The organism is Mesorhizobium sp. M0227, from assembly GCF_040321855.1.
Taxonomy (GTDB): Bacteria; Pseudomonadota; Alphaproteobacteria; order Rhizobiales; family Rhizobiaceae; genus Mesorhizobium.
The window spans coordinates 1-55183 of the sequence record NZ_JAMYSJ010000035.1 but is presented as its reverse complement, the minus strand read 5'-3'; the positions used below and the strand labels follow the sequence as shown (position 1 = coordinate 55183).

Genomic DNA, 55183 nt, shown 5'->3' with positions numbered 1-55183 from the left:
CTTGGCCAGCATCGCCTGCTGGCGCTCGAACTGTGCCTGCTGCTGCTTGTCGGCGATCGCCCGCTGCTGCTGGTAGAATTCGTAGTTTCCGGAATAAGCGGTCAGCGAACCGGCGTCGATCTCGACCACCTTGTTGACGATGCGGTTCATGAACTCGCGGTCGTGCGAGGTCATCAACAGCGCGCCGTCGTAGTTTTTCAGGAAGGACTCCAGCCAGATCAGGCTTTCCAGGTCGAGATGGTTCGATGGCTCATCGAGCAACATGGCGTCGGGCCGCATCAACAGGATGCGGGCCAGCGCCACGCGCATCTTCCAGCCGCCCGACAGCTTTCCGACATCGCCGTCCATCATCTCCTGCGAAAAGCCGAGACCGTCCAGCACTTCGCGGGCGCGGCCATCCAGCGCATAACCGTCGAGTTCCTCGAAGCGGTGCTGCGCCTCGCCATACTTTATCGATGATCTCGTCCATCTGGTCGGCCTGGTCGGGATCGGCCATGGCCGCCTCGAGCGCTGCCATCTCGGCCGCGACTTCGGACACCGGCCCGGCGCCGTTCATCACTTCGGCCACGGCGCTGTGGCCTTCCATGTCGCCGACATCCTGGCTGAAATAGCCGATGGTGACGCCGCGATCGACCTGCACCTGGCCTTCGTCGGGCTGCTCCTGGCCGGTGATCATGCGAAACAGCGTCGTCTTGCCGGCGCCGTTCGGCCCGACGAGGCCGACCTTCTCGCCCTTCTGCAGCGACGCCGACGCTTCGATGAAGACAAGCTGACGGCCGTTCTGCTTGCTGATGCTTTCCAGTCTGATCATGCGGTGCCCGGGCTATATGCTTGCGTGAAAGGATTTGCCCGGCGCCTTACGCGAAGGATGGCCGCAAAGAAAGAGGCGCAAGCGCCGCATACAGCCGATCTCCCCCCTCGTGGCAGGGCTATCGCATATGGATTCTTGCGAAGAAGAACCCCCACCCTAACCCTCCCCACAAGGGGGAGGGAACGCTGCCGCATGCCTTTAATTCTTCTTGGCGCCGAAAAGACAGGCGATTCTCCCGGGTCAGTGCCAACGGAAGTCTCCCTCCCCCTTGTGGGGAGGGGTTAGGGGTGGGGGTCCGTGCCGGGCAGACATCTCAGGAATTCCATATGCGATAGCCCTGCCACGAGGGGGGAGATTGGCAGCTTCAACGCCCACCAGACACACCCCAGAAACAAGATTCAACATCCGGGAAAAACTCGCGAAAACATCGCCTGTCATAACCACCCTCGCGGCGGCCAAGCGGCCGCGGCACAACGCGAAGAAATGGTCCCGAAACATGCAACGACGTTCGACCGGATGGATCGGTGCCCTGACAGGCATTTCGCTCGCCATGCTGGCGGTCGCACAATCGGGTGCGGACGCAGCGGTCACCCGGAGCGAATATTGCAGCCAGCTCGGCCTTCAACTCGACGGGGCCATCCAAACGAAAGTCGCCCCAGGCACCAGCGCAAGCCAGATCGCCGAGGCAACCGCGCTCCAGGACAAGGCGAACCGGTTTTGTGCCGAGCGCAAACGGGCCCAAGGCATCAGGACCTACGCCAACGCCCTGAAGCTTCTTGGCGTGACGCCGGTCGACCTGAACCAGTGACAGCAACCATCAATCCTTGAAGAAAGGGCCGCCTCTCTCGCAGAGTGAGGGCGGTTTTTCCAGCGCATCGCACCGCGGAAGTTCCTGTCGACTACTTCTCGCCCAGATACTGGAAGACGGCCTGTTTCCACCAATCGCTTTCGATGGTCTGCAGGAGGGCGACATCGAGAGACTTGCGCAACGGGCTGCCGAGCGGCAGCGCAATGGCATATTGCTGCTGGTCGAAGGCCGCATCGAGAACCTGCAGGCTTGTCGCGTAATTCTGCCCGACCAGCCAGCCAAGCAGCGGCTTGTCGTGCACCAGCGCATCGATCTTGCCGGCGCGAAGCGCGTTGAGGCCCTGCTGGATCGAGGCAAAGTCCTGATGACGGATCTGGGTCGAATCCAGATAGGACGCCGTCGACGAGCTCTGCACCGCGCCGACCCTGACCTGGGCGAGATCGCTTTCGCCCTGCACCATTCCTTCCATCTGCGTCACCGTCAGCACCGATGTGACGCCCGCGGTGAACACCGCGATGGCAATGATCGATCCCATCATCCAGAGCGCGGCCAGCACGCGCCCCGGCACGGTTCGCGGACCGAAGTCGCCGGTGCTGGCTTGCGTCGCGGCGATGGTCGACCACCACATGCTGGAAAACAGTCCCTTGGCGACGCCGCCGCCGAAATCGTCATTGTGCCGACGTTCGAACATCCAGATCAGGACGCCGACCACCACCGATATGATGACCAGCCCCAGCACCGCCTGCAGGAAGCCGAACGACGTCAGGGCATGCAGCACCGGCCGCCATGACGGCTGATTGTTGAGCGGTGTCGCAATGCCGAGCCCGGTCGTGAAGAAGGGCTGCGTGAAGTCGACGGCCTTTTCGCGGTCGGCCGTGACCGTGATCGCGGCCATCGCCGCATCGAACCTGCCGTTGACGACGCCATCGATCTGGTCCTGCACGGCAGGCACTTCGACATAGCGGAAGCGAAGGTTGAGCCGCCCGGCGATTTTCTGCCAGAGGTCGATGCTCAATCCCGACCAGCTGCCGTCCTGCAGCTTGAACGCAAAAGGCGGCGCCTCCTTGATCCCGACCGAGATCTCTTTTGCCGGCGAGGCCGAGGGAGAAGCCAGGTCGGGAGACGTCTGGTCGGGCGAGGTCTGGGCAAGCGTGGCGCCGGCTCCCACACACGCGACGATGACAATGAGACCCAGCGCCATCGTCCACGAAGCAACTCTTCTCAACGGCAACGACTCCCAGCGTCCGCCGCTCGATCGTCGCGGCTTTCGAAGGGTAGCCGCCGTGCCGTCCTTCGTCCACCGGCGATGTCGTTGCTGAAACAGCCGCGCGACGCGCCGACCATCGAATTGCGCAAAAACAAGCAGTTGGAACAATTTCACGATTCAGATCCTGAAGCGCTTCGCGCAACGCCGGATCCCGTGCGGACAGGCTTGCCGTGCCGAAGACGAACTCGCGCCCAAACCAGCCCACCCCAAACCTTACGTCCTGCCTTGCGGGTAGATCGTCTCGCCGCGCTTCAGCATTGCCACAAACGTCTCGATCTTCTTCTTGCGCCCGGCCTCGGTCTTCATGTTGTGGGTGCGGAAGGCGAGCGCGAAACGGTTCTGGGCACTGAGCTTTGCCAGCATCACCTTCGCAGCGGGTTCGGCGTCTATGGCAGCCTGCAGGTCGTCGGGGATTTTCATCTCCTTGCCGCTGCCATAGGCGCGCGCCCAGCGCCCGTCCGCCTTGGCCGCCTCGACCTGTTTGAGCCCATGCTCGGTCATGCGGCCCTCCTCGACCAGCCGCGCGACATTGTCGATGTTGATCAGGCTCCAGATGCTCTTCCGGCTGCGCGGCGTGTAGCGCTGCAGGAAACTCTTGTCGTCCAACCCCTTGCGCACCGCATCGATCCAGCCGAAGCACAGCACCACGTCGATGGCTTGCTTGGGGGTGATCGACTTCAGTCCCGACCCCACCTTGTGAACCTTGATCCACACTTCGGTTTCCGTGGCGTGGTGCTTGCCGAGCCATGCGTAGAAGCTGCCCGGATCCGGGAATTCATGGACCTTGTCGGGATCAACCTTGACCGGCGCCATTAGCCGGCCTGTCCTTTCGGTGTCGCTCGCGCCATCAGTTCCCTCTCTGTCGTCCCTGGCATTGCCCGTCATCGACCAGAATGGCACGAGTCGCTGTCAGTTTCCGGCAGCAAACTTGGCGGGCGCCTACGGCGTTCCTTCGCGCCCCTCGACCTGAACATTTTTCTCCCGGCCCCGCTGTATGAAATTTCGGAATACCTGCCATGCTCGTGCTCGGGCACGCCATCTCGCTCCCGGGGGAATATGCCATGAAATCTCTGTTGCTCGCCTTTGTGTTGTCTCTCCACACGGCCGCCCTCGCCGAGCCAATCGAAACCCGGAAGATCATCACAGCGGTGACCGGGGACTTCAACGGCGACGGCGCCGTCGATCTCGCCATGGTGGTGGAGACCGAGCCCGGCCAGCCGATGGACGTCCACTTCTTCCTCAGGGACAAGGAGCACAATTACCTCAAGCCCGTCGAGATCGTGCACGAGCAGATCCACGGGGAATGGAACGGCTACGACCGGCCGGGCTACGAGAACTCCGACACCGAGCCGGAACTGACGATGCTGCCCAACGGTTCGATCAAATTCTACCTGCCTGCGATGCCGGTCGGCAGCGAACGGACCGACATGACGCTAACCATCGCCTGGCGCAACGGTGCCTTCATCGTCGCCGGCTTCGCCTATGACCATGATGACTATTTGAAGGAGAATGCCGAAAGCGCCTGCGAGTACAATGTGCTGACCGGCAAAGGCACCAGCAGCGAAAAGCAGCCGGACGGCAGCACCAAGCACAAGACCGTCTCGATCGAAGGCCTGGCCATCGCCTTCAAGGACTGGAACCCGGGCGCTGCCTTCACCGCTTGCGGCAACTGATCGCCCTGCATCATCGGCGCTTCCGATAGCGCTATCGGTTTCTTCCGTTTTCACTTGCCGTACCGGACTGCCAATTCCCTGCCCTTCTCCATCCAAGCAAAGGCAGAGCGAATGAGCATTTCAAATCAGAAAATCCTGATCGTCGGTGGCGGCTCTGGCATGGGTCTGGCGCTGGCCCGGCGCTGCGTCGAGGCCGGCGCCGAGGTGATCATCGCCGGGCGCGGCGAGAACCGGCTGCGGCAGGCGCGCCAGGCGCTTGGCAATCCCGCCGAGGCCCTGGTCGCGATGGCCGAGCGGCTGCCGGGTCGGGCGGATCGGCCAACCCGACGACATCGCCCACGCCATCGACGCGTCTACTGCAGTTGCGGCTTTTTCAGAAAACTGCCGCGGTCGGCCGATTTGACGCGCAGCCAGGTTTCGCGGCCGTCGCGCAGCACCCGCATCGGGATCTCGGCACCGGCCGAGCCGCTCTCCCACAGCTTGCGATAGAAATCGGCCAGCCCGTCGACCGCGCCGTCGCGAATGTCGGAGATGATGTCGCCCTGGCGCAGGCCGGCCTTGGCCGCCGGGCCGCCCTCTGTCACGCTCATCACCACCACTCTGCCGTCGCTTTCGGCCGACAGGGCGCCGAGCCACGGGCGCGGCGGCTTGGCCACCTGGCCGCGCGTCAGGAGGTCGTCGAGAATGGGCGGCAGCAGATCGATCGGCACCACCATGTTGATGTCGGCGACCTCGCCGTTGCGGCTCATCTGCAGGCGCAGGGAACCGATGCCGAGCAGCGAGCCGTCAGCGCCGAACAGCCCGGCACCGCCCCAGGAGGGATGCGCCGGCGCAATGAAGATCGCCTCGTCGAGCAGATACTCCCAGTAGCCGGCGAATTCCTGCTTAGTGACGATCCTGGCCTGCACAGACTGGCCGATGCCGTCGGCCAGCACGACGGCGTCACCGATCCTGGCCTTGCCGGCATCGCCCAGCGCCACCGCCGGCAGGCCGAGCGGCGCCAGCGCCTGCACCAGGCCGAAGCCCGATTCCTGGTCATAGGCCAGCGCGTGCGCGGGGATGACGCGGCCGTCATGGCTGGTCAGCCAGACCTCTTCCGCCTCCGTGATGAGATAGCCGATGGTCAGCACCAGCCCGTCATTGCGAATGACGACGCCACTGCCTTCCCTGAGCGTGCCGAGCGCCCCGGCCGTAAAGGCATCTTCGGGGACAGTGGCCCGCACGGCAACGACCGAGCGCGGATTGGGATTGATGGTCATGCTTTTGTCCTGGATGGGCTTTGGTGACATCTTCTATAGGTATGCCACGCAGGAGAAGGCGCAAGGGTGAGGAAGTGCCCAATTGCCGATGTTGGCTCCGCAGGCATCGATAATAGTTCAACGCAAGTTGAACTTACACATCCGCAGCCCTAGTTTATGGCGACCTGCCATCCTTCCCCGACACGAGGCCACGAAATGACCGACTACACACCGCCGAAAGTATGGACCTGGAACAAGCCGAGCGGCGGAGCCTTTGCCAGCATCAACCGGCCGATCGCCGGGCCGACGCATGACAAGGAACTGCCCGTCGGCAAGCATCCGTTGCAGCTCTATTCGCTGGCGACGCCGAACGGCGTCAAGGTCACGGTCATGCTGGAAGAGCTTCTGGCGCGCGGCCACAAGGGTGCCGAATACGACGCCTGGCTGATCCGGATCAACGATGGCGACCAGTTCGGCAGCGGCTTCGTCGAGGTCAATCCAAACTCCAAGATCCCGGCCCTGATGGACCGCAGCGGCAAGACGCCGGTGCGCATCTTCGAATCCGGTTCGATCCTGGTCTATCTCGCCGAAAAGTTCGGTGAATTCCTGCCTACCGAACAGCCGGCGCGCGCCGAGGTGCTGTCCTGGCTGTTCTGGCAGATGGGCTCGGCGCCGTATCTGGGCGGCGGCTTCGGTCACTTTTATGCCTATGCGCCGGAAAAGTTCGAATATGCCATCGACCGCTTCTCGATGGAGGTGAAACGCCAGATGGATGTGCTCGACCGCCGGCTGGCCGAGACTGAATATCTCGGCGGCAAGGACTATTCCATCGCCGATATGGCCGTGTGGCCCTGGTATGGCGGGCTGGCGCTCGGCCGCATGTACAATGATTCCGCCGAGTTCCTATCCGTGCAGGAATACGCACATGTGCAACGCTGGGCCAAGGCGATCGACGCCCGACCGGCGGTCAAGCGCGGCCGCATGGTCAACCGCGCTTTCGGCGAGCCTGCCATGCAACTGCATGAGCGCCACGACGCCAGCGATTTCGAGACCAAGACGCAGGATAGACTGGCCGCCGAATAGGCCATCGCGGATCGCGACAAAGGAAACCCGCCACCGACGCGACGTCGGGGCGGGTTTTTCCCAAGGTCCAATGCTGCGGGAACGCCTTAGTGCAGCACTTCAACGATCTGGCGGGTCTCCGGGTCGACGAGGACCGTCTGGTCATTGATCACCGCGACGCGGTATTTGACGTCGGGCACCTCACGCAGTTCGACAGTGTCCGGTACCGACGAGCCGAGCTTGAGTTCGACCCCCAGAAGGTTCACCGAGGCAAGCGGTTCCCTCTTGATGTATTCGCGAACGACCGTCTCCTGCTGCGGCTGGACGACGACGACGCTCTCCGCCAGCGCCGCACCAATGCCGCCCGTCAGGACGATGGCAGCCGCCGCGCTTGTAAGATAAAGTTTCATGACCGTCTCCTAGTGACAATTGAATTCCGCCCTCCATAAAAACTCCACCGCTGCCATGTGGTTCCATCGAACTTCAGAATTGAAGATGTTATGTTTGCAGCCCGGATATTAATTTGTTGCTGATCAAGCATGCGGCAGACAGCGCAGAAATGCTTGAAAACTTGCACAAATGTGTATGGACATTAGAAGACGAAAAATTCCTTCTGCAGCCGAATTGGCGAAGCACCTGTTGTCGCCGCGTCAAATCAGCCTCGCGGCCCTCTATCTCGACGATGGGAGCACGAAAAAGACTCGCCCCGCCGGGAGCAGAGCGAGCCATGGCAGTGCCGATAGAGGTGGCAACCTCACCGGTACTGCTAGAGAAGCATGATCACTTGTTCCACCTGACGGCCTGAGCCATGCGAAGCCGGTCGCGCATGCATCATGTTCCCACGACGACGCCGAAATGTTCCCACGATACGCTGTGCCGAAACCTCCAGCAGGGCTATGCCCAGACAACGCTGTCTCTCAGTGACCAAACACCGTGATCGCGCTGTGGGCGAGGTTCCCCGAATTTGCCCGGGCGCACACGCGCGAGTGATCCTGGCCAGCCGGTCTCAAAGCTGGACACCGTCGCGATGCAATGGCGGGAAGGCGTCTACCGGATCCTGGCTCGGCACGATATCGTGCGAGCGCCTGAAGATCAGCCTCACGATCAGCACGAAGTAGCCGACCTGCAGGACAAGCAGCGTCGCTATCGTCCAAGCAAATGCCTCCAAGAAGGAGCCGGTGGCCATATAGGTCCAGGCCGCGACGATGATGGCCGTGGCTGACATTCCTACGAGAAACTGCCCAAAATACATGGTTCCCAAACCTTCGAAGCCGTGCCGGCTCCAACCAGTCCCTGCCTCATTCCCATTTCCCGCGAATAACATTTCATTATTTTAGCAACTTCGCAAGTAATCGGCCGGTCGCCCCTACGCGCTCTCCATTGCGCGCTCTCCATTGGCAACAATGGCGATCCGAGGCGCGCCAGCGGGGCTGGGCGGACGCGCCAGCCGTCGACAATCCAGAAGCACGCCCGCTCTTTGCACTTCGTGCACGGGAACAAACGCCGACACGCCGAGTTTCGCCTCCAGTTTTTTCAAGGAAAGGAGCCCAGCATGGCACCGCGCAACAAACCAGGCGCCGATATCGAAGATGACGCACCGCAGGCGGACGGGCCGACCATCGAGCAGCAGGATTGGGATGCGATCAAGGGCGGCCAGATCCTGCCAGAGTCCGTGCCGGAAAACGGCGACATGCGTTACGGCATCGAAAAAGACGGCGATCTGCCCGACGAGGACGACGATAACGCGTACCAGGACAGTGACGACGCCCTACCCGATGATGAGGAAGAAGCCGCAATCACGCGCGATCAGACCCGCGAGGGCCGCTTCGACGAGACGTGAGCCATTCGTCGCCCGAGACATGACTGCCTGTTGTTGAGCTTGCCAAAGCCACATTTTCCATGCCCGGTTCGCGGGCAAATGTGCTTGGCCGGCTAAGTTTTCCGCCCGGGCATTATATCAGATTTACCTAAAATAGCGGAACATCCAAGGGACATTATCGGAACTGAACAAGGCCCCTTGGACTTTTGCGTACGACGGATAAGACCTTGGTCCTACAGGAAAAAGCAAAAGCCCGACGTGACCGATTGAAGCTTCCAACGAGGGAACATCGGGCCTCGCTTGTCGTTGTCGCGAAGACTCGGCATCGCCGGGTGCCATGCCTGGAGAACAGCGCGATGCCCCACCGATCCACCATAATCAAGACAGGCTATGGCCCAGGCACGGCGATCGCCGTGCTCATGGTTGGATTGACGGCGGTGGGCATCGTGTTCCTCATTCTCGGCAGTTCGCTCTATTTCAGTGAACAGCCCGCGGATCAACGTGCCCTGTCTTCGCCGCCCGCTCGATCGATACACGCGGCCGATAGCAAAGCGGCAAACTGAACGAGCAACTGCTGAGCGATAGCGAGATTGCCGCCGCGCAGGTCCTCCAGACTTAGGCCAGGAAGATCCGCCATTGCCGCTGCCTGCTGTGCGGCGGCCGTGCTGGTGATCATGGCAGCGAAGCGGACAGCTTCGGACGGTGTTTTGTCCACCGGAGAAGTTGCTTGCATTAACATTAGATTTACCTAATATAATGGTGGCCGGCGACCGCCAGAAGTCGGCTGGCCCGGCGGCCTCCCTTTGCACCTGGCTGCCGGGCCATTTCTTGTCCTCGCCTTGCCGTCTTCGCCTTTGTGTGGCGCGGATTCATCTTCGCGCCGCTTCGCCACGTATAGCTTCAGCCTCGACAAACAGCCTCCGGCTCGGCAGCCGCAGGAAAGATGCGGATGCCGAGCCGATCGCGCTGATCAAATCGCTAAGACGTGCAGGCTAGCTGCTAAAATCGAAGGACGACCGAAGGGCCACGTCTGCGATAGCACCGGACGCGACGGCGACCATGCCGCCAGTAACTGCGGCAGACCCGTCTCCAACGCCGCCCGTGCCGGCGCCGGCGCCAGCCCCGATCCCAGTCCCGATCCCAGCCCCGATCCCAGCGTCGATGGTCGACCGGCTGCACCTCCGCATGTGCACCTTCGTCGTCGAGGGCCTCTGCCTCAATTTCATCGAGAATGCCGTTTCCGGCGCCTGGAACACCGGCCGCTGCCTCGATCGGGCGAATTGCCCCTGCAAGGGCCGCTGCCCCGGCAATGCCAAACATCGCCGTCAAGAAGGATCGCCGATCCATAGTAACCTCCCAACGTTGCATAAGCTGAACGAAGCGCTCGGCTGCCGAATGAGCAGGCCGGCGCATGGTGAAAATAGAGGATTCGCCAGCCGCCGAAGCGGCTTGCGAATCCTATCAGCGCAGGAAGGGACGTTGCTGCGCCGATCGACGACATGTCAGCCAAGGACTATCCCCATCACCAGAAAGGTGACAGCTGTCGCGAAAATCGGTGCGAGCAACCAGCGCGCTTGGCCAACACTTTTGTCCATCTGTCTCTCCGAATTCCGGGAGACAAACAGCCATGAACAGAGAGCCGTTCCCGTCGGTAAGACCAATGCGCTCGCAGACCAGACTTAAGTCGCACGTCTCACCCGACCGAAGCCCCAGCGGAGGAACATTTTCATTTGGCTCAAGTTCAGTTGCCGTCAGCGTTGAACGATCCTGTCATGCTGACTCGCAAGGAGAAACGGTATGAAAATGCACCTAACGGGCGCCGCAGCGGCGCTATTGCTGTTGGCCGGTGTCGGCGCCGTTGCCGCTCAGGACGTTGTCATTCAGCCTGAACAGGACACGGTCATCCGCGAGTATGTGAAGAAGCAGCCTCTCGCTTCGGTCAAGGTTCCCGGTGTGGAACTGAATATTGGTAGCGCGTTGCCTGACACGGTCGAGCTTCATGAAATCCCCGATGTCAAATACCGCTACGTGGTGGTCGACAACCGCACCGTTCTGGTGGATCCGGGCACCCGCAAGATCATCAAGGTCTACGACTGAATTTCGAACTGTCCAACCCGCCGCCAGCCATGGCGGCGGGTTGCCCAGCTTCCAATCAGGACGAGTGAAGATGATAAGCAAAGCTGTGACATCCCCTGCTTTGGGTGTTCGCCTGGCCGATCTCCAAGCCAGGATGCGTGATGCGCGGGTGACGGATGCCGAAATGAAAACCTTTCAAAAGGTCGCGGCCATCATGGAAGATCGTCATGGGCGGATCGATGGCGACGACCTGATTGCGGCGTCGTTCCTGGCCGATGCCGTCCAGGACCAGCAGACGCCTTGAGGGGCATCCCCAATAGCCAGGTAGACTTTTTGACTCCCGTACCGGGAAAGCGCGCCGAAAGTCAGCCGAATCCGCACTTTTGCCCCAGCCTATTCCGCTTTCGCGGAAGTTTCGAGCGGCGCGCAATGTGCAATGTTGCTAATGCGGCGGTACGAGCCGCCCTGGTTGACGCGGGCGCCCGAGCCATCCCAACAATGCGCCCCCCCGTCCGCGTCGACCACGGCAGCCTCCTGTCTTCTCTCGCGAAGTCCTCAAGCCGGCCCGCCTGATAATGCGCGCTGCGGCGACGGTCGGGCTTCAGCCGCCGACAAGCGCCTTTGTGGTCACCAGATTGACGCCGGCCTCGGCGAATTCGCCATTGTGCCTGAGGATGACCTGCTCGGCACTCTCGCTGGCATTGTCCAGCGTGCTGTGCGCATCGGAGACCACGGTCACGCCGAGCCCTCTGGCGATGGCGCCCTTGACCGTCGCGGCCACGCAAAAATCGGTCTGTGCGCCCAAGAGCACGACAGCACTCGCAGCCTGACCGGCAAGCCAGTCGCCGAAGGCAGGATTGCTGAAAGCATTGCGCACGGATTTGGCGAAGGTCGGCTCGTCCGCCGCTTGGCCGAGCGCGGGCCAAACCGGCCAGCCCGGCTCATCCGGTGCCAACGGGTCGCCATCGGGTCCGTCATGCCTGATAAAAGCGACCTTGTGCCCGCCGCGCCGCGCCCAATCGATCACCGCCTTGGTGCGCTCGACAATATCAGGCGCATCATGGATCGGCTGCTCGTGCACACCGTCGAACATGCCGGTCTGGAGATCGATGACGATGAGCGGCGCATTGTCTGGGAGGCTGGGTGCTGGCATGGGTTTTACATAGCACGGCGGACAGGGTGATCAAGATTTCGCTCATTCCGGCGCGCCGGCAAACAGCACCACGCCGTCGCCGCCGGTGGCCGGCAGTCGCGGATGGTGCGGTCGTTGCCGCCGGTCAGCACCGCGCCGTCGGCGGCGAAGGCCACCGCATAAATCGGGCTGGTCTGGCTGTCCAACATTGCGATCCGGTTGCCGCTATTGGAGGGCGGGCGCCTTGCCGCGCCTCCTTGGATTTATTGCAGTTTGCCGATTTCAGCCCGCACGGTTGACAGATGGCCGCAGTCTGGCATCATCGGATCGGGATTTTAGGAGAGTCTGATATGAAAAAAATCTATGTGAAGCCATCGTTCTTGAAAAAAGGCCGGTTGTCGGCGGTCACTGCGGCCAACGGCTCCTCGTTGCCGACACCGCAATAATTTCAGCGCCACCTGCTCCTGGCGCGTCCAAACCTCAACGCACCAGGATCAGGTCGTCCAACACCATTTGCCAATAGTGCTTCGTCGACAGGCGAACACGCGTTACAGCTTTGAGCATTGGAGCGTAGTGCAGCGGCGTTAGCGCCGACAGCGTGACCTCGTCGCTTGCAATCAGCTGCTCGCCAAGCCAGCTTTCGATCAGCGCCACCTCCCCTTCCGACGCCAGCCAGGCGGCGCTCAGCATGACCGAGTGAAAGCCGAACGGCCGTTCGCAGCTGAATTCGGCCGGCAGCCCGCTGCTGGTGTAGAGCACATGGTCGCCGGAAACATTACCATTGACATAGCCCTGGCTGTCCTTGGTGAAGTCGCGGGCCATCGCATTCAGGTTGCGCCACGCCAATCCGGCATGGCCAGCCGGAATTTTCCTGAGGCTGCGCGACGTCACATCGTCGAAATCGATCGTTTCGAGGGCGGCATCAGTGTCGATGCCGGCGCGTTGCGGCGACAGCAGGCCGAGATCCGCCGAGTAGGGCGATAGCGTCAGCCGCCGCGCCAAGCCGCCGCCGCTGACGCTGACCGTGTCGGCTTCTTCAGCCAGGTCGAAGCTGAAGACGGCACCCGGCGCCAGTGCCCGCGTCTCCAGGACGTACCCATTCCCCGACACGGAGAGGGTCGCTGGTCCATCGCCGGCGACGCGCCCGCTGACGCGGCGCGGCGGTGCCAGACCGACAGGCAGCAGCATCTCCTGCGATACCATCCCGGCCGGCGAACCCGGCAGCGGCAGGAAGTGTCGGGACTGAATGTCATTTTCGCTTTTCGCCTGCCAGCCGGGCGGCACCGAAACCACAAAGCGCCAGTTGCCCGGCTTGCGGATCACTGCCTTTCTGCTTTTCACCGACATGGGAAAGTTGGCAAAGCCGGCATTGTTGGTGCGCGCGGACGCGGCGAGCTTGCCGGCTTCGTCATACAGCCGCACCATGATCCCGGCCATCGGCCGGTCTCCGGCGCCGTATTTGCCGTCGCGATCGACATCGAAATAGACGAAGGACGAGTAATTGAGCATACCCCCGCGGGCGTTCCAATCGGTACGGACGGCATAGTCGGCAGCCGGATTGGTTAGCCGCCGTCCCTTGCGACGGCTGCGCTTCCGCCACAGCAGCCAGGACGCGACAGCAGCCGCAAGCACCACAATGGCGGCGGCCAGTATCTGGACAGCGCCCAAGTCAGGCATGGAGCCTCGCTTCACAAATCTCATGGGGGATTGCGTTCACGGGCGATCCGGCTGCGTTGGGCTACTTGCCGACAGGTTATTGCATGTCGGCCAAAAGCGAACCCGGATTTGGGACAGCGACATGCATCGAGACAAAGACTTAAAGCGCGTTGCAGGAATCCGTTCAAGCGCGACGCATGAAAGCAGTCGCCTTACTTCAATTCCACCCACACCGGCGCATGGTCGCTGGCGCCGTCCTCGCCGCGCACGTCGCGGTCGATGCCGGCAACGGTCAGGCGGCGTGCCAGTTTCTTCGACAGCAGGATGTGATCGAGCCGGAGGCCCGCATCGCGCGGCCAGCGGTTGCGGCGATAGTCCCAGAATGTGTAGAGCGTTTCCTTCGGATGCTTCTTGCGCAGGGCATCAAGCCAACCCTGGTCGAGCAGGCGCTGGAACGACGCCCGGCTTTCCGGCTGCACCAGCGCGTTGTCCTCATAGGAGCGGGTGGGGTAGATATCGCGCGGCTCGGGCACGATGTTGTAGTCGCCGGCCAGCACCACCGGCAGGCCGGTGTCGAGCAACTGTTCGGCATGCACCTCCAGCCGCGCGTGCCAGGCGAGTTTGTAGGCGAATTTCGGGCCGGGCTGAGGATTGCCGTTCGGCGCATAGAGACAAGCGACGATGATGCCGTTCACCGCCGCCTCGATATAGCGGCTCTGCCTGTCGGCATCGTCGCCGGGCAAGGCATCGCGGGTCAGCACTGGCTCGGCACCCCGCGCCAGGATGGCAACACCGTTCCACGTCGGCTCGCCCTTCCACACCGCGCCATAGCCGGCCGCCGCCAATGCCGAGCGCGGAAACTGCATGTCGCGCGCCTTCAGTTCCTGCAGGCAGACGACATCGGGTTTTGCCGCAGCCAGCCAAGCCAGCAAATTTTCAAGCCGGCTGTTGATGTTGTTGATGTTGAAGGAGGCGATCTTCATCGCTTCAGGAAGCGATCCGACCCGACCACGCCTTCACCGTCTCGGCCAGCGTCTTCAGATGGTCGGCCGCCGAAAATCCCGAGATGCTCTTGCGTGGCTTGAGATCATGGTCGCCATCCTCCAGCCAGATAATCTCGATGCGGTCGGAAAGGCCATAAGTCGCAACCCCGTCCCTGGTGCCGAACTCGTCGCGCGTGCCCTGGAAGATCAGCGTCGGCGTCTTCAACCCGGCGAGGTGTTTTGTCCGCAATTGCTCGGGCTTGGCCGGCGGATGGAAGGGATAGCCGAGGCAGACCAGCCCTGAAATCTCGCCCTTGGCAAACATCTCGTCGGCGATCATGGAGGCGACGCGCCCGCCCATCGACTTGCCGCCGATGATCAGCGGTCCCGTCACGCCCTTTGCCCTGAGGTCGGCTATCGCCTTGATATATTCCGGGTTGACCGTCTCGGCCCGCGGCGGTGGCTTGCGGTGGCCGTAGCGGCGCGCGGCCATATAGTGGAATTCAAAGCGCGCGACCTGGAAGCCGGCCGCGGCCAGCGCCTTGGCGGTGGCGGTCATCGAGGGCGAATCCATCGACGCACCGGCGCCGTGGGCGAGCAGAATGGTGGTGGGCGCGGTGTCGGGACCGTCGAAGAGGAAGGCGGTCATGGGGCGGTCTCGCTGGAGAGGTCGAGTTCCGTCACACCCCCCTCTGTCCTGCCGGACATCTCCCCCGCAAGGGGGGAGATTGCGCGCTCAACCGCTTTCGCCAATCTCCCACTTTGCAAGAAGGAGCGGGACGCCCAAGCTTCCGATCTCCCCCCTTGTGGGGGAGATGGCCGGTAGGCCAGAGGGGGGTGTTCAAGCGCCAGCATCACTCACCCCGCCGCCCGCGCCAGCTGCAGATCCACGAACTGCACGCCCTTGGCTGCAACCCGTGCCCATTCGGACTCCGCGTCGAGTTCGAGATACCGCGCCCATAGCCGGCGCGCCTCCAGCAGATTGCCGGCGTCGAATTCCAGCCGGGCCAGATTGAACACCGGATCGGCATAGGTCTTGTCGAGCGCGATCGCTTTCTGCAGGTGCCTTCGCGCCGAGGCTTCGCGACCTTGCTCGCTCATCAGTCCGGCCAGGTTGAACCACGCCTCGACGAAGGCCGGGTCGAGTTTTATCGCATTGATATAGTCGTGCGCGGCGTCCGCCGCGTGGCCGCCGGCGCGCAGGCAGTTGGCGCGGTTGAAGGCGGCAATCGCATCGCTCGGATCGATGGCCAGGCAGCGCTGGTAGAGCGCGGCGGCCCCATCATTGTCGCCCTGCTCCTCCGCCGCTTCCGCCTCGGCGAACAACTCCTCTAGCGTGTCGTCACCCTCTGCCCCGGCTGTTCCGAGATCGAACAGCAACTGCCCATCGAGTTCGCTCTGGCCGCCTTCGAGATAGATGGCATCGGCGCGTCCATGCTGCGAGCCGACATTGAGCGACTTGGCGGTCAGCGACGCCACCGGGCCGGAGCGGTGGACGGAGCGCGCGATCGCCCCCCATGTCGCGCCGCCGGCGATGAGCCCGGCATATTTGCGCGCCAGGATCAGGTCGCGGAAGGAATAGGGTTCAACGTCATGCTCGAACGCATCGAACAGGCCGAGCAGGTCGAGGTCGGAGCCTGATAGCCGCGACTGATCGATCAGCGATTGCCGCGACAGCGAAGACGCTTCCGGTGTCTTCATCAGTCCGAGAAGGCGCAGGAATCCGTTTTCGCTGATCAGCGTTCGATCGGCCGCGCGCTCGGCGGCGACACGGCGTTCGATCTCGGCATCGCCGTTCCTGGAGAGCCCGGCTTTGGCCAACAGTGTCCGGCCGAAGACGACATGCGTGGTGCGCCTGGTGATACCGCGCCGCAGCTGGCCGTGTCGGCGTTCCACTTCCCGCGCAGCCAGCCTGAGCGGAAAAGCCGCCAGCGCGCCTCTCGTGCCAAAAACAGCGCCGGTCGGTGCCGTCATCTCTTGCTCTTGCCGACCGCCTTCAGCAGATTGGCCTTCAACGGATTTTCAGCAGCACCACCCGCTGCCGCCTTCTTCGCGGCGGGCTTGGCAACCTCGTCGGCCTTGCTTTTCGACTTGGCCGGCGGCTTCGATTGCGACAGGCTCGCCTTGAGCGCATCCATCAGATTGATGACATTACCGCGCTCGGGTGCCGCCGCGATGATCGGCTTGTGGCCTTTCAGCTTCTCGCGGATCATCGTCATGAGTGCCGCCTCGTAGCGGTCCTCATAGTTCTTCGGATCGAAGGTGGTTTCCTTCTGCTTGATCAGTGCTTCGGCGAGCTGCAGCATTTCGGGATCGGGCTTGCCGGCTGGGATGTTGCCGAAATATTCAGCCGTGCCACGCACTTCGTTCGGATTCCTCAAGGTGCACACGAACATGCCGTTCTCGCGCGCGCCGATCGTCACCACCCGCTCGCGGCTCGACAGCACCAGGCGTGCGATCGCCAGCTTGCCGGATTTGCGCATGGCTTCGCGCAGCACGGCGAAGGTCTCTTCCGCCATCGCGCCGTCAGGCGCCATGTAGTAGGGCGCGTCCTGATAGATGACGTCGACCTCGTCCTCGTCGACGAAGGCCTCGATGTTCATCGTGTGATTGGATTCGATGCGCACCGCATCGAGGTCGGCATCATCTATGATGATGTACTGCTTGTCCTCGTATTCATAGCCCTTGACCAGATCAGCACGCTCGACGAGCCCCAATTCGGGGTCGACCGGTTTCATGTTGATGCGGTTGTGGGTCTTCTTATGCAACTGGTTGAACGAGATGCGCTCGCTGGCGCTGGTGGCGGGATATAACCGCACCGGACAGCTAACCAGACTGAGTTTAAGGTAACCTTTCCAACTTGCCCTGGGCGCCATGAAACACTCCTACGCGGCCATGCACTGACATTCACTGCAGCGCTTTTCGTCCGAAGGACGAACGAGGCTGCGCAAATCCTACACCGACCCCGCACAATACAGGCAAATCCCTGACGAAATCTTCCGCCACGTCTTTGAGGTCGTGGCGGAGAGAATAATTCAAATTGTCGGAAGCGTCGATGGCGTTGGGTTCCTCGCCCCGCAACGCTCTCCCCCATTTCATGGGGGCCGAGGAACCTAGTTCTTCAAGGTCGGCAAATCCCGCGCGAACTCGTCGATCTCGGCCCACGGATCGCCCGACGTCGCCAGCAGCCCCGGCAGGGAGGAATAGTTCAGATCCTGCGGCGCATCGATGGATTCGAGGTCGCTCCAACTGACCGGCGTCGAGGCCGGCAGATTGGTGCGGGCGCGCAGCGAGTAAGGTGCTGCCGAGGTGTGGCCGCGCGCATTGCGGTGATAATCGATGAAGATGCGCTTCTTGCGGTTGTCCTTGCCCATGGTGGTGGTGAAGGTGTCAGGCGCCGTTGCCGCCAGATGCGTGGCGATCGCGCTGGTCGCCTGGTGGAGCTTCTTCCAGTTCTGCGCGCCCGTCACCGGCACCGTGATGTGGATGCCGCTGCCGCCGGAGGTCTTGGCGAACGGTACCAGCCCCAGGCGCTCCAATTCGCCCTTGATGTGCACGGCGGCCTCGACCACCTCGCGCCAGGTGATCCCTTCTCCCGGATCGAGGTCGAGGACGATCTGGTCGGGCCTGTCGAGGCTGGTGCGGTGGGTGCCCCAGGTGTGGAACTCGACGACGCCGAACTGCGCCAGCGCCAGATACCCTTTCGCGCCTTCGACCGAGAGATAGGATTTGGTCTCGCCCTCGGAATTCGTCGCGTCGAATGTCACCACTGAGGGCGGCATGCCCGTGAAGGCGTGGCGCTGGAAGAAGCAATCCTTCGGCAGGCCGGTCGGGCAGCGCACCAGCGACACCGGCCGGCCGAGGATGTGCGGCAGCATGAAGTCGCCGACCAGCGCGTAATAGACCGCGATGTCGAGCTTGGTCGGGCCGGTCTTGCCGAACAGCCGGCGCGTCGGGTTGGTCACCCAGATGGTGGCAAGGTCGGCCTCGGCGATCAGCCGCTTGCGTTTGGACGAGACCGGCGTCGACAGGCCGACATCCCTCAAACCGCGGAAGACGCCGTGGCGCAGTGCGTTGTCCGATGTGCGGTTGGCGTAATGGATGCGCGCCGACAGCAGCGGCCGCACCCAGTTCATCTCGCGCATGATTTCGCGCGGGACGCCCTCGGGCGGGGTGGCGCCTTCCCGCAGCGGCTCCAGCCTGGCGAGCAACTCACCGGCGGTGGCGGCATCGAAACCGGTGCCGACCTTGCCGCGATAATGCAATTCACCACCCTCGAACTCTGCCATGCCGAGCGCCGCCAGCCCTTCGGCCGCATCGGAGATGGTGAAGCCGGCGATGACGAAGTCGTCTGACAGCAGTGCCTTGGTCTTGGTCCAGCTTTTGCTTCGGCCGCTCTGATAGATGGCCGTGGCGCGCTTGGAGACGACACCCTCCAGCCCAAGTTCCGACACCTGGTCGTAGAGCCCCTGCCCTGAACCTTCGACATGGTCGGAGAACTGGATGGCGGAATTGGCGCCGAGGCCCGACAGCATCTGCGCCAGCAGCGCCTTGCGCCGGACCAGCGGCGCCTTGGTCAGGTCCCAGCCGTCGAGGTGGAGAAGATCGAAGGCGTAAAAATGGAGCTTGCTGCCGGCGCCCTCGGCCAGCGCATCCTGCAGCAGCGCGAAGCGGCTGATGCCCCGGGCGTCGAGCACCACGATCTCGCCGTCGATGATGGCATCGCGGCAGGGCAGCTTCGCGAACGCATGCGGCAGGTCGCCATAGCGCTTCGTCCAGTCGATGCCGCCACGGGTGATCAGCTTGACGACGCCGCCAGTGAGATGCGCCATGGTGCGGTAGCCGTCGAATTTGATCTCGTGCAGCCAGACTTGTTGGGTGTCGTCGCCATCGGGTGGTTTTGGCACCTGCGTCGCCAGTTGCGGCTCGATACGGGCAAGCATGGGAGCCTTGAACACGCCCGGCAGCGTGCCGGGCTTCAGCGATCCCTGTCTGGGCGCGGGTTTGGTGGCGGGCTTCGCCGGCGCCGCCAGTTCCTCGATGCGCAATCCGGATTTGACGCTTTCCGGCCGGGCCGTGAGGATGTCAAGCGCGGTGTCGGCGGCGAGGTCGCGCTCCTTGAACAGCAACCAGTTCTTCTTGTTTTCGTCTTCGCCGGGTTTCGGCTTCAGCCGGGTCAGCATCCAGCCGCCATTGAGCTTGTCGCCGGCCAGCCGGAACTTGAAGGCGCCGGTTCGCAAGCTTTTTTCAACGTCGTCCATCGGCGCCCATGTGCCGGCATCCCAGACGATCATCGGCCCGCCGCCATACTCGCCCTCGGGAATGACGCCCTCGAAGTCGATATATTCGAGCGGATGATCCTCGGTCTCGACCGCCAGCCTCTTGTCGGCCGGATTGAGCGAAGGCCCGCGCGGCACCGCCCAGCTTTTCAAGACATCGCCGACCTGCAGGCGCAGATCATAATGGTCTGCGGTGGCGTGGTGCTTGTGGACGACGAAGCGGTTGCCTTCGTACGTGATGAGGCCGCCTGCCGGTTCCGGCGTTTTGGAAAATTCACGCCTCGCGCGGTAGGATTGGAGCTTTGGCGGGGTGGTCATGGCAAAGGTCGAAGCACGGATGTCAGGAACAAGCCAGTCGCGCTCAATCGTCAGCAGCCGGCGTCAACTCGAGCTCCGCCGGCGACAGTCCTTGCTGCAACTGGCTCAGCCGGAATTCGTCGACCCAATAGGCCTCGCCGTCGACCAGAACCCGGGCCTGGTAGGTGTCTGCCGAAAAACGCTGCGCGGTGATGTAGACCTTGTGACGATCGAGCGCCTTGCGCACCGCGGCGCGCTTGGAATTCTGACCTGTGACGGGACTGAACATGACACTGCCCTCGGTCGCCCCAGACACACAACGCGGCCGCTGCCGGCAGCCTGACGACTGGGGTCAAGGATGGCGGAGACGCGCCGTCCTGTCAATTTCGCGGACAGCGCAGGATGCGGCCCGGTTAAATTTACCAATCTTTTGAATATGCTTGGGCCTTGGCCTGAATCAAGACGTGAAGCACACGAAGATGAACTGTGCACCACCACGCCGCCAAAACTATCGTCCGTCGCTGCCGCTCTGCTACGCGGCCGGCGTGCCCGAATGAGCAGATTTTTGAACTTCCGTGCCGATGAGATCGAGTGTCCCCGCCGCAACATCGGCAACCTGGAGCCGCTGGACGCAATAGACCCCACCGGCGTTGTTTTCTTTACACAAACCTGGAGCGATGCATGGGCAAGGCATGGGCGGCTGGAGCGTCCGGTTGGGGACACCGAATGGGCCCCATTGCTCAGGCGACGTCAGACCGTACAGCCCCACCGCTGGAGTTCCGACAGAGGCCGCGATGTGCATCGGGCCGCTCTCATTGCCAAGAAAGATCGACGCTTCGGCCAACAATGCTGTCAAGACCTCAAGCGAGGCTTTTCCGACGACACTTGCGACCGGCGATGCTGCCACTTCAAGGATCCTTTGCGCGGCAAGCCCTTCATCCGGCCCACCAACGAGCAGGGATCGCAGCCCGGTTTTGGCGTATACCTCATCGATGACCGCAGCAAAATGTTGCGGCGGCCAGCAACGGCCTTCAAACCTCGCGCCGGCATGCACGGCCACATAGGACTTCTTCGCCAAAGCGTTTTCCGCAAGAAGCCTGGCACACTCTTCCTGGGCAGTCCTGGTCGGTTGCAGCCGAGGCGTTGGGTCCTGATAATCCAATCCGAGGGCGCTGAGTGGAGACAGGTTCCTGTAGAGATAATGCGGTCCGCCATGTCCGAAGGTCGCGGCGAGCACGTTTGCAAGCTGGGTTTCCCAGAACTTCATCGGATGCTCGGAAGGATCGAAGCCGACGCGAAGTGGAGCCCCGATCAAACGATGCATGATCCGCGAGGTTTTTGAATCGGTGAGGTCGATGCTAAGATCGAATTTCCGACGCCGCAGATCAGAGATGACGCCACGATAGTCGCTCAAACGCTTGAGCAGAGTCCTTCCTCTGCCACGGGATTCAAAGCCAACGGCAACATCGGCGATCCCTTGCGCGACGATGAACTGCTTGAGACCCGGCGCACAAAGCATGGTCACCGATGCTTGCGGATAAGAAAGACGCAGATTGCGAACCAAAGCAGATGTCAGAACGACATCTCCAATGTACTTCGTTTGAATAATGAGGATGGAACGAATCCCATCTCCTAAACTTGCATCCATCGATATGATCTGCCGAAAACGCCAACTTAAAAAATCTGCCGAGGACACTCATTTCTGAACGGCAAGCGGCGCTTTCAGATATAGAGCCAACCAACCCAGTCAACAAGCTTGCCGGCCTTGGTGCCTCTTTACATCGGTCGTCGGCAAACGCTCGTACTCAGTCCTTCAATCGCCGCAAGCGGCGCGTCAGGCCCTGGACGGCCTTGAGCAGCCGGGGACGCGACCGCGTCATGCCTTCGACCCGGCTGCGCAGCAAAATGGCTGCGTTCGCAGCTCTGCCCCGCACCGTCACCGGTTCGCAGATCTCGGCCAGTACCGAGCTCGAGGCACCGATATGTTGCTTGTAGCCCTGGCCGCCGACCGACAGGTCGAAATAGTCGAAGCCCCGCTCGCATCCCCACACCATCAGCTTGCCCATCGTCGTCAGGCCGGGTGAGACATTGGCGACCGCATTCTGGTCGATGCCGAGCAGGAGGGCGTGAAGTGTGCCTTTTCTCACCAGCACATAGATGGAGGCAAGCCAAGCTTCACCGACGCGTAGTCCGAAGAGCCGCACCGATCCGTTGGACAGGCCTTGCAGCGCCGCGGCGCGGTAGAAATCGACGACCGGGGCCTGCGTCAGGAGGTCGAAACGCCCGAGCTCACGAAAACGCTTGAGCCGCAGTTCCAGCAGTGCATCCAGGAGCTCCTCGGTCAGGTCAGGCGTATCGGCCTCGACCAGAGCGAGGCCACCAAGCTGTTCGAAGCCGCGGCAATGCTTGCGGAAGGCCTTGGCAAAGGACGGCTTGCAGATTCGCTTGATGAGCGTCTCCGGGTCGCCATGCAGGACGAGGCCGGAGGTGACCTGGATGGAGTCGCGCGCCACCGAAAGCAATGCCAGCGGATTGGCCACGCCGTGGACCTGCTGCGGAATTCCCGCGATATGGATGCGATCCGTCGATGGCAGCACGGCACGGACCGCTGCCCACATGGCGTCGGCACTCTGCCTGGTCCACGCTCTCCCATCCGCCAGCAGCGGCACCGCGTAGTCGCACACGCGGCAGCTCAGCCATTCGATCACGTGGTGGCCGAGAGCCCGGCGCCGCATCAGCGGCAGCAGCATGGCCGGCGCGCCGGTCACGGCGTCACTCACCTCGACGAGGACCAGATCCGCGTCTTTGGGCATCAGCCGTGCGGCGATTCCTTCGACCCAGGCATAATGCTGGTGGGCAGTGCAGACGCCGTGAGCTTCAAGGAGCAGCCATAGCAGCCTTACGGTGTCGAAGCTGGTGTGCAGCCGAGCCGTGAAGTGCGCGGTTGCATCAACGTTGGCGACAGTCGGGGAAAATGGCCCACCGGCAAATCCCCTATCGGAGTCGTTCCCACCGCGTAGCTTGCCACATGCTTCTCCCGTCATTCTGATCCCCCACGCAGGCGCCGCAAACCCCGCATCAGTCCCTGGAGCCTCTTCAGCAGCCGAGGTTTGGAGCGCACGAACACCTCGGCCCGGTTGCGGATCTCGATGGCTGCGCTCACGGCGCTGCCTCGCACCGTAATCCCGTGGCAAAGCTCGCGCAGGCCCGAGCCCAAGGCACCCATATGTTCCTTATAACTCTGGTTGCCTACCGACAGGTCGAAATAATTGAAATCGCGCCCGCGCGCCCAGCTCATCAACTTGCCCATGATCAGAAGTCCCGGCGAGACATTGGGCACCGCGCCCTGATCGATTGAGATCAGCAGAGCATGAACGGTGACTTGATGGATCAGCAGGTATTGGACTGCGATCAGAGCTTCACCCACACGCAACCCGAAGAGCCGCACCGACCCATCAGACAGGCCCTCGAGAGCGGCGTTTCGATAGAAGTCGACAACCGTCGCCTGCGTCAGCAGGTCGAAGCGGCCCAGTTCGCGAAAGCGGCTGAGCCGCATCCGGACGAGGCCGCCGAAGATGACCTCCACCAGGGCCGGTGTGTCGGCTTCGACCAGTTCCACGTCGCCAAGCCGTTCGAGGCGGCGCCAGTCCTTGTTGAAGGCCTTGACGAAGGATGGCCGGCATAGGCGCTTGAGGACGGTTTCCGGGTCGCCGTCGATGGCGAGACCGAAGCTGGTATGCAGGGAATCGCGCGTGGCCGCGAGCAAGGCCAGCGGATTGGCGACGCCGCTGATCGATTGCGGAATTCCCGTGATCTGGATGCGGTCCGCCGGCGGCAGCACGGAACGCACCGCGGCCCACGCGGCCTGCGCCGATTGCGTCGTCCACGGGCTGGCATCGGCCAGCAGCGGTGCCGAATAGTCGCAAACGCCACAGCTCAGCCATTCGATCACCCGATGGCGGAAGGCCGGTCGCCGTATCAGCGGCACCAGCATTCGCGGCGCACCCGTGACGGCATCGTTTACCTCCACGATGAGCAGTTCCGCACCTTGCGGCATCAGCCGCGCAACGATCCCCTCGGCCCAGGCATAATTCTGGTGGGCGGTGCACACACCGTCCGTCTGGAGGCGCAGCCAGAGCGGCCTCACCGCTTCCAGGCTGGTGTGGAGCCGCGCCGTGTAGGCATCGATGGCGACGACGGTGGCCGGATGGGAGGACTGGCCATCGGGCGAGCCGGCCACCGCAGCAATTTGCACCGCCTGGACTGCCATGTTTTTTCCTATCGCTTTGCCGTAGCGAACGGCAGCGTGCGCCGCCACGCGCCCAACCGGCTGTCGCGCGCCTCATCGGGATGCTCGATATTCCACATGCGGTGATGCGCGAAATACCACGATGCCACGAGCACGAACATCTCGGAGACCGCGGAACCCAACAACGCCCACGGCGGAGACGCGATTGCCAGCAGGGCCGCGATCAGCGCCAGGCCGACGACCGCGCCGCCCGTGGTGATGAACGCGACGATCCGAAAATCGCCGAGTATTTCAAGCACGATGCGGGGCATGATATAGAGCATGATAGGGACGAAATTCGCGATCACGAAAAGTCCGATGAACCAGGTCGAAGCGTCTTGGAGAGCCTGGGATTTTATCATCGGCAGGACGAACATGATCGCACATCCATAAGCAAGGCCGCCGAGCCCCATGACGAGCGCCCAGATCTTGGCCTGCGTCCAGACACGGCCTGTTTCGTTGTTCCGCATCAGCCTGGCGAGATCCGGCTGCGTCATGTTGACGAACGCAAGGCTGATGATGCGCAGCGGAGCAAACAGCACCAGAACCGCCGCCAGAGGTGCGTAGGCGGCAGGACCGGCAATGCCGGCGACCAGCAGCGCCAGACATTGACCCTGGATGTTGGTGGTGGTCGCGCTGAATGCCGACCAGCGCAGCTGGGGCCAGAGTCTGACATAGCGTCGCCGCGTCGGCATGCGGAAGCTGATGCGAAGCGAGCGCCGAGCCAGCCGGACCAGGACGAAAATGCCGAACACATTTGCCGCGGCTAGTGCATAGAACACGGTCTGCAGCGGGTCTTGGACCAACCATATCGACAGCCCGGTCAGGACACAGCCGGCGACTGTAAAAGCGCCATCGCTGACGGAGACGACAACTTGCTGGCGCCGTGCGAAGAAAGCCGTGCGCATATGGCTGCGCAACGACCAGGCACCGACGAAGCAGCCGGCGGCAATTCCGCTTGGATCGCCAAGAACATGCATCAGGACTGCCGTGCCGACGGCCATCAGCAAAGCCACGATCAGCGCCGCCGTTCCGAACGCCACGTCATAGGTGTCGACGCCGGCGCTGTTGGTGCTCTTGCTCATCCAGATGCTGGCGGGAACGGCGGTGAGCGACCTGATATAGGACAGGCCGACACCGCCCATCACCATGCCGATGGCGAAGAGGCCGTAGCCCTGCGCCGACAGCATGTGCAACAGCATGATGTTGAGGGCAAAATGAAAGCCGCTCTGCATCGCCTCGCCCCCGATCATCAGCACGAGGCGTCGAACCAGATGGCTCGGAAACGCTAACTTCACGGCCGCGTCTCCGCTTCGCGGGCGGCAGGCACCCTGCCCGGCCGCGCGATGGTCGTATTCAGCTTGTCGACGGCGATCGCGGTGATCGCCGCGGCCGCGACCGGCTCGCTGAAGATCGCCTCGTAGCGCGCGCGCCCGGCAGCGACAAACCCGCGCCAGGCCTCAGGGGCGAGGATGATCTCCTGCAATTTCGCGCCAAGGGCTGCTGCGTCGCCGGGCGGGACATGCCAGCCGGTCTCCCCGTCGCTGACCACTTCCACCAGCCCGCCGATCGCCGAAACAAGCGGCGGCCGGCCGTAAGCCATCGCCTCGATGGCGACGCGGCCCAGCGATTCCGGACGCCGCGACGGCACGGTGACGATATCGGCCCATCGATAATGCTCAGAGGGGTCGGGAATGAAAGGCAGGACTCTGACGCGCCCGGTAAGCCCCATGGTTTCGACCAGTTCGGCAAGCGCATGCTCGCGCTCGGTGCTTTCGAAGGCGCCGCCGACCAGCCGCACCTCGATCCTCGCCTGGAGTTCCGCCGGCATCGAGGCGATCGCCTCCAGCAGGATTTCCTGCCCCTTGATCCGGTTGATACGGCCAAGCAGCAGCACCCGCAATGGACGCTTGCCGTCATATGTCATCGGTTCGACCGCCGCCGGCCCGGCAACACCGTTGTAGACGACATACGCACGCGCCGCCTTGGGATCACCAAACGCGGCGCGTGTCGCGTGTGAATTGAAGATCAGATCCGCGTGGCTCCAGCGCATCAGGCCGACAAGTACCCTGCGCATGGCGCCTTCGGGGATTTCATGGATGTGCAGGACGGCCTTATGGGGAAGAAGGCGTGCGGCCAGCGCGTAGTCGGCCACGATCGAGGTGTTGACATAGACGAGGTCGCAATCCTTGAGGCGCCGCCACGCCCTGAACACGGCAACCGGCAATCGCGCCATCTCGACGGTCGCAAGGCGCGCAATGGCCTGGCGCCTCAGCACCCAGAGCGGTTCGAAGACGATCCGGCTGGCATGCGCTTCCAGAATCCGCACGATCGGCCCGCTACGCGGCAAAACCACTTCGATGTCGGCCGACGGAAACGCGGCGCGCAACGCGGCAACGCTCTCCGCGAAGCTGCGGTCAGAACCATAGAGTTCATAACCCTGATGAACGCAGGCAATCCGCATCTTTATATCCCGCCGGGTGCTACAACCATCGCGCTGAGCGATTGTGGCAAAAGCCCGTCCGCAAGAATCATGCCTGGTTCGATACGTCCGACTATCGGTTGATATGTCCGACTATCGGTTCGATACGCCCGACTGCCGGCCGTACGCCCCAGGCATTGCTTCGTTTCGATACAGCTACGCACAGAAGGGTTGACCGAGAATGAAACAACCATCGGCTTCAACACCGTTTTTTTACAACCCCGCGCGATGATCCCTTGCAAGATACTGAAATCGGGAGGTGGCACGGAAGTTGCCATCTGCTCATTATAAATTAAGCAATATCTAATATATGAGACATGTGAAAGTGCCGCCGGCCATGAAACCAGAAACGCCCGCCATTCTGATCCTGGGGACCCGCGGCATACCCGCGGCCCATGGCGGCTTTGAAACCTTTGCCGAAAAACTGGCGCTGTTTCTTGTCGGGCGCGGTTGGAAAGTTGGCGTCTATTGCCAAGATGAGGTCGAGCGGATCGACCAGAGGGTGCGCAGCGAAACCTGGCGCGGCATCGAGCTCATTCACATCCAGGTCGCCTCCAAGGGACCGCGCGCGACGCTGGAATTCGACTGGCAATGCGCCCGCAACGCCGCCCGGCAACCGGGTGTTTGCCTGGTGCTCGGCTACAATGGCGCGGTCTTCCTGACCTGGCTCAGGCTGAAACGACGCAAGATCTTCACCAACATGGACGGCATCGAGTGGCGCCGCCCAAAATGGGGAATGGCGGCGCGAACCTGGTTCTGGCTCAACGAATGGATCGGCGCATGGGCCTCGCATCGGCTGGTCGCCGATCATCCCGCCATCGCAGATCACCTGGCGACACGCCGGCCGCGCAGCGCCATCGCCACCATCGCCTATGGCGCCGATCCGGTGACATCAGCGCCCGAGGCGCCGGTCCGGGCGCTCGGCCTCGAGCCCGGGCGCTATCTGGTCTCGATCGCCCGCATCGAACCCGACAACAACATCCTGCCGATCGTCGAAGCTTTTTGCTCCGCCAAGCGCGACATGAAGCTGGTGGTGCTGGGAACGCTGTCCGACGACATCCCCTATCATGCCGCCATCCGCAAGGCGGCGAATGGCTCGGTGGTCCTGCCGGGCGCCATCTACGACCAGGCGACGGTCAAGGCGCTCAGATACCACGCCCGCGCCTATCTGCATGGCCACACGGTCGGCGGCACCAACCCCTCGCTGGTCGAGGCGCTGGCGGCCGGCAACATGGTGATCGCCCACGACAATCCCTACAACAGATGGACCGCCGGGGCTGCGGCGATCTACTTCACCGACAAGGACAGTTGCGCCAAGCGGATGCAGCAGGCGCTGGACGATGATGCCCTGGTCAAGGCCTGCGGCGTTGCCGCCAGGGCGCGCGCCCGCGAAGCCTTTCGCTGGGACGATGTCCTGCTTGCATATGAAAATGAGGCCTATCATTTGCTCGGCATGACCGCCGCCAAGACCACCGCGATGGATCACGCATCGCCAGGAACCGTATGACAGGCTGGTCGCGCCGGCGGGTGCTGCGGACGGCGCTGTCCACCGCGGCGGCTCTCGGCTCGCTCCCGATCGCACCAATCGCTCGCGCAGCCGCCGGGCCGCGATTTCGGCGCGGCGTCAACGCCTGGCCCTGGTTCTCGCTGACGCGCGAATTTCCCGCTCCGCGCACCGACTATGACTGGCCGCCCTTCCAGTCGCAACGGCCGGTGCCGACCCCGGACGACCTGCGTCGGCTGCGCAGGACCGGGCTCGATTTCATCCGTCTGCCTGTTGATCCCGGCCCTTTCCTGGCCGCCGACGCCACCACGCGCGGCCGGTTGCTGGACATGCTGGACGCGGCTGTCACGGCCACCCTCCACGCCGGTCTCGGCATCATCGTCAACATCCAGGCCAATGCCGCCACCCATTATTGGAACCCCGACCGCATGGTCTCCAGCACCGCGGCGCCCGCCTTCGATCTCTACCGCGGGCTGGTCGGCGAGCTTGCCGGCAGGCTGGCGCGGTTCCAGCCCGGCAGGGTGGCGCTCGAGCCGGTCAACGAGCCGGCGCAGGCCTGCGCGTCGAACGTCTGGTTGCAAATTCAGCTCGCGCTTCTGACGGCGGCAAGGGCATCGGCAGCGACCCTGCCGCTGGTCGTCACCGGAGGCTGCGGCTCGATGGTGAGCGGACTGACCGCGCTCGATCCGGCACCGCTGTCGCCCTTCGAACCGATCCTGTTCACCTTTCACTTCTATGAGCCCTATCTGTTCAGCCATCAGGGCGCGCCCTGGATGCGCGAGCCCGTCTACCGGTCGCTCAACAATGTGCCGTGGCCGGCATCCGCCGGCTCGCTGGAGCAGACGCTGGCATCGGTCAGGGCGCGCATGGCGCAGGACACCGAAACCCCTGAAGACGCCAAGCAGGCAGCCTATGCCGAGACCGAGCGTGTGCTGAAAGTCTATTTCGACGCCCGGCCCGACCGCTGGTTTGTCGACAAATATCTTCGCCAGGTTCGCGACTGGGCCGACGGCCACGGCCTTGCGCCGGAACGCATCATCATGGGCGAGTTCGGCGCGCTGCGCACCGACGCCCGCTATGTCGCCGCGCCCAACCCGGATCGCGGGCGCTACATCGCCGATGTCAGGCGGAGCGCCGAGGAACTCGGCTTCGCCTGGGCACTGTGGGATCTCTTCGACGGCATGGGCATGATGGACGATACCACCCGGGCGGTGGACCCTGATATCATCGCGGCGCTTGGCCTGACCATGCCGGTGGACTGACCGGTCTGAAAGCTGCCCGCGCCGGCCGGTAAAGCACCAATGCCAGCACCACGAACTTGGTCAGCAGCGTCGTCTTCGACGCGACGCTTTCCGAAGTGTTGATCAGGATGACCCAGCCCAGCATCGGCAGCCAGATGCCGGCATGGCAGCGGCGCGCCACCTCGAACAGGAACAGCACGAAGCCGAACGTCAGCAAAAGGGTGAAGAAGGCGCCCTGATAGAGGACCGTGCGGATGATCGGGTTCTCGATGCCCTGTTCGAGACCGTTGATGCGGCGCAGGCTGTCGATCAGCTCGACATCCGGCCCCACGATCAGATCGCGCAATTCCAGGTGCTTGAAAAGCTCGAACATCTCGACGCGGGCATTGGCGCTTCCGCTGTCCGACACGAAGCGCTCCAGCAGCGCGTCGAAAAAGCCCAGATATGCCGCCACTATGATGACGACCGGCAGCAGTGCGGCAAGCATGAAGCCGAGTGCCGCACCCAAGAGATTGACGCGGCCCTGGCGCAATTTGGTGGTGCCCTGAAAAAGCAGGTAGCAGCCGCCTAGCACCACCGTCGTCACCATCGCCGTGCGGCCGCCGAAGGCGACGAGTGCCGCGCATTGCAGGCCGATCAACCCTATCCGCACAGGCACCGACAGGGATCTGGCACCGGAGAGCAGCGCAAGCACATAGATCGACGTCACCATGGCATTGGCAAGCGGATGCCCCTGCAGCGCGCTCGAGCGCAGATCGGTGGTAAACGCCACGCCGTCCAGGCGATAGGGGAAGATAAGCGTCTTGGTGGCGAACTCGAAAAGGGCAAGCAGCGCATTCGCCGTCATGACCACGTGAACGACGGTCTGCAGCCCGGCGAAGGTCCGTTCGTCGTCCTCGCTGAGCATCAGGACCAGAAGTGCCGCGGCCACGAACGTATCGATCATGCCGGCCATGCCGGGCCGCTGCCTTGCGATGACGACGAACAGAAGCACGATCGATATGGCGGCCATCAGCGCGCTGGCCGGACGCCTATCGGCGACATGCACTAGATAGCCGACCGGATTGCCGAAGGTGCAGGAGCGCCAGGCAAGCAGCAGCACGATGAGATAGGTGGACGGGTGGATCTTGGTCGCCGGGTTGCCGAACAGGCCATCATAATTGTAGCCGACCAGCCACAGCATGCCGCCCGAGATGCTGAACAGCACCGCTACCGCCGCGATCAGTCCGAAGCGCGTCAGCGCATCGAGCGACGTGCCGGCGCGGGGTGCGGCAACACCATGGTTCGAAGCGCTTGCGCTCCAACTGGCCGCCATATCAGGCGGCCTCGTCGACCAGCAAGGCGGCCGTTGGCAACCGCCCCATCACGGAAACCGCCTGCGCGGTCGTCGTGACGTCGCGCATCGGGGTGGCGTTCAGCGTGGCGACGAGTACGATCTCGTCGGCCATGGCGACCAGCGGCGAGGCATTGAGATTGTCGGCCAGCGCGCCGCCGTCGATGACGACAAGCTCGAAGCTCCGGCTGGCCCGCGCCAGCATCTGCTGCGCAAAATAGATGCCATGCGCTTCCTGGAAGACCGCCTTTGAGCGGCCCCTGCCCAGCACGGCAACATTGCTGCCGGCGGCGTAATGGCTGACGGCCTCGAAGGCATACTCGCCGCGCAGCACATCGAGGATTCCCGGCTGCCGATCCTTCTGGTCGCCGCCGCCGGCATTGGCATCGATGAACAGCACACGGCTGCCCCTGGACGCCGCGGCATCGGCCAGCAGCCGCGCCACCCGGCTGCGCTGCGCGCCCTCGCCCGGCGACGATGTCACCAGGATGGAAGGCACCAGCGGCCAGTCCGCCGGACGCTGGCCCGAACTGAACATGCGCCTCAGTGCAAGGCCGACGACGGCGTCGGTCTTCTGGCTGGAGGCGACGGCGCGCGCCCCGCCGAAAGGCCACCAGCGCCGGCCAGTGCCCGACTTTGCCGGCACCACGCCCAGCACCGGCGCGTCGATGGCCGACTGCATCTGCGCGCTGGAAAGCACCGTCGGCGAGGAATATTCGGCGATCAACGCCAGACCGGTGCCGAGCCCAAGGCCGCCGAATATCGCGCCCAGCAACAGCAGCGGCAAAGGCGGCCAGCTCTTCTTCAAGGCGGGCATGGCGTTGGAGATGATGCGCGCATTGGTGCTGTCGACATTGATCTGCTCGCGCGTCTCCTGGGCGCGCTGGAGATAGTTCGAGTAGACGGAACGCAGCGCCTCGAGATCGCGCTGCAATTCGCGCAGCCGCACCGAGGCCTGGTCGGTGTCGAGCGACTTGCTCTTCATGCCGGCGACCTTGGCTTCCAGCGCCTGCTGGTTGGCCAGCGCCCGTTCGTAGTCCGTCTCGGTGGCGGTGGCGATGCGGCCGAGTTCGCGCGCGATCAGCTGGCGCGTGTCGCGCAGCTGCTGCTGGGCGGCGATCAGCGAAGGATGACGAGGCCCCAGCTCCGTGCCGAGCTGCGAGACCTGGTCGACCAGCGTCGCCTCTTGCGCCCGCAGGCTCGAGATCACCGCCGAGCGCATCGCCTCCGAGGTTGCGTCCGCCGTGCCGCTCTGGCGGCGCATCTGGTCGACCTGCGCCTTCAGCGCCGCGGTGCGGCTCTGCGCCGCCGCAAGCTGCGTGTTGATCTCGGTCAGTTCCTGGTCGCTGACCAGATTGCCTGCCGCCATCACCATGTTGTTGGCGGACTTGTAGGCCTCGACGGCATTCTCGGCCTGCTGGACACGCTTGCGCTGCTCGTCCAGCCGGGCGGTGATCGACTCGGAGGCGTCCCTGGCCATTTTCGCGCGCGCGCTCGCCTGGTCGACCAGGTAGGCCTGCGCGATGGCGTTGGCCAGGAGGGCGGCCTTGTCGGCGCTCTTGGCGGTGACGATGACGTCGAGGACCAGGACCTTGTCGGCCCGCTTCACCGCCAGGCGCCGGCGCAGCGCGTCGAGTGTCTGCACCGACCTGTCGCCTTCGGCCGATGCCGAACCGAGCAGGCGCGACAGCAAGCCCTGCCCGTTGAATTCCGGATCCTGCGTCAGGTTTGTCGCCGCGATCGCCCGCATCAGCACGCCTGTCGACTGGACCACGCTGACCTGGCTCTCGACCTGCGTGATGCCGCCATCGGGTGAGATACGGCTGGGATTGACGTCGTTGGTGACCACCTGCAGGTCCTGCGGATCGATGAGGATTTCCGCCGCCGAGCTGTAGAGCGCCGGCGTAAAAAGACCGTAGAGAAGGGCGACCAGCGTCAGCAGCGCGACAGTGCCGAAGATCCAGAACCGGCGGCGCACCAGGATGCGCTTCAGGTCGCCCAGTTCGACAGTCGAAGCTGCGTATGATCCCGCGCGTGCCGCATCCGGAGAGTGTTGCTGAGGAACCATGGGCAGGGATGATTGCATGGCTGCCTCCGACAATACTCCATATGCCGGCAAGATCAGTTTGCGGCGATAACCTAGCTATTCCTCCAACTGTTAAAACATTGTTAATTATGTTGAGAGGTGACGTGAATTTTGGCACGCGGTTTGCTTAAAAATATACATATCGAGGTGTTGGCTACGCAGCGAGCGGAGACGAATGCAGATGGGGTTACAATTTGACCGGACCGGCCTGGCCGGCAAGGCCGGGCACCGCCTTTTCGGACCTCCACCATGCAGATAAGTCTACGCCTGGACGGCGACTGCGTCCGCGCCTTTCATCTCACGCTGCTGGAGCGCCTTGCCGCGCTCGGCGACGTCGAACTGTCCGTCGATGTCAGGCCGGCGGGCGGCGGCATTCCGCGCAGCGCCGCGGCCCTGTTTCAACTCGAAACGGCGATACACGGACTGGCCCATGATGGACTGGCCCATGATGGACTAGCCAAGCGTGTGCCGCTTTCGGCGCTCGCGCCCTATCGGCGGTCCCCCGCTTCGCCCGACCTGGTCGTCGATCTCTGCGGCGATGTCAGGCTGGAAAGCACACGGGTCTGGCGCGTCACCTATGACGGCGCCAGCGGGGAAGCGGCCTTGCTGGCCCTGACCCTCGCCGGCCGCACGCCGCTTGCCCGCATCGAGGAGAACGGCGTTGCGATCGCCGCCGGGCGTCTGGGCACAGAATATGGCGGCATCGCGCTGGCGTCCTTCCAGGATATGCTGGCGCGCACAGCAAGCCTGATCGTCGCTGCCATGTCAGGCGCGGCAAAGTCGGTGCCCGATCTGCCAGAGCCGGCGCAGGCAGGCAGCCCGCCGCCAATGCCCTCGGCCGGCAAGCTTGGGGTCAGAGCCGGCAAGGCGCTGGCGCGGCGGATCGTCCAGAAGATCTATCACCTTTGCTACAACGCGCCGCATTGGAAGGTCGGCTGGCGGCAAACCGGGGGTTCCGATCTGTTCGACCTGCGTGCGCATCCGGCGTCGGGTTGGCAAGAGCTGCCGGACGATGGCAGCCGCTTCTACGCCGATCCGTTTCCCATCCTCTACCAGGGCCAGCTGACCCTGTTCGTCGAGGACTATATTCACCAGCTCGGCAAAGCCATCATCTCCGCCGTGCCCTTCGGCCCGGCAGGCCCGCTCGGAAGGCCTGAACCGGTGCTGGATCTGCCCTACCATCTCTCCTACCCCTTCGTCTTCGAGCGCGACGGCGAGGTCTGGATGGTGCCGGAAAGCTGCGCCAACGGCACCGTCGATCTCTACCGGGCCACCGCCTTTCCCGGCGGATGGGTCAAGGAGGCGACGCTTCTGTCCGGTGTCGTGGCCAGCGACGCCACGCTTGTCGAGCATGGCGGCGCCTGGTGGCTGTTCGCCACCGTCCGCGATGGCGGCGGCGCCTTCTCCGACACGCTGCATCTGTGGTCGGCGCCGGATTTTCGCGGCCCCTGGGCGCCGCATCCCAAAAATCCCGTGCTGATCGACATCGCCTCGGCGCGGCCGGCCGGCCGCATGGTCAGGCGCGGCAACGACCTGCTGCGCCCGGTCCAGGACTGCCGCAGGAGCTATGGCGCGGCGCTTGGCATCGCACGCATTTCTCACCTTGATTTGATCGGCATGGAGCAGGTCGTTGAAAACATCTTGCATCCAGGTGCGCTATGGAGTGGGCGTAAACTTCACACGCTCAACGAGGCTGGCGGCTTTGAGTTCATCGATGGCTCGGCGATCGCACCGCGCTGGAAGCAGCGGGCCCGCGATTAACCTAAACATTGGTTACTACCAGGCACGCGCTCCGGTTGCTTGCGGTTGATTCAGGTCCGGAAGATATTTTCTACCGGAGATTGTGAACGTGCAGTTGCCACCAGAAAGGGCAGCAGAATGAGTATCTCAGAGGCCTGCCCGGCCGAAGTCGATGTGGCGATCGTCGGTGCCGGAATGGCTGGGACCACCTTAGCCATGCTGTTGGGAAAAGCCGGGCGCAAGGTGGCGCTGATCGATCCGCACCGCGTCCACCACGAGGAGTTCCGGGCCGAGAAGATCGGCATGGATCAGATGCTGCTGTTCGAAAAGCTCGGCCTCGATGCGACACTCAAGCGTCTCGTCACCTCGACGACCGACACGCATGTCTTTCGCCTCGGCCAGTTTTTCGCGCATGAGAAGAAGGCTGAATTCACATTCTCCTACGGCGCGCTGATCAATGGCCTGCGCGATGCCTTGCCTGCGCAAGTGCCGCTGACGGTCGGCAAGGTAACCGAAGTCTCGACTGGACCGGACCGGCAGCGGCTTGTGCTGGCCGACGGCGCCGTCATCGATGCCCGCCTGCTGGTGGTGGCAACCGGCCACGGCGAGGCGGTGCGGCGCGCCGTCGGGGTCGAGCGTATCGAGCAATCGAAGGCGCATTCACTGTCCATGGGATTCGACCTCGCCATCTCGCCGCGTAATTTCGGTCATCAGTCCGTCACCTGCTACAGCAGGCGGGCTGCCGACCGTATCGCCTACATCAGCATCTTTCCCCTCGGCGACAAGATGCGGGCGAACATGTTCCTCTATCGCAATGTGGCCGAAGCGTGGACGCGGGCGTTTCGCCAGGAGCCGCAAAAGATGCTCTGCGAGCTGATGCCCGAAATAGCAGCGCGATGTGGCAACTTCGAAGTCGCAAGTCCTGTCGAGGTCAGGCAGATCAGCCTGAGCACCACGCAAGGCCATCGCCGCGACGGGGTCATCTTCATCGGCGATGCCTTCTGCACGACGTGTCCAACACCGGGCGTCGGCATCGGCCGCGTGATGACCGACGTCGATCAGCTCCATTCGGTTCACATTCCACGATGGCTCGAAACACCAGGCATGGCGGCTGACAAGATCAACGCTTTCTATGACGACCCGGTCAAGGTGGCTGCCGATGAGGATGGCATGCGGGTGAGTTACTATGCCAAGTCGATCACCGCCGGCACCGGACTGGAATGGCGCGCAAGGCGCCTGCGCAACAACACCGCGCGCCAGCTGATGATCATCGGCCGCAAGGTCCGGCATCTGGGGCAGCGGCGGGCGCCCGTGGCCAATATGCGATAGGGCGCGACCAGTCGCGCCCTATCGATTGCTGCTATTGATTGCCCTTGTCAGGCGAATGCATCAGGCGCCAATCAATCACTGAGGATCGGCGGAGGTGTCGATGGGGCAGTCTGGGCCGTGACGCCCGAAAGCCTGTCGCGCTTCTGCAATGTTGGTTTCTCGTATTTCTTCACTGTAAAGTGCCGTCCAAATTAGTACGGTGCCAGCAGAACCAATTCCCTGCCCCGTGTCAATTGTGTCATTACTGGTCCTTACGTCGTTTCCGCGCCATCGTAGTCAAACGATTCTTCACTGTTGCATTGCGGCACATATCGGCTCCGACAGGGCACCTCATCCCAGCGCCAATCGCGCTCTCCTTGCCTCCCCGCGCGATGTTGTAAATCGTTTCATCCAAGGTATTTTGGCCATCGGGAACAGAGGGAATAGTCATGTCCAACAGCGCCTTGCCGCTGGTTATCAGTGCGCCGGAACCACGCACGCTCGACCTGATCTTCACAGCCCGGCAGCTGGCGCGGCTCAAGGCGCATTATCGCATTGTCGAGACGACCGCTGACGGCGTCGCGAAACTGCCGGCCGACGTGCTGGCCGAGGCGCGCTATATCATCGGCCAGCCGCCCATATCGCCCGAAACGCTCGACCGGATGAAGGCGCTGCGCTGCGTCTTCAATGTCGAGACCAACCTCATCAACAACATGCCCTACGAGACCTTGTTCGCGCGCGGCATCCATGTCGTCACCACCGGCCTGGTGTTCGCCGAGCCGGTCGCGGAGCTTGGCCTTGCCATGGCGCTCAACCTCGCCCGCGACATCGTCGATGCCGATCTCGCTTTCCGCCAGGGACAGGAACTGTGGGGCGGCGACGGCAACCAGACGGCGCGGCTCTTGTCCGGCGCCGATGTCGGCATCATCGGTTTCGGCGATCTCGGCCGGGCGCTCAACCGGCTGCTGTCGGGTTTCCGCACCCGCACCAAAGTCTTCGATCCCTGGCTGCCGCCATCCATCCTCATCGACAATGGCGTCGAGCCGGCCTCTCTCGACGAGGTGCTGTCGACCAGCGACTTCATCTTCGTCGTTGCGTCGGTGACCAGCGAGAACCAGGGTTTTCTCGGTGCCGACGCCTTTGCCGGCATGCGCAAGGGCGCCGCCTTCATCCTGCTCAGCCGCGCCGGCGTGGTCGACTTCCCGGCGCTGATGGCGGCGGTGAAGAGCGGCCACATCGTCGCCGCCAGCGACGTTTTCCCCGAAGAACCGCTGGCGCGGGACCATCCGGTGCGCACCCTGCCCGGCTTCCTGCGCTCGGCTCACCGTGCCGGCGCGCTCGACATCGCCTTCAAGCGCATGGGCGATATGGTGCTGGAGGACATGGACCTGATCGACCGCGGCCTGCCGCCGCTGCGCTCCAAGCGCGCCGAGCGCGAGACGGTTTCGCGCATGCGTTCCAAGCCGGCCGACAGGAATTGAAGCGTGGATTTTCGTCCCGGTCGGCCGACCCTCGACAAGGTCGGCTTGACAAGAGCGCGGCCGGCGACGACGCTCCCGCAATCGAATTTTGCGGAGGGAAGCCATGAACATGAAGAAGATCTATGAAAAACCGATTCTGCTCAAACGGCAGAAACTCTCTGCCGTGACGGCGCAGCAAGCCGCTTCAGGAGTGACAGGTCCGACAGGGCCGACAGGCTGACGCCTCGCGGCGTCCAATAAAGGCAGCATTGGACGCGCCTGCGGGTCGGCGGCGAAACGACAGTCGCTCGCAACTTCAGTGTTCATGGCTGCTCTTCGCTCTGCGGGCAACCGCTTCCATAAAAGAGCGCGCGGCAGCGTCACAAGCCGTTCTGGACGGTCCGTTCGCGGACAGCACGACCTCCGCGGCCTTCCGCGACATGCCGTATTTCCGGGCGAAGATCGCAGCGTCGTAAGGTTCGTTTTTGGCTGCCGGTGTCGCGGACGTGATCCTGGCCTTGGTCATTGGCGGGTCCGCCTGAAACTTTCGAGCAACTCGCCTTCATTGCGGCAGCCATTCTGAAACAGCGAAAACACTGTGGCTGCCAGCCGCTGTACGTCCGACTCCCCCGACACGCGGTCAAGTTTGCGCTCCAGGCAGACCCGATCGAAGACGCGCTGGCACAGCTGCAGATCGGAAGGATGGAAACCGGGATTGCGCTTATGAAGGCTCGGCATAAGAAGCCCCTTTCGGAGCAGCGACCACTTCCTTGACGCTGTCGGTCAAAAAATGAAATCGGACTGAGCAAGAGTCAATATCGGCCTCATCACAGTAAGATCGTACAATTCTCCCGCCGGTCTGCCGAACGGTTCTCAGGCCCAGCGCGACATGGCGCTTTGTCATTAGCCGGCGGATTTTATTGGCCCTCACCGTGATCCGACGCTCTCAAGATATATGTCGGTTTTGTACCAAGTGGCGCTTGGTACGTTTCCGACACTAACATTCAGGCCGATCTTTTCATATGCGAACGGGCGTTGGGGGGCGCCGTGCTTCGAATTTCACATCGCATTCATAGCTTTATTCGTTCTGCGCCCCTATACATAGGCGATCGTCCGCACGTTTTTACGGGCACGGACGGCTGGGAGATTGGATGGCTCTTGCCCTGCATTGGGCCACGCCATGTCTGATCCCAACAAAAATCATCAATACCGAAACCAACTGCTGCGACGCATGCCTGCGGATGATCTGGCGTTGCTCGAGCCGCACATGCAGCGCTGCGACTTGCCGCTACGCATGATGCTTGTGACCCCGAATATTCCGATCGAGGCCGTCTACTTCATCGAACAGGGCATCGGTTCGGTGGTCGCCAGCACGGCGAGCGGCCAAGAGGCCGAAGTGGGCTTCATCGGCTTCGAAGGCATGACGGGATACTCCCTGGTGATGGGCGACGACCGTGCGCCGCATGCCTGTTATGTACAACTCGAAGGCGAGGCGATCCGCATCGAAGCCGGCGCATTCAAGGCAGCATTGGCGGCAAGTGCGACCATGCGCATGTTCCTGCTGCGCTTCATCAACGCGCTACAAACCCAGGCCGGCTGCACCGCGCTCGTCAACGCGCGGCTGAAGCTCGAGGAGCGGCTGGCGCGATGGCTGCTCATGTGCGACGACCGCGTGCCGGGCGAACATCTCGCCATCACGCACGAATTCCTGGCCATCATGCTTGGTGTCAGGCGGCCAGGCGTCACCGTTGCCCTTCAATTGCTCGAAGGCCGCGCGCTGATCCGCTCGCGTCGGGGCGAGATCGTCATTCGTGACCGCGCCGGGCTGCTGGAACTTGCCAATGGCAGTTACGGCGAAGCCGAGGCCGAATATGCAAGGCTGATCGGCGAGATCGGCGCGCCCTGATCAGGAGCGGTCGCCGCCGGCATCCGGCTTGCCCGATGTCGCTTTGCCGGGCAGCGCCGCACCGCCTTCAAATGCGCCTCGGCCAATCGGCCCATCCCTGCCGACCGGCAAGCCGGCATGCTCCAGACTTGCAAGCTTGCACTTCGTCTGCTCGGCCGCCGCTCCGACAAGGCAGTCGATGGTGAACATGGCACCGGCGTGCTCGCTTGCCGCGACCGCCTGGCGGATCTTCGTCAATTGCGCTTGTGTGTAGTCCAGAAGCTCGACCAGGCCGGTATGATCCAAACCGCCCTCCATTGCAGGATGTCGAGAGGCCGATCTGAGGTCGCTCTTGCCACCGAAATACGCCCATTTGCGGGGCTTGCATAGCCGGACTGTCAAAATCGTACAGTCTACGCGCCCACGGGATCCTCGCCCTATTGGACAAAGGTCCATCTTCGCACCCTCGCTACGTCATGCAAGTGTATATAAGCTATCGCTTGAATACTGGTCCGTACGTCTGTCGGGGAGATGTCGTGCCAATCCGCGAGAATCTCGCCGCCAATCTCAGGCGGCTGGTCCAACGCTACGCTTCCGTCAGCGCGGTGTGCCGTGAGCTTGGCATCAACCGCACCCAGTTCGAGCGCTATCTGCAAGGCAAGGCGGTTCCCAACAAAGCCACCGCCAGGCTGATCTGCGACTATTTCAAGATCGACGAGGATGAGTTGTATCGTGAGCCGGCCGCCGCGGCAGCCAAGGGCGACAGCAATGCAACGTTGCGCGAGGCACTGTACGAGAACATGGTGCGGCCGCCGTCGCCCGCCATCGCCGGAGGCACCTATTTCACCTATTTTTCGATCCCCGGCCGACCCGATTTTTTGATGCGCTCGGTCACCTTCGTGCGGCGTGAGACCGATCTCGTCACCTTCAGGCGGGTGACGCGCTGGGCTCCGGGCGGTGGCCAGGGTGGTTCGAGAATACCCGGCAACCATTACGGCGTGGCGATCTCGCGCCTGAACTGGATCTATTTCACAGGCATCAACCGCCGCCAGACAAGCGAGCCCTCGATCATGACCGTACAGTGGGCTCCCATCTCCGAACCGGTTCTGGTCGGCAGGGCGATCGTCCTCACCGGATCGGGGCCGGCCTTTGTGTCGGTCATCATGCGGCAGGACGTCACCAGGATCAGCATGAGGCGAGCGATGCTGATGGCCCATATCGTCAGTCTCGACGACCCCAGCGTCGATCGGCTGGTGGTCAGTCTTGCACGAGAGACCCGCTAAACTCGCTTTCTACGGGAAAAATCGGGAAAGTTTCAAGTTTTTCGACTATATTTTTCTTCGTTTCGGGATTTTTGCGCAAAAAAAGCCGGAACTTTCACCCAAACCTGTCGTTTTCCAACTGATCGTTGCTTCGACGATCCCAAAGCAACAGGAGGAGTACACCATGAACATCAAGATGATCTGTTTCGGCGCGATGACGCTCTCGATGGTTGCCGGCTCCGCGCTTGCCGCAAGCGATACCGGCACGTCGGCTCTCGACGATCCGGCCAAGATGCAGCCCTTCTACACGGACTCCAGCAGGAAGACGATGGTCGGCGAGGACGACTTCGTGAAGGCCTGGAAGGCCCTTACGCCGGACGACCAGACCGCGATGATGAAGGCCTGCGAGGACGAGGCGAAGGACGCCACTGCGGCCAACAGCCATCCGGAATTCTGCAGCAGCGTGAAAGCGAACGGCGGCAGCAAGTAGCAATCCAGCGAACCGATGAGAAACAGCCCCTTCGCGGGGCTGTTTTGCGTCTGCCGCAGGGCGCGCGGCCAAGCCCGCCACGCAACGATCAAGCCCGGCCGGCGCGCCGGCCCATTTCCATTCCTGCTATGTTGCACTGCGACAAAATTGTTTTATGTTGCACTGCGATAAATTTGTTGCATTGCGATATCAGCCTGCCCGGCCGACGTTGCGCAGGGGCTGGGCCTTGCACGAAGGAGCCGTCGTGGCAGCATCGTTCCGGTCGGACATACAAGGATTGCGCGCGCTCGCTGTCGGCGGTGTCGTCGCCTACCATTTCGGCCTCACCTCGCTCCCCGGCGGCTTTGCCGGCGTCGACATCTTCTTCGTCATCTCGGGCTGGCTGATAACAACCCACCTCATGCAGGAGATCGGCGAGACCGGCCGGCTCGACCTTTGGCGCTTCTATGCCAGGCGCGCGCGGCGGCTTCTGCCGGCAGCTTTGTTCGTCATCCTGGTTACGCTGGCCGCCGGCTACTTCATCCTGGCGCCGCAGGAGCAGGCGCTCTATTCGCGCGGCGCCATGTTCGCCTCCGCCTATGCCATCAATCTGTGGCTGCTGCGCTGGTCGTTCGACTATTTCGCCGCCGACGCCACCAGCAATCCCTTCATCCACTTCTGGTCGTTGTCGGTGGAGGAGCAGTTCTATCTGGCCTGGCCGGCACTGCTTCTGCTGGCCGCTTGGCTGCGGCCGGGCCGGCGAACGGCCGCAGCCGTGATCGGCGTTGCCGGCCTTGCCTCCTTAGCCGCCTGCCAGTGGCTGACCAGCGCAGCACCCGCCTGGGCCTTCTATTTCTCGCCGCTGCGCGCCTGGGAGTTCGCTGCCGGCGGCCTGGCGACGCTGGTCCCCATGGCTTTGCTGCAGCACCGCATCTGGCTGCGGGCCGCACTTGGCTGGCTCGGCCTGGCGCTGATCGCGACGGCCTATCTCCTGTTGAGCGAGGACCTGCCCTTCCCCGGCTGGTACGCGTTGCTGCCGGTGGCCGGCACCGTGCTGGTGCTGCTGAGCGGCGTCGGCGGGCCGCAGACCAATAGACGGACCGGCTGGCAAGCCCTTGGCCCGGCTACCGCTTTGTCCCTGCCGCCCTTGCAATGGATCGGCACGCTCTCCTATTCGCTCTATCTCTGGCATTGGCCGGTCATCGTCTATGCCGGGATGCTGGCGCCGGACCTTTCCGTGCCGCAGCGCCTTGGCTGTGGCGTGCTGGCGCTCGCGCTGTCGGTGCTCACCTATCATTTGATCGAAGACCCGGCGCGGCGCGGCGCCTGGATGGCGGTGGGCGCCCGCGCCTTTCCCAGGGTCATTCCAGACGCAAAACCGCTTCGCGCTTTTCCCGGCCTTGTGCTGGTTCCCGCGCTGATGCTGACCGGCACCGGCGTGGCGGTCGCCTATGCCAACGCGCATCTGGCCACGCGCAATATCGGCCCCGAGCAGCGCGGCATCGAGCAGGCGGTCGAAAGACCTTCCATCGCGCGGGCCGTCGACAAGAACTGCCTGGCCGACTTCCAAACGGTGACGCCGAAACCCTGCATGTTCGGCCCGGCCGATGCCACCCGCACCATCGTGCTGTTCGGCGATTCGCACGCCGACCAGTGGTCGACGCCGCTGATCGAGGCGGCCAAGCGCAACGACACAAAGGTCATCACCTATCTTAAATCATCGTGCCGCGCCTCGCGGCTCTCCACCTTCAACACCGTGCTGAAGCGCGACTACACCGAATGCGACGCCTGGCGCGAGCAGGCCATATCAGAGATCATCCGCCGCAAGCCGCGCCTGGTGGTGATCTCCGAATTTTCCATCGGCAATCTGACCCGCGACCTGCCCGCCGCCGAACGCACCGCCGAAGTAGCGCGCTGGCAGGCCGGCCTGCGCTCGACCTTGCAGGCCTTCAGCCGGGCCGGTGTCGAGACGGCTGTTATCCGCGACACGCCGATCAACGCCAGCTTCGCCGGCTCCTGCGTGGCGCGCACCCTGTGGTGGCGCGAAGCCCCCTCGCCGCACTGCGATACGCCAAGGGCGGACGCCGCCAACGACAGCACCGCCGCCGCCGAGCGCGCCGTGGTGACCAGCGTACCCGACACCCGCTACATCGACCTCACCAACCAATTCTGCGGCCCGACCACCTGCCACGTCGTCATATCAGGCAAGCTGGCGTTTCGTGACAGGCACCACCTGGCGACGGGCTTTGCCGAGACACTGGCGGGGCCATTGGAGAGGGCCTTGTTTTAGGCGCCTGGGTATCTGCGCCCGGTCCGCATTGTTCATCACATCTTGCGAATCTGTGGAACGGGCTTGATCACGGATCCGGCCGGCATCGCCGGTCGGATCCATTTCACCCCTCACCGCCTCATCATCATCATCCCGTAATGCACTGCCAACAAATCCAGCCCCACCTTCAGCAGCTTCGTCACCACGTTCCGGCCCTCGCCGGTCTGCTCGGCCAGGCGCTTGAGGGAACCGTCCGCGCAGCAGACTTGTCGCACCACGGCGGCCACCTCCCAATGGCCTAGCGCTCTTGTGGCGGCGGCATAGGCCCTGCCGGCGTCGAGAACGCTGTCGGCGATGCCGCCGCCATCGCGGCCACCGTCGACGCGCTCGGTCCAGCGCATCGGCTTGACATCAGCCTGCTGGCTGCAGCGGAAATCCTCGCGGTAGCGCAGGCCTGCCTCGCGCTGCTGGCGCGACAGCGAGGTGATGCCGATAAGCGCATCGATGGCGCGCACCCGCACGATGCCGCCGGTCGCGGCGTAGCCGTCATTCGACACTTCGTAGACACGGGCAGCCTCCAGCGTCCCCGCCGCCAGCCGCTTGCGGCCGAAGGCGTCATCCCTGAGCGCGAAATCATGGCCGACCTCGCGGCGTATGCGCACCTGCTCGGCCTCGCCCTTCGGCAATTTCGGCGCCTGCGGTTTTGCGGGTTTGGTCTTTTTGCTCATGGGAGACTCCTGGTTGGGTCGGATGGTGGGAGGCCGGCAAGTGGCGATCCTTCGCGCGCCCTCTGCCCTGCTGGGCATCTCCCACGTGGTCGGCAGAGCGGAGCGGGACGCTGTTCCTTTGGCCTTCAATGAACCGGAGGTCGTCGCCTCTTCGCCGCTGCGCCACCATCCTTGCCGCCCGGCATCCAGGCTGATGGAACCGGCGCGAGCTTTCGACGTTATGTCGCGTCCACGCCAAGGGGAGGTTCGCCGATGACAGCCTTCATGCCGGTTACCGTGCGCTTTTGCGACAACAAAACCATGCTGGTCAGTTCGGTGGCCGGCGCAGCCGAGGCACTGCGCCACCAATGGCCCGACAAGACAGCACCTGGTTATCTCGAGGCGACGCGGCTGGTTACGCTCGCCGTCGACGGCACCTGCTGCCAGCGCATCGCATTCGACGCCTTCACCAGGGCGGCCAAGCAACAGAACATACTGGTGGCCAGGCCCAAAAGCCGCGCCCATGACTGGCTGGACGCGGTGGCTAGTCCATGAGGATCGCCAGCCAGCCGAAAAATTGATGCAACCGCCCGCCAGCGGGGCGCGTTTAAGGATGCGGTAGACAGAGCCGCGCGCAAAGCGAAGGTGAACGCGGTGGGTACGATGAAAACCGGAGTGCCGCTCAAAGTGCGGGTGGAGGATGAGGTCGAAGAGATCGACAGCGTCAGCGAAGCCGCCGATTTTCTGCAGCGCTGGCCGCTGGAGCGACGCGGCCATGTCTACCGCAGCGCGCTTAACGCCTGCAGCGCGGCGATCGCCGCGCAGATTTCCGAAGCCGACGCCATGAAGGTGTTTACCGGCTTTGCCCGGGTGACCGGCATATTGATCGCCGAAGGCAACCCGGCGATGGCGATGGACGCAAGGAGCATGCAGAGCCGCACGCCCAAGCAGGGCCGGCAAATGCCGAAGTAAGGTTCTGGCGATTTTGCTCCGGGCTTGATTCATCTCAGATCCTCCACCTTTGTGCGGCGAGGCAGCCCCCTCACCCAGCCTCCGCTTCGCTCGGCTGACCATTTTGGGGCGAGCCACGTGTCTCGTCCGTCCTTCGGACCCCCGAGGGGAGAGGAGACTTGCACCGTCGGGTGCCCTCTCTTCTCCCCCACGGGGAGAAGGTGGCCGCGAAGCGGCCGGATGAGGCTGGCGCAGCAATGGGAGAGCGTGCTCATCCCGCCACAAATACGCGGCGCTGGAAGCGCGCCTGATGGTAGGTGCAATAGCTTTTCAGCGGCGTGGTGCGCATGCCGCAGCACAGCATGTCGGCGCCCGGCCGGCTGCCGGGCGCATCGTTTTCAGAATCCTCCTCCACCGTCAGATCCAGCGGCGCGCGGCAGCGTGAAAACAGGCAATCGATGAAGCGCATCGCCACGCCATGCGGCTGCCGGCCGATGGCCGCGCGCGGCGGCGCCGGCACCTCCAGGCGATAGGCTACGCCGTCGGCGATCAGCACGCCCGCCTCGCGCACGAACGAATGGGCGCGCCTGGGCCGGGCCACTTCACGCGCATGGATATCCTTGGCGGCAAGCACGCCATGCATCTTGCCGACGGCAGGCGTCGCATTCGCCGACATGCCATCGGCCCGCTTGCTTCCAGCGCGCTTGCCCCCGGCCTGTCTGGCTCGCGGCGGCGGCCCCTTGCCATTGGCAAAGCCGATCGCGCCCAGCATGGCGTTACGATGCACGATGCCGATGATGGCGTCGCGCGACACCGGACTGCCACCCAGCGCGGTGAACGCGACTGCAATCCTGGAGGCTGAAAGCCCGTCCTTCAGCCAGCGGCCGATCTCGTGCAATTCCGCGTCGCTATAGCTTGCCATATACCAGCTCCATCCAAAGTTCGGCCGCGCGCCGTCGGGCAGCGTCAAGGTTCGACCCGGTGGCCGGGCCGCAGTCAGGTTGTTTTTCAAGAGCCGGCTGTCAGCCGGCCAGCCTCAGCCGGATTGGGCCGATTTCCCGCCGGCAAGGTGCAAAAGCCGCGCCTCGGCCGTGTTTCTGTCCAGGGCGGAAACCGCCCTGCCCGTTAGCCTGTCCAACAGGATGACGGTGCCGTCCTCGGTGCGGATGCAGGATCGGCCAGCCGAAAAAACAGCGCCGGCGCCATGCCGGCCGAATTGGGGACCGGAGCCGCTGGGAGCGGCGGCTCCGGCCGTTCCGGTCGCCGGAAACAGGCGGACCGGACCCGAGGCTGGTGCAGTCAAGCACTGAGCCTCGGGCTTCACCCCGGCCGGGGAGGAGGACGGCCGGGGCGGAAGGGAATGGGCGGCGGTTATGACCGCCGGATGCGCCTCGCGTGAGGCCGGCGACTCGGCGCCATCAAAGCTGGACAGGTTTTGCATGACCGGATATAAGCATAACTCGAAAATATATGCAAGCCATTCTTTCATAGACGAGAGCCGCTTTCATCGCTCACATGGGCGCCATGGCAAAAACGGAACTGTCGATCAAGGTCGGGGCGGCGATCCGCAAGGCGCGCAAGCAGCGCGGCCTGGTCATGCGCCACATTGCGGAGCACAACGACACCGATGTCGCCGCCGTCGGCAACTGGGAAACCGGCCGCAATCTGCCCAAGACCGAGAACCTCCTGAAGACCGCCGCCTTCCTGCGCGTCGACCCGGTGGCGCTGGGCCAAGGGCAGGTCGTGTTTCTCGACGATGCCGGACCGGTCGCCGACGCGGAGATCGTCACCGATGCCGGTCCGCTGCCCGCCGGTTCGATGGATATCGAGGTGCTAGGCGCGGCCGTCGGCGGCGACGATGGCGATTTCACCTTCAACGGCGAGCCGGCAGGCTACGTCCAGCGCCCGCCGGGCGTGCGCAACCTGCCGAAGGTGTTCGCCCTGCACGTGCTCTCGGATTCCATGGTGCCGCGTTACGAGCCCGGCGACCTGATCTATTGCGGCGGCCGCGACGCGGTGCCCGGCGACCACGTGGTGATCGAGACCTTCCCCGAAGAAAACGAGCGCAACGGCAAGGCCTTCATCAAGAAGCTGGTCAAACGCACGGCGGGCGAGTTGGTGGTCGAGCAATACAATCCGCCGAAGACGCTGACCTTCAACCGCTACGCCATCAAACATGTCTGGCGCGTGATTTCGCTGAAGGAATTGCTGGGGTATTGAGGAGCGCTTCTTGCCTTCTCCCCTTGCGGGGGTGAAAGGCGGTCCGCACAGCGGACGAAAAGCCAATTGCTTGGCTTTTCGAGCCTTGAACGCCCTGAGCTTGCGAAGGGCCGGGTAGCGCAGGATCCACCTGCCGGGTCCCCGCTGCTTCGCAGCGCCCCGGCGTTCGCTGGCCTTTGATCGTGCCACTGGCACGATCAATTCGCTTACGCGAACCGGCCGTTCACCCTTTCGACAAGACTCAAGCCCGCCGCGCTCCCTCCAGCGGCACCTCGCGATCGCTCAGCATCTGCGCTTCGCTACGCACGCGCTGGCGCTCGTCGATGAAGGCCGCCTGGATCGTAACGGTCGCCCCCGGCAGTCCGTCGGCACGGCAGGCCGAGCAGACGATGCGGCCCGACAGAGCGGCAAGCGGCGTGTTCCTCGTCACGCCGAACCGCTTCAACTGATCGGGCCGCCACCAACGGTTGCGGCCGCAATCCGCGCACTCGACCGAGATCGAGGCGACATGCGCCATTGTTGGTTCCCTGCCCGGCAATGCCATCGCCCCTGCCTCGTCTTTGTTCCTGATTTGTTCGCATATTCCTGTGTTTTGCGCCCGGAGTCGAGTCGCAGTTTTCAAACTTTCCCAGAAGTTTTTCTTCTAAGGTAATTTGAGTTATGCTTTCACGCTGGATATGCAAATGTGAGTCGGAGCACGAACCCGCCCATTGCATCAAACCCGGGAGCGATAATGGACGCCCTTGCCGCCGATTTTGCCCGTTCCTGCGGTTACGCCGGCGACAGCCTGGCCCTGCTTGAAGCCTTCGAAGCCATCCGCCGCAACGGCATCGCCCACGCCCGTCAGGATCACGTCAGGCGCAAGGCGGTGATCGACGCGTTGAAACCGTCGGAGGCGCTGTTCCTGGCCGCGATTGGCCCGGCCCTCTCGGCGGAGGAGGCCATCGAGGACGCCGTCCGCTTCATAGCCTGCTGGCGCAACATACCGCGCTGGCGCCAGGAGCGGCGCCTGCCCGACCTGATCAGGGCCAAGCAACAGCGGCTGGTGGCGCGGTATTTTCGTCGCCATGGCCATCTTCTATGGGCGCGCGAAGCAGCGTGAGGCTGGACCAGCCATTTGCGGGTTCCATCAGCAATTTTTTCTTTCTAGACTGCGCAGGGGTGGCTGATCGTCGACGTGCATAGTTTGGAATGTTCAAGACTGCCCGCTTAAAATTTCAAACCTGGATAACGGCCGGCGCGGGAACCATCGCCGCCCTGTTCGTCGCCGGCCTGATGGGCGCGTTCGGCGCCCTGCCCCCCCACGCCCCGCCGCAATTGCCGCCCGATGCCGGCATCGATGCCGGGCGTTGGCATCTCAAGCCGGTGCGTGCATATGTCAGCCGCGCCAAGGTCTATGGCGTGCCGCTGAAACCAGGCCAGAAGGCGCTGGTGCTGGAGGTCGACCTGACCAATCGCACGGCGCAATCCGACAAGGCCTATTTCAATGTCTTCACGCCGGACGGACTCGCTCTGCTCGACGGCCTGCCGATGATCGCGCTGACCCGTGATTCGACTCTGACGCCGGAACTGCATCCCGGCATGACCGAACGCATGGCCTATGTCTGGCCGCTTGCCGGCGACGCCATCGTGCCGGCAAATCTCAGCTTCGGCATCATCGCCGAGATCTTCAAGCCGCGCGACAACCTTTACGGGACGCCCGGCTGGTTCAATCCCACTCGGCTCGGCACCGTCACCTTGCCCGTCGTCGACCTGCCCGTGGCAGACTCACGGAAAGGCGGCTCATGAATATCCGGGCCATCGGCAATCTCCTGATCCTCGCCACCACCGTGGCGCTGAGCTACGGCATGCAGGTGTCGAAGCCGCATTATGCCGAGCTCACCGCACCGATCCCGGTCGACGGCGCCGTCCACGACACGGTGCGGGCGCGCAGCTTCGCTGTCCGCCTCGACAGAGTGGTCTTTGCCCGCACGCTGAAGAGCGACCAGTTCGGCCAGGAGAAGCTTTTGACGACCAGCGGCCTGTGGGCGGTGGTGACGACCAGTCTCACCGCCACCAGCACCTCCACCACGGTCGCCGACGGCACCTGGCAAGGCCCGACCGGCCTGCGCTACCACCAGAGCGAACGGCTGGGCTACCGCCAGGACATGCCGCCGCATTCCATTGATCCGGGGTTGGAAAGACGCGGCCTGTTCATCTTCGAGATGCCGCCCGACCAGATCCCCGGCGCCAGCCTGCTGGTCGCCGCGCGCCGGTTCGGCCCGCTCGACGCCCAGGCCCGCATCAGCCTCGACGCGGTGCCGACCGGCGCCGATGGCCAGCCAGCGGATGTCTTGCCGCAATACGATCTTGATGCGCGACTGTAGGAAGGGGCGCGCAAGCCTAACTGCCCATGACCTGGCGCAGCAATGCAATCACTTCCGCAACAGAAGGACCTTCGACAGGGGGTGGATCGGCCCGCTCACAAAATTCCCTCCAAATAAACAGCGTGAGTTCCGCGCCATCGGTGCCCGGTTCGCTTGACGCATCAGTGAACTGTTCAAGGGATCGATATCGATGGTCGGACCAGAAGAGCCGTTCGACCCAGTCATAGACAGGTATCAGGTGAAAATGGAACGAATGACCCGGAGAATGGCCGTAGCGACTGATGTAGAGCCGGTTAGGCCGCAGCCGCGACGTCAATGCCTTCTGAGCTTCCGCAAGCAATGGGCCCAATTCGGCCAGAGCCGCTTGCGGCAGTTCCAAGAGGTTGTTGGTCGGCAGCTTGGAACCAAGCACCAGGTACCCGGGCAGAGCAGAGTCAGTCCGGTGGCTCAGGAGCCAGAAATCCGTCGCGGAAATCTGAAACGGTTCGGGACTCTGCAAATTTTGTTCTCCGATGCAGGGAGCTCAATCGTTTCAGAGTAACCCAGCTTGAACCCAAAGCAATTCCGCAGCGCAGTTTGCGCTCGAAACTCTCAACACTGAGCAAGACCAAGGCAAAGGCATGACCGCAGTTTCGACCGATCTCGAACCAGCCGCCGACGAAGGCCGAGAGACCGAGAAAAAATGGCGCCGGCGCGGTCTTGCCGCGCTCGCTATCCTGCTGCCGCTGACGCTGGCCGAGACCAGCTATGACAGCGTCCGTGAATGGCTGCACGGCGACGACCTCATCGCCAGGGATGTCGAGTTCGGCCAGTCCGTGCCATTCGGCGGCAGCGAGTGGCGGCTGGCCGATCTGCGCGGCGGCAAGGCCGGCCGCTTGCCCGACCACGCCTTCGCCGTCATCGCCACCTTTGCGGTAACGGTTGGCGACCCCGATCTGCAAAAACAGTGGCTGGGCTGCAAGGTGATACTGACCGACGCCGCCGGGCGCCGCTGGCTGTCCGACTTCATCTCCGGCGTCGGCCTGCCGGACGGCGTGATGAACTGCACCTCGGCGATCTTCTCCGGCGCCAAGAAGGGCGAAATCATCACCGTGGGCGAAACCTTCATCGTGCCCGAGGACGCCATCAAGACCATCCGCCCGGCTGTCGGATTGGGCAGCGAGCGGCCGTGGTTCCTGCGCTTTCAGAGGCCGCCGAAGTGAGCGTCCTTCTCCCCGTAAACGGAGAGAATTCACTTCCCCGCCCGCTTCGCCATCGAAAACGCTGTCTCCAGCACGGCGGCGAGAAAGCATATGCGCAGCGGCTCGATCAGGATGCCGGTGGAGGAATCCTGGAACGGGCTGCCGAACAGCAGCGTCACGCCATGCGAAAAAATCTGCCAGACGTCGAGCTCGTGCGGACCGATCAGCCGCGTCGTGCCCAGCCATAGCCAGGCAGCGCCCCAGTCGAGCAAGCGGTAGCCGACGACCAGCGTGCACAAAAGCACCAGACTGGAGCTGACTGTCAGCCGAACCCCGTTGGCGATCGGCAGATAGCGCGAGCGGTAACCGGCGATGAAATGCTCGACGAAATCACGCAGGAATTTCGGCAGGCCGACATAGCGCCGGCCGGCGCGCTCCAGCCGGCCGTGCACGCGCATCAGGGCGGCATCGTCGCGCACGTCATAGCCATAGATCAGCGCCGCCATCACCAGCCAGATCAGCGGCAGCAACATGAAGAAGAACAGGTTGACGGCAACCGTCGATGGCGCGATCGACTCGACCGGCACCATGGGGGCGGCCGAGGCCATCGGCACCGGGTTCGCCAGCCCGTCCACTGAGGCCTGCAGGGCCGACCAGAAATTGCGGCTCATCAGCCATTGCAGCGCCGAGTCCTTCCAGCGGCTGATCACATAGAGGCCAACGAAGATCCAGTTGGTCTCGCAGATCACCACGACGATCTGCCAGAACGAGGCGGCTTTCGTTTTCGTCTGCATGAATTTGGCCAGCCGGTGGATCAGCCAGGACACCGCCACCGAGACCAGCAGCCAGCGCGAATCGAGCACGTCGAGCACATTGGCGCTCTGGCCGAAATCGGCCTGGTCGAGCGTGGCGCGCGAATATTGGCGAACGATGTCGCCCAGAAATCCCCAGGCCGCGTAATAGGCGAAGAACGGCAGCAGCGCGATGGTGATCATCCGCACCAGCCGCGAGCCGCGCCGGTCCACAGCACCCGGCTCCTTGACGGCTTGCGCCTCGGTGGTTGCGGCCTTGTCCGCGCTGCGCTGCGCGGCCAGCACATGCGGCAGGCCGGGGCGCAACACATGGAACATCGCCACCGTCACCACCAGCTGCGCCAGCGCCACCAGCGTCAGCATCGCCAGCCCGGCGAAGTGATTGGCCAGCGCCACCTTCGCCGCGAGCTGCATGAGGAGATCGCCGACCAGCACGCCGGCCAGCACGAGTGCCACGAGTTGCGGCCAGAACCGCCGCAGCAGCGAAAAACTCAAGGTGATCGGTCTGATGATATCGGCAAACATGAGGTTCTCTCACGATGCCACCCGCCCCAGGTCTTTCTAGCAAAGCATGCTTGTTTTGCAAGAATGGGGGTCCCTAGCAAGCGCAGGTGCGAGGCACCCCCCTCTGTCCTACCGGACATCTCCCCCGCAAGGGGGGAGATTGGACGTCATGACTGCTTTCGCCAATTTTCAACGTTGAAGAGAAAGCGGCGAGGACGAAGCTGCCAATCTCCCCCCTTGCGGGGGAGATGTCCGGCAGGACAGAGGGGGGTGCCTGGGCGCCAACCGCTCCTCCCCCTTTGCTCCTCACCTTCTCACCCGCGATTTCAGCCACCGGTCGAACGCCACCGCCAGGATCAGGATGAGCCCGATGACGATGCTTTGCGTGTAGGACGAGACGTTGTTGAACTGCAGCCCGTTTTGCAGCACGCCGATGAGCGCGGCGCCCACCACCGTGCCGCCGACAGAGCCGATGCCGCCGAACAGCGAGGTGCCGCCGATGACGACGGCCGAGATGACCGTCAGCTCGTAGCCAATACCGGCGACTGCTTCGGAGGAGTTCAGCCGCGCCGACAGCACGAAGGCGGCAAGCCCGGCAAAAAAGCCGACGATGACATAGACCGAGATCAGGATGCGGTCGACGCGCAGGCCCGACAGCCTTGCCGCCTCGGCATTGCCGCCGACGGCATAGACGGCTCGGCCGTAGCGCGTGTAGCGCAGCACGATGTGGCACAGGATGGCGGCCGCGGCGAAGATCAGCGCCGGCACCGGCACGGGGCCGATCAGCCCGGTTCCGAACCAGCGCATCGAGGCGTCGAAGCCCGAGATCGGGCCGCCGTTTGAGATGGTCAGCGTCAGCCCGCGAAACACCGTCAGCCCGCCCAGCGTGACGACGAAGGGCGGCACTTTTAGCCGGGTGATGACAAGCCCTTGCACCCCGCCGGCAGCAGCGCCCACAACGACGGCGGCCAAGAGTGCTGCGAACCAGCCGAACCCTTGCGTGCCGCTCGTCGACAGCGACAGCGTGTTGGCGGAGCCGCCCTTGGCGACCACGGCGGCGACCATACCGCAGAAGGCGAGCAGCGAACCGACCGACAGGTCGATGCCGGCGGTGAGGATGACGAAGGTCATGCCGAGCGCAATCAGCCCGGTGATCGAGATCTGCCTTGTGATGTTGAACAAATTGATCGGGTCCATGAAGCTCGGCTTCAGCACCGTGAAGACGATGATCAGCGCCACCAAGAACAGCAGCGGCCCGAAGCTCATCAAAAGCCGCGCGAAGTTGATACCGCCGCGCTGATCCTGTTCCCCCGCCACGCTCATAGTATCTCCTTGCGGTCGAGTGCCATCAGTTCCATCAGTCTTTCCTCGTTTGCCTCGACGCCCGGCATCTGGCCGGTGATGCGTCCCCGGCGCATGGTGACGATGCGGTCCGACACCGCAAGCACCTCGGGCAGCTCGGACGAAATCATCATCACCGCAATGCCGCGCGCCGCAAGCTGCACCAGGATCTGGTGCACCTCTGTCTTGGCGCCGACATCGACGCCGCGAGTCGGCTCGTCGACGATCAGCACTTTCGGATCGCGCGCCAGCCAGCGCGCCAGGATCACCTTCTGCTGGTTGCCGCCCGACAGGCCTTCGATCGCCTGCTCGGCCGAAGCCATGCGGATCGACAGCATCTTGCGAAACCCGGACAGCGCATCGCGCTCGCGCCGCTCGGCCATGAAGCCGAAACCGTTGCTGAAGCTGCCCAGCGAAGCGATGGAGAAATTCGGCAGGATGCCCAGCGCGGCAAAGATCGCCTGGTGCTTGCGGTCCTCCGGTAGCAGGCCGATGCCGAGCGCAATGGCGTCCGCGGGTGATGCCGGGGCGATCGGCTTCCCGTCGAGCGTGATGGTGCCGGCCGCGATGCGGTCGGCGCCGAAGATGGCGCGCGCCAGTTCCGTGCGGCCGGACCCCACAAGCCCGGCGACGCCGAGGATTTCACCGGCCTTGAGGTCGATGTCGACGCCGTCGAGCACGATGGCGTGGGGCGCCTCGGGGTCGCGAACGGTGCGCAGGCCGCGCACCGACAGCACGATATCGCCGGCCACCGCGCGCTGCGCCGGCCGGGCGTAGAGCTCGGACGCCGCGCGGCCGACCATCTTCTCGATGATTTTGGGCAGCGCGATCGGTCCGCCCTCGCGGTTAAGATGCCCGGCCAGCCGCCCGTCGCGCAGCACCGTCATGCGATCGCATATGGCGGACGCTTCCTCCAGCCGGTGGGTGACGAACATGATGGCGACCTTGTCCTTGCGCAGCCGATCCATGATCGACAGCAGCCGCTGCACCTCGGTCTCGGTCAGCGCCGAGGTCGGCTCGTCCATGATGATCAGCCGGCTTTTCAGCGACAGGGCGCGGGCAATCTCGACCAGTTGCTGTTCGGCCACCGACAGCGCCGACACCGGCGTCATCGGATCGATGGAGAGGCCGACGCGGGCGATGATCGAGCGCGATTCTTGCTCCATGCGCCCCCAACTCACCAGCCCGAGCGGACCGATCGGCGCGCGGCCGATAAAGATATTCTCCGCCACAGTCAGCGTCGGGATCAGGCTCAGTTCCTGGTAGATGGTGACGATGCCGAGCCGCTTGGCATCCTGCGGGCTGGATGGATGATAATCGGCACCGTCGAAAGTGATGCGGCCGCCCGACGGCGGCATGACGCCCGAGAGAATTTTCAAGAGCGTCGACTTGCCGGCGCCGTTTTCGCCCAGCAGGCCGAGGATTTCGCCGGGGCGGATGTCGAGCGAGACATCGCTTAGCGCGGTGACGCCGGCGAAATGCTTGGTGATGCCCTCGACGGCGAGCAGGACGGGTTCGGGCGATGCGGATTCAGCTGGCAAGGGTTGCTCCTCTGATGCAGTTCATGCCGGCACGCTCAGCACTTGAACACCCCCCTCTGGCCTGCCGGCCATCTCCCCCGCAAGGGGGTGTTTGGACCGGAGACATCGCGAACAGGTGTGCGAGGACATCGC

General features: G+C 63.5%; 56 protein-coding genes and 2 pseudogenes (1 of these 58 cut by a window edge). 24 read left to right on the top strand and 34 right to left on the bottom strand.

Translation table 11 applies throughout. From position 1 onward, the window contains the following. Positions 1-811, bottom strand: a pseudogene (gene abc-f / locus NKJ00_RS29135) (ribosomal protection-like ABC-F family protein) (it extends 813 nt beyond the left edge of the window). A 496-nt stretch (positions 812-1307) separates the two neighbouring features. Between abc-f and NKJ00_RS29130 the strand changes: the two are divergent. Beyond that, positions 1308-1619, top strand: a complete 312-nt coding sequence (locus tag NKJ00_RS29130; RefSeq protein WP_352632216.1) for a hypothetical protein — start codon at positions 1308-1310, stop codon at positions 1617-1619. A 91-nt stretch (positions 1620-1710) separates the two neighbouring features. Here the strand turns inward: NKJ00_RS29130 and NKJ00_RS29125 are convergent, their stop codons facing one another. Continuing rightward, entirely contained in the window at positions 1711-2844 is a 1134-nt protein-coding gene (locus tag NKJ00_RS29125; protein ID WP_352632214.1) for a transporter substrate-binding domain-containing protein, read from the bottom strand. Between the two features lie 255 nt (positions 2845-3099). After that, positions 3100-3699: a YdeI/OmpD-associated family protein gene (locus NKJ00_RS29120; protein WP_352632212.1), complete on the bottom strand. Its 600-nt coding sequence runs from the start codon at positions 3697-3699 to the stop codon at positions 3100-3102. A gap of 248 nt (positions 3700-3947) precedes the next feature. Here NKJ00_RS29120 and NKJ00_RS29115 point away from each other — a divergent pair, with 248 nt between their 5' ends. Both NKJ00_RS29115 and NKJ00_RS32260 read left to right on the top strand, forming a co-directional pair. Then, positions 3948-4559 carry a hypothetical protein gene (locus tag NKJ00_RS29115; RefSeq protein WP_352632210.1) on the top strand — a complete coding sequence of 204 codons (612 nt, stop codon included), beginning with the start codon at positions 3948-3950 and terminating at the stop codon, positions 4557-4559. A 111-nt stretch (positions 4560-4670) separates the two neighbouring features. After that, positions 4671-4772 (top strand): annotated as a pseudogene (locus tag NKJ00_RS32260) (SDR family oxidoreductase); the annotation flags it as partial. Between the two features lie 140 nt (positions 4773-4912). Here NKJ00_RS32260 and NKJ00_RS29105 read toward each other — a convergent pair. After that, positions 4913-5818, bottom strand: coding sequence for a S1C family serine protease (locus NKJ00_RS29105; RefSeq protein WP_013530631.1), 906 nt, complete (start codon positions 5816-5818; stop codon positions 4913-4915). Positions 5819-6013: 195 nt separating this feature from the next. Here NKJ00_RS29105 and yghU point away from each other — a divergent pair, with 195 nt between their 5' ends. Further along, positions 6014-6880, top strand: a complete 867-nt coding sequence (yghU, locus tag NKJ00_RS29100) for a glutathione-dependent disulfide-bond oxidoreductase (RefSeq protein ID WP_352551351.1) — start codon at positions 6014-6016, stop codon at positions 6878-6880. Positions 6881-6966: 86 nt separating this feature from the next. Here the strand turns inward: yghU and NKJ00_RS29095 are convergent, their stop codons facing one another. Beyond that, positions 6967-7269: a DUF1236 domain-containing protein gene (locus tag NKJ00_RS29095; RefSeq protein ID WP_023813335.1), complete on the bottom strand. Its 303-nt coding sequence runs from the start codon at positions 7267-7269 to the stop codon at positions 6967-6969. A gap of 596 nt (positions 7270-7865) precedes the next feature. Next, positions 7866-8084: an exopolysaccharide production repressor protein gene (locus NKJ00_RS29090; RefSeq protein WP_352632207.1), complete on the bottom strand. Its 219-nt coding sequence runs from the start codon at positions 8082-8084 to the stop codon at positions 7866-7868. A gap of 327 nt (positions 8085-8411) precedes the next feature. On the opposite strand from NKJ00_RS29090, the gene NKJ00_RS29085 reads away from it, so the two are divergent. Further along, positions 8412-8699, top strand: a complete 288-nt coding sequence (locus tag NKJ00_RS29085) for a hypothetical protein (RefSeq protein WP_027035239.1) — start codon at positions 8412-8414, stop codon at positions 8697-8699. Positions 8700-9174: 475 nt separating this feature from the next. Here the strand turns inward: NKJ00_RS29085 and NKJ00_RS29080 are convergent, their stop codons facing one another. After that, positions 9175-9417: a hypothetical protein gene (locus tag NKJ00_RS29080; protein ID WP_352632205.1), complete on the bottom strand. Its 243-nt coding sequence runs from the start codon at positions 9415-9417 to the stop codon at positions 9175-9177. Between the two features lie 1058 nt (positions 9418-10475). On the opposite strand from NKJ00_RS29080, the gene NKJ00_RS29075 reads away from it, so the two are divergent. Further along, positions 10476-10775, top strand: coding sequence for a DUF1236 domain-containing protein (locus NKJ00_RS29075; protein WP_031213630.1), 300 nt, complete (start codon positions 10476-10478; stop codon positions 10773-10775). 70 nt (positions 10776-10845) lie between these two features. After that, positions 10846-11058, top strand: coding sequence for a hypothetical protein (locus tag NKJ00_RS29070; RefSeq protein ID WP_352632203.1), 213 nt, complete (start codon positions 10846-10848; stop codon positions 11056-11058). Positions 11059-11355: 297 nt separating this feature from the next. Here the strand turns inward: NKJ00_RS29070 and NKJ00_RS29065 are convergent, their stop codons facing one another. The 14 genes from NKJ00_RS29065 to NKJ00_RS29000 form a co-directional block, all read right to left on the bottom strand. After that, a complete protein-coding gene (locus NKJ00_RS29065; protein ID WP_352632201.1) occupies positions 11356-11907 on the bottom strand; it encodes an isochorismatase family protein in 552 nt (183 codons plus the stop codon). A 5-nt stretch (positions 11908-11912) separates the two neighbouring features. After that, positions 11913-12092 carry a WD40 repeat domain-containing protein gene (locus NKJ00_RS29060; protein WP_352632199.1) on the bottom strand — a complete coding sequence of 60 codons (180 nt, stop codon included), beginning with the start codon at positions 12090-12092 and terminating at the stop codon, positions 11913-11915. Between the two features lie 274 nt (positions 12093-12366). Next, positions 12367-13563 carry a hypothetical protein gene (locus NKJ00_RS29055; RefSeq protein WP_023813323.1) on the bottom strand — a complete coding sequence of 399 codons (1197 nt, stop codon included), beginning with the start codon at positions 13561-13563 and terminating at the stop codon, positions 12367-12369. A gap of 191 nt (positions 13564-13754) precedes the next feature. Then, a complete protein-coding gene (locus NKJ00_RS29050; RefSeq protein ID WP_023813322.1) occupies positions 13755-14525 on the bottom strand; it encodes an exodeoxyribonuclease III in 771 nt (256 codons plus the stop codon). 4 nt (positions 14526-14529) lie between these two features. After that, positions 14530-15174 carry an alpha/beta hydrolase family protein gene (locus NKJ00_RS29045; RefSeq protein WP_023813321.1) on the bottom strand — a complete coding sequence of 215 codons (645 nt, stop codon included), beginning with the start codon at positions 15172-15174 and terminating at the stop codon, positions 14530-14532. Between the two features lie 209 nt (positions 15175-15383). Continuing rightward, on the bottom strand, positions 15384-16499 hold the full coding sequence (locus NKJ00_RS29040; protein WP_352632196.1) for a tetratricopeptide repeat protein: 1116 nt from the start codon (positions 16497-16499) through the stop codon (positions 15384-15386). Continuing rightward, on the bottom strand, positions 16496-17401 hold the full coding sequence (gene ku / locus NKJ00_RS29035; protein WP_352632194.1) for a non-homologous end joining protein Ku: 906 nt from the start codon (positions 17399-17401) through the stop codon (positions 16496-16498). Before ku ends, NKJ00_RS29040 begins: the two co-directional genes overlap by 4 nt. A 237-nt stretch (positions 17402-17638) precedes the next feature. Continuing rightward, complete coding sequence (gene ligD, locus NKJ00_RS29030) at positions 17639-20122, bottom strand: DNA ligase D (protein WP_352632192.1); 2484 nt, start codon at positions 20120-20122, stop codon at positions 17639-17641. Positions 20123-20165: 43 nt separating this feature from the next. Beyond that, on the bottom strand, positions 20166-20390 hold the full coding sequence (locus NKJ00_RS29025; RefSeq protein WP_352632190.1) for a hypothetical protein: 225 nt from the start codon (positions 20388-20390) through the stop codon (positions 20166-20168). Positions 20391-20633: 243 nt separating this feature from the next. Then, positions 20634-21797 carry a glycosyltransferase family 9 protein gene (locus NKJ00_RS29020; RefSeq protein ID WP_352632188.1) on the bottom strand — a complete coding sequence of 388 codons (1164 nt, stop codon included), beginning with the start codon at positions 21795-21797 and terminating at the stop codon, positions 20634-20636. Between the two features lie 109 nt (positions 21798-21906). After that, positions 21907-22914, bottom strand: coding sequence for a GNAT family N-acetyltransferase (locus tag NKJ00_RS29015; RefSeq protein ID WP_352632186.1), 1008 nt, complete (start codon positions 22912-22914; stop codon positions 21907-21909). A 227-nt stretch (positions 22915-23141) separates the two neighbouring features. After that, positions 23142-24371, bottom strand: a complete 1230-nt coding sequence (locus NKJ00_RS29010) for a GNAT family N-acetyltransferase (RefSeq protein ID WP_128305557.1) — start codon at positions 24369-24371, stop codon at positions 23142-23144. A gap of 8 nt (positions 24372-24379) precedes the next feature. After that, complete coding sequence (locus NKJ00_RS29005; protein WP_352632184.1) at positions 24380-25687, bottom strand: MATE family efflux transporter; 1308 nt, start codon at positions 25685-25687, stop codon at positions 24380-24382. Beyond that, on the bottom strand, positions 25684-26853 hold the full coding sequence (locus tag NKJ00_RS29000) for a glycosyltransferase (RefSeq protein ID WP_352632182.1): 1170 nt from the start codon (positions 26851-26853) through the stop codon (positions 25684-25686). Before NKJ00_RS29000 ends, NKJ00_RS29005 begins: the two co-directional genes overlap by 4 nt. Positions 26854-27208: 355 nt before the next feature. On the opposite strand from NKJ00_RS29000, the gene NKJ00_RS28995 reads away from it, so the two are divergent. Further along, on the top strand, positions 27209-28378 hold the full coding sequence (locus NKJ00_RS28995) for a DUF1972 domain-containing protein (RefSeq protein WP_164893068.1): 1170 nt from the start codon (positions 27209-27211) through the stop codon (positions 28376-28378). Then, complete coding sequence (locus NKJ00_RS28990; RefSeq protein ID WP_352632180.1) at positions 28375-29637, top strand: glycoside hydrolase family 5 protein; 1263 nt, start codon at positions 28375-28377, stop codon at positions 29635-29637. Before NKJ00_RS28995 ends, NKJ00_RS28990 begins: the two co-directional genes overlap by 4 nt. Here the strand turns inward: NKJ00_RS28990 and NKJ00_RS28985 are convergent. Together NKJ00_RS28985 and NKJ00_RS28980 are read right to left on the bottom strand one after the other, a co-directional pair. Further along, positions 29600-30931, bottom strand: a complete 1332-nt coding sequence (locus NKJ00_RS28985; RefSeq protein WP_352632178.1) for a VpsF family polysaccharide biosynthesis protein — start codon at positions 30929-30931, stop codon at positions 29600-29602. The two genes, NKJ00_RS28990 and NKJ00_RS28985, sit on opposite strands and share 38 nt — an antisense overlap. A 1-nt stretch (position 30932) precedes the next feature. Next, complete coding sequence (locus NKJ00_RS28980) at positions 30933-33035, bottom strand: GumC family protein (protein ID WP_352632176.1); 2103 nt, start codon at positions 33033-33035, stop codon at positions 30933-30935. Positions 33036-33284: 249 nt separating this feature from the next. Here NKJ00_RS28980 and NKJ00_RS28975 point away from each other — a divergent pair, with 249 nt between their 5' ends. From NKJ00_RS28975 to NKJ00_RS28960, 4 genes are all read left to right on the top strand, one after another. Beyond that, positions 33285-34796 (top strand): glucosamine inositolphosphorylceramide transferase family protein, encoded by a 1512-nt coding sequence (locus NKJ00_RS28975; protein ID WP_352611061.1) that lies wholly within the window; start codon positions 33285-33287, stop codon positions 34794-34796. A gap of 117 nt (positions 34797-34913) precedes the next feature. Then, positions 34914-36104 (top strand): FAD-dependent oxidoreductase, encoded by a 1191-nt coding sequence (locus tag NKJ00_RS28970; protein WP_352632174.1) that lies wholly within the window; start codon positions 34914-34916, stop codon positions 36102-36104. A gap of 428 nt (positions 36105-36532) precedes the next feature. Next, the gene (locus NKJ00_RS28965; RefSeq protein ID WP_128305549.1) at positions 36533-37564 is read left to right on the top strand and encodes a hydroxyacid dehydrogenase; all 1032 of its coding nucleotides are present in this window, start codon (positions 36533-36535) and stop codon (positions 37562-37564) included. 103 nt (positions 37565-37667) lie between these two features. Beyond that, positions 37668-37784, top strand: a complete 117-nt coding sequence (locus tag NKJ00_RS28960) for a putative RiPP precursor (RefSeq protein WP_352632172.1) — start codon at positions 37668-37670, stop codon at positions 37782-37784. A 75-nt stretch (positions 37785-37859) separates the two neighbouring features. Here NKJ00_RS28960 and NKJ00_RS28955 read toward each other — a convergent pair whose 3' ends face one another. Further along, entirely contained in the window at positions 37860-38069 is a 210-nt protein-coding gene (locus NKJ00_RS28955) for a hypothetical protein (RefSeq protein WP_023813302.1), read from the bottom strand. Next, positions 38066-38281: a hypothetical protein gene (locus NKJ00_RS28950; protein ID WP_023813301.1), complete on the bottom strand. Its 216-nt coding sequence runs from the start codon at positions 38279-38281 to the stop codon at positions 38066-38068. Before NKJ00_RS28950 ends, NKJ00_RS28955 begins: the two co-directional genes overlap by 4 nt. A 442-nt stretch (positions 38282-38723) precedes the next feature. On the opposite strand from NKJ00_RS28950, the gene NKJ00_RS28945 reads away from it, so the two are divergent. Then, positions 38724-39449 (top strand): Crp/Fnr family transcriptional regulator, encoded by a 726-nt coding sequence (locus tag NKJ00_RS28945; protein WP_031213618.1) that lies wholly within the window; start codon positions 38724-38726, stop codon positions 39447-39449. Here NKJ00_RS28945 and NKJ00_RS28940 read toward each other — a convergent pair whose 3' ends face one another. Continuing rightward, entirely contained in the window at positions 39450-39734 is a 285-nt protein-coding gene (locus tag NKJ00_RS28940) for a hypothetical protein (protein ID WP_128305546.1), read from the bottom strand. It abuts the gene before it with no gap. Positions 39735-39964: 230 nt separating this feature from the next. On the opposite strand from NKJ00_RS28940, the gene NKJ00_RS28935 reads away from it, so the two are divergent. The 3 genes from NKJ00_RS28935 (at position 39965) to NKJ00_RS28925 (ending at position 43449) form a co-directional block, all read left to right on the top strand. Further along, positions 39965-40711 (top strand): helix-turn-helix domain-containing protein, encoded by a 747-nt coding sequence (locus NKJ00_RS28935; RefSeq protein WP_352632169.1) that lies wholly within the window; start codon positions 39965-39967, stop codon positions 40709-40711. 163 nt (positions 40712-40874) lie between these two features. Beyond that, complete coding sequence (locus NKJ00_RS28930; protein WP_352632167.1) at positions 40875-41180, top strand: hypothetical protein; 306 nt, start codon at positions 40875-40877, stop codon at positions 41178-41180. Positions 41181-41424: 244 nt separating this feature from the next. After that, positions 41425-43449, top strand: a complete 2025-nt coding sequence (locus NKJ00_RS28925) for an acyltransferase family protein (RefSeq protein ID WP_352632165.1) — start codon at positions 41425-41427, stop codon at positions 43447-43449. A gap of 110 nt (positions 43450-43559) precedes the next feature. Here the strand turns inward: NKJ00_RS28925 and NKJ00_RS28920 are convergent, their stop codons facing one another. Next, positions 43560-44156 (bottom strand): DUF6456 domain-containing protein, encoded by a 597-nt coding sequence (locus NKJ00_RS28920; RefSeq protein WP_352632163.1) that lies wholly within the window; start codon positions 44154-44156, stop codon positions 43560-43562. Positions 44157-44408: 252 nt separating this feature from the next. Between NKJ00_RS28920 and NKJ00_RS28915 the strand changes: the two genes are divergently transcribed. Continuing rightward, complete coding sequence (locus tag NKJ00_RS28915) at positions 44409-44690, top strand: DUF982 domain-containing protein (protein ID WP_023813293.1); 282 nt, start codon at positions 44409-44411, stop codon at positions 44688-44690. 108 nt (positions 44691-44798) lie between these two features. Beyond that, positions 44799-45107: a DUF982 domain-containing protein gene (locus NKJ00_RS28910; RefSeq protein WP_023813292.1), complete on the top strand. Its 309-nt coding sequence runs from the start codon at positions 44799-44801 to the stop codon at positions 45105-45107. A gap of 250 nt (positions 45108-45357) precedes the next feature. Here the strand turns inward: NKJ00_RS28910 and NKJ00_RS28905 are convergent, their stop codons facing one another. After that, a complete protein-coding gene (locus NKJ00_RS28905; protein ID WP_352632161.1) occupies positions 45358-46008 on the bottom strand; it encodes a GcrA cell cycle regulator in 651 nt (216 codons plus the stop codon). A 114-nt stretch (positions 46009-46122) separates the two neighbouring features. Further along, positions 46123-46389 carry a hypothetical protein gene (locus tag NKJ00_RS28900; RefSeq protein WP_245273285.1) on the bottom strand — a complete coding sequence of 89 codons (267 nt, stop codon included), beginning with the start codon at positions 46387-46389 and terminating at the stop codon, positions 46123-46125. A gap of 212 nt (positions 46390-46601) precedes the next feature. Between NKJ00_RS28900 and NKJ00_RS28895 the strand changes: the two genes are divergently transcribed. Beyond that, positions 46602-47306, top strand: a complete 705-nt coding sequence (locus NKJ00_RS28895) for an XRE family transcriptional regulator (protein ID WP_023813289.1) — start codon at positions 46602-46604, stop codon at positions 47304-47306. A gap of 241 nt (positions 47307-47547) precedes the next feature. Here the strand turns inward: NKJ00_RS28895 and NKJ00_RS28890 are convergent, their stop codons facing one another. Continuing rightward, entirely contained in the window at positions 47548-47850 is a 303-nt protein-coding gene (locus NKJ00_RS28890) for a hypothetical protein (RefSeq protein WP_031213614.1), read from the bottom strand. A 189-nt stretch (positions 47851-48039) separates the two neighbouring features. On the opposite strand from NKJ00_RS28890, the gene NKJ00_RS28885 reads away from it, so the two are divergent. The 3 genes from NKJ00_RS28885 to NKJ00_RS28875 all read left to right on the top strand — a co-directional run bounded on the left by NKJ00_RS28885 (position 48040) and on the right by NKJ00_RS28875 (position 49672). Continuing rightward, positions 48040-48408: a hypothetical protein gene (locus NKJ00_RS28885; protein ID WP_023813287.1), complete on the top strand. Its 369-nt coding sequence runs from the start codon at positions 48040-48042 to the stop codon at positions 48406-48408. Positions 48409-48497: 89 nt separating this feature from the next. Next, positions 48498-49094: a hypothetical protein gene (locus NKJ00_RS28880; RefSeq protein ID WP_128305544.1), complete on the top strand. Its 597-nt coding sequence runs from the start codon at positions 48498-48500 to the stop codon at positions 49092-49094. Continuing rightward, entirely contained in the window at positions 49091-49672 is a 582-nt protein-coding gene (locus NKJ00_RS28875; protein WP_023813285.1) for a hypothetical protein, read from the top strand. The genes NKJ00_RS28880 and NKJ00_RS28875 overlap by 4 nt, the downstream gene beginning before the upstream one ends. Before the next feature lie 16 nt (positions 49673-49688). On the opposite strand, the gene NKJ00_RS28870 is transcribed toward NKJ00_RS28875, so the two are convergent. Beyond that, the gene (locus tag NKJ00_RS28870) at positions 49689-50171 is read right to left on the bottom strand and encodes an HIT family protein (RefSeq protein WP_128305542.1); all 483 of its coding nucleotides are present in this window, start codon (positions 50169-50171) and stop codon (positions 49689-49691) included. A 121-nt stretch (positions 50172-50292) separates the two neighbouring features. On the opposite strand from NKJ00_RS28870, the gene NKJ00_RS28865 reads away from it, so the two are divergent. After that, complete coding sequence (locus tag NKJ00_RS28865; protein ID WP_023813283.1) at positions 50293-50874, top strand: hypothetical protein; 582 nt, start codon at positions 50293-50295, stop codon at positions 50872-50874. A 29-nt stretch (positions 50875-50903) separates the two neighbouring features. On the opposite strand, the gene NKJ00_RS28860 is transcribed toward NKJ00_RS28865, so the two are convergent. The 3 genes from NKJ00_RS28860 to NKJ00_RS28850 form a co-directional block, all read right to left on the bottom strand. Then, complete coding sequence (locus NKJ00_RS28860) at positions 50904-52190, bottom strand: hypothetical protein (RefSeq protein ID WP_023813282.1); 1287 nt, start codon at positions 52188-52190, stop codon at positions 50904-50906. A gap of 285 nt (positions 52191-52475) precedes the next feature. Next, complete coding sequence (locus NKJ00_RS28855; RefSeq protein ID WP_352443288.1) at positions 52476-53492, bottom strand: ABC transporter permease; 1017 nt, start codon at positions 53490-53492, stop codon at positions 52476-52478. Beyond that, positions 53489-55051, bottom strand: coding sequence for a sugar ABC transporter ATP-binding protein (locus tag NKJ00_RS28850; protein ID WP_128305540.1), 1563 nt, complete (start codon positions 55049-55051; stop codon positions 53489-53491). The genes NKJ00_RS28855 and NKJ00_RS28850 overlap by 4 nt, the downstream gene beginning before the upstream one ends. Between the last annotated feature and the right edge of the window lie 132 nt (positions 55052-55183).

Excerpts from the sequence above, each read along its gene's own strand:
- NKJ00_RS29130 (WP_352632216.1), top strand. The coding sequence starts at position 1,308 with ATGCAACGACGTTCGACCGGATGGATCGGTGCCCTGACAGGCATTTCG.
- NKJ00_RS28880 (WP_128305544.1), top strand. The coding sequence starts at position 48,498 with ATGTTCAAGACTGCCCGCTTAAAATTTCAAACCTGGATAACGGCCGGC.
- NKJ00_RS28960 (WP_352632172.1), top strand. The coding sequence starts at position 37,668 with ATGAACATGAAGAAGATCTATGAAAAACCGATTCTGCTCAAACGGCAG.
- NKJ00_RS29015 (WP_352632186.1), bottom strand. The coding sequence starts at position 22,914 with ATGCCCAAAGACGCGGATCTGGTCCTCGTCGAGGTGAGTGACGCCGTG.
- NKJ00_RS28980 (WP_352632176.1), bottom strand. The coding sequence starts at position 33,035 with ATGCAATCATCCCTGCCCATGGTTCCTCAGCAACACTCTCCGGATGCG.
- ligD (WP_352632192.1), bottom strand. The coding sequence starts at position 20,122 with ATGACCACCCCGCCAAAGCTCCAATCCTACCGCGCGAGGCGTGAATTT.
- NKJ00_RS28860 (WP_023813282.1), bottom strand. The coding sequence starts at position 52,190 with ATGTTTGCCGATATCATCAGACCGATCACCTTGAGTTTTTCGCTGCTG.
- NKJ00_RS28975 (WP_352611061.1), top strand. The coding sequence starts at position 33,285 with ATGCAGATAAGTCTACGCCTGGACGGCGACTGCGTCCGCGCCTTTCAT.
- NKJ00_RS29010 (WP_128305557.1), bottom strand. The coding sequence starts at position 24,371 with ATGGCAGTCCAGGCGGTGCAAATTGCTGCGGTGGCCGGCTCGCCCGAT.
- NKJ00_RS28910 (WP_023813292.1), top strand. The coding sequence starts at position 44,799 with ATGAAAACCGGAGTGCCGCTCAAAGTGCGGGTGGAGGATGAGGTCGAA.
- NKJ00_RS28970 (WP_352632174.1), top strand. The coding sequence starts at position 34,914 with ATGAGTATCTCAGAGGCCTGCCCGGCCGAAGTCGATGTGGCGATCGTC.
- NKJ00_RS28905 (WP_352632161.1), bottom strand. The coding sequence starts at position 46,008 with ATGGCAAGCTATAGCGACGCGGAATTGCACGAGATCGGCCGCTGGCTG.
- NKJ00_RS28885 (WP_023813287.1), top strand. The coding sequence starts at position 48,040 with ATGGACGCCCTTGCCGCCGATTTTGCCCGTTCCTGCGGTTACGCCGGC.
- NKJ00_RS29075 (WP_031213630.1), top strand. The coding sequence starts at position 10,476 with ATGAAAATGCACCTAACGGGCGCCGCAGCGGCGCTATTGCTGTTGGCC.
- NKJ00_RS28945 (WP_031213618.1), top strand. The coding sequence starts at position 38,724 with ATGTCTGATCCCAACAAAAATCATCAATACCGAAACCAACTGCTGCGA.
- NKJ00_RS29120 (WP_352632212.1), bottom strand. The coding sequence starts at position 3,699 with ATGGCGCCGGTCAAGGTTGATCCCGACAAGGTCCATGAATTCCCGGAT.
- NKJ00_RS28865 (WP_023813283.1), top strand. The coding sequence starts at position 50,293 with ATGACCGCAGTTTCGACCGATCTCGAACCAGCCGCCGACGAAGGCCGA.
- NKJ00_RS29095 (WP_023813335.1), bottom strand. The coding sequence starts at position 7,269 with ATGAAACTTTATCTTACAAGCGCGGCGGCTGCCATCGTCCTGACGGGC.
- NKJ00_RS28930 (WP_352632167.1), top strand. The coding sequence starts at position 40,875 with ATGAACATCAAGATGATCTGTTTCGGCGCGATGACGCTCTCGATGGTT.
- NKJ00_RS28915 (WP_023813293.1), top strand. The coding sequence starts at position 44,409 with ATGACAGCCTTCATGCCGGTTACCGTGCGCTTTTGCGACAACAAAACC.
- NKJ00_RS28950 (WP_023813301.1), bottom strand. The coding sequence starts at position 38,281 with ATGCCGAGCCTTCATAAGCGCAATCCCGGTTTCCATCCTTCCGATCTG.
- yghU (WP_352551351.1), top strand. The coding sequence starts at position 6,014 with ATGACCGACTACACACCGCCGAAAGTATGGACCTGGAACAAGCCGAGC.
- NKJ00_RS28875 (WP_023813285.1), top strand. The coding sequence starts at position 49,091 with ATGAATATCCGGGCCATCGGCAATCTCCTGATCCTCGCCACCACCGTG.
- NKJ00_RS29115 (WP_352632210.1), top strand. The coding sequence starts at position 3,948 with ATGAAATCTCTGTTGCTCGCCTTTGTGTTGTCTCTCCACACGGCCGCC.
- NKJ00_RS28995 (WP_164893068.1), top strand. The coding sequence starts at position 27,209 with ATGAAACCAGAAACGCCCGCCATTCTGATCCTGGGGACCCGCGGCATA.
- NKJ00_RS28920 (WP_352632163.1), bottom strand. The coding sequence starts at position 44,156 with ATGAGCAAAAAGACCAAACCCGCAAAACCGCAGGCGCCGAAATTGCCG.
- NKJ00_RS29105 (WP_013530631.1), bottom strand. The coding sequence starts at position 5,818 with ATGACCATCAATCCCAATCCGCGCTCGGTCGTTGCCGTGCGGGCCACT.
- ku (WP_352632194.1), bottom strand. The coding sequence starts at position 17,401 with ATGGCGCCCAGGGCAAGTTGGAAAGGTTACCTTAAACTCAGTCTGGTT.
- NKJ00_RS28965 (WP_128305549.1), top strand. The coding sequence starts at position 36,533 with ATGTCCAACAGCGCCTTGCCGCTGGTTATCAGTGCGCCGGAACCACGC.
- NKJ00_RS29085 (WP_027035239.1), top strand. The coding sequence starts at position 8,412 with ATGGCACCGCGCAACAAACCAGGCGCCGATATCGAAGATGACGCACCG.
- NKJ00_RS28955 (WP_023813302.1), bottom strand. The coding sequence starts at position 38,069 with ATGACCAAGGCCAGGATCACGTCCGCGACACCGGCAGCCAAAAACGAA.
- NKJ00_RS29025 (WP_352632190.1), bottom strand. The coding sequence starts at position 20,390 with ATGTTCAGTCCCGTCACAGGTCAGAATTCCAAGCGCGCCGCGGTGCGC.
- NKJ00_RS29080 (WP_352632205.1), bottom strand. The coding sequence starts at position 9,417 with ATGTTAATGCAAGCAACTTCTCCGGTGGACAAAACACCGTCCGAAGCT.
- NKJ00_RS28985 (WP_352632178.1), bottom strand. The coding sequence starts at position 30,931 with ATGGCGGCCAGTTGGAGCGCAAGCGCTTCGAACCATGGTGTTGCCGCA.
- NKJ00_RS28990 (WP_352632180.1), top strand. The coding sequence starts at position 28,375 with ATGACAGGCTGGTCGCGCCGGCGGGTGCTGCGGACGGCGCTGTCCACC.
- NKJ00_RS28895 (WP_023813289.1), top strand. The coding sequence starts at position 46,602 with ATGGGCGCCATGGCAAAAACGGAACTGTCGATCAAGGTCGGGGCGGCG.
- NKJ00_RS29000 (WP_352632182.1), bottom strand. The coding sequence starts at position 26,853 with ATGCGGATTGCCTGCGTTCATCAGGGTTATGAACTCTATGGTTCTGAC.
- NKJ00_RS29055 (WP_023813323.1), bottom strand. The coding sequence starts at position 13,563 with ATGCCTGACTTGGGCGCTGTCCAGATACTGGCCGCCGCCATTGTGGTG.
- NKJ00_RS29090 (WP_352632207.1), bottom strand. The coding sequence starts at position 8,084 with ATGTCAGCCACGGCCATCATCGTCGCGGCCTGGACCTATATGGCCACC.
- NKJ00_RS29050 (WP_023813322.1), bottom strand. The coding sequence starts at position 14,525 with ATGAAGATCGCCTCCTTCAACATCAACAACATCAACAGCCGGCTTGAA.
- NKJ00_RS29040 (WP_352632196.1), bottom strand. The coding sequence starts at position 16,499 with ATGACGGCACCGACCGGCGCTGTTTTTGGCACGAGAGGCGCGCTGGCG.
- NKJ00_RS28890 (WP_031213614.1), bottom strand. The coding sequence starts at position 47,850 with ATGGCATTGCCGGGCAGGGAACCAACAATGGCGCATGTCGCCTCGATC.
- NKJ00_RS29045 (WP_023813321.1), bottom strand. The coding sequence starts at position 15,174 with ATGACCGCCTTCCTCTTCGACGGTCCCGACACCGCGCCCACCACCATT.
- NKJ00_RS28855 (WP_352443288.1), bottom strand. The coding sequence starts at position 53,492 with ATGAGCGTGGCGGGGGAACAGGATCAGCGCGGCGGTATCAACTTCGCG.
- NKJ00_RS29065 (WP_352632201.1), bottom strand. The coding sequence starts at position 11,907 with ATGCCAGCACCCAGCCTCCCAGACAATGCGCCGCTCATCGTCATCGAT.
- NKJ00_RS29070 (WP_352632203.1), top strand. The coding sequence starts at position 10,846 with ATGATAAGCAAAGCTGTGACATCCCCTGCTTTGGGTGTTCGCCTGGCC.